Source organism: Desulfovibrio sp. JC010 (assembly GCF_010470675.1).
Taxonomy (GTDB): Bacteria; Desulfobacterota; Desulfovibrionia; order Desulfovibrionales; family Desulfovibrionaceae; genus Maridesulfovibrio.
The window spans coordinates 57,672-103,673 of the sequence record NZ_VOIQ01000017.1 but is presented as its reverse complement, the minus strand read 5'-3'; the positions used below and the strand labels follow the sequence as shown (position 1 = coordinate 103,673).

38 protein-coding genes, 1 tRNA gene and 1 other RNA gene (1 of these 40 cut by a window edge) are annotated in these 46,002 nt (G+C 50.5%); 13 read left to right on the top strand and 27 right to left on the bottom strand.

The annotated features are described in order from the left end of the window. Positions 1–311 (top strand): hypothetical protein (locus FMR86_RS20455; RefSeq protein ID WP_203544981.1); only part of this gene is annotated, 311 nt, incomplete at its 5' end. Between the two features lies 1 nt (position 312). On the opposite strand, the gene FMR86_RS17620 is transcribed toward FMR86_RS20455, so the two are convergent. After that, positions 313–1,503, bottom strand: a complete 1,191-nt coding sequence (locus FMR86_RS17620; protein WP_163352718.1) for an SLC13 family permease — start codon at positions 1,501–1,503, stop codon at positions 313–315. Positions 1,504–1,849: 346 nt separating this feature from the next. Between FMR86_RS17620 and dnaE the strand changes: the two genes are divergently transcribed. The 9 genes from dnaE (at position 1,850) to FMR86_RS17575 (ending at position 11,758) form a co-directional block, all read left to right on the top strand. Further along, positions 1,850–5,380, top strand: a complete 3,531-nt coding sequence (gene dnaE, locus FMR86_RS17615; protein ID WP_163352717.1) for a DNA polymerase III subunit alpha — start codon at positions 1,850–1,852, stop codon at positions 5,378–5,380. Positions 5,381–5,676: 296 nt separating this feature from the next. Continuing rightward, positions 5,677–6,063: a 6-carboxytetrahydropterin synthase QueD gene (gene queD, locus FMR86_RS17610; protein WP_163352716.1), complete on the top strand. Its 387-nt coding sequence runs from the start codon at positions 5,677–5,679 to the stop codon at positions 6,061–6,063. Positions 6,064–6,065: 2 nt separating this feature from the next. Beyond that, a complete protein-coding gene (gene dtd / locus FMR86_RS17605) occupies positions 6,066–6,533 on the top strand; it encodes a D-aminoacyl-tRNA deacylase (protein WP_163352715.1) in 468 nt (155 codons plus the stop codon). A gap of 137 nt (positions 6,534–6,670) precedes the next feature. Continuing rightward, positions 6,671–7,099, top strand: coding sequence for an ATP-binding protein (locus FMR86_RS17600; RefSeq protein ID WP_163352714.1), 429 nt, complete (start codon positions 6,671–6,673; stop codon positions 7,097–7,099). Next, a complete protein-coding gene (locus FMR86_RS17595; protein WP_163352713.1) occupies positions 7,084–7,410 on the top strand; it encodes an STAS domain-containing protein in 327 nt (108 codons plus the stop codon). Before FMR86_RS17600 ends, FMR86_RS17595 begins: the two co-directional genes overlap by 16 nt. A gap of 29 nt (positions 7,411–7,439) precedes the next feature. Then, positions 7,440–8,552 carry a FapA family protein gene (locus FMR86_RS17590; RefSeq protein WP_163352712.1) on the top strand — a complete coding sequence of 371 codons (1,113 nt, stop codon included), beginning with the start codon at positions 7,440–7,442 and terminating at the stop codon, positions 8,550–8,552. 7 nt (positions 8,553–8,559) lie between these two features. Further along, positions 8,560–9,315 (top strand): motility protein A, encoded by a 756-nt coding sequence (locus tag FMR86_RS17585; RefSeq protein WP_163352711.1) that lies wholly within the window; start codon positions 8,560–8,562, stop codon positions 9,313–9,315. 15 nt (positions 9,316–9,330) lie between these two features. Then, complete coding sequence (locus FMR86_RS17580) at positions 9,331–10,077, top strand: OmpA family protein (RefSeq protein WP_163352710.1); 747 nt, start codon at positions 9,331–9,333, stop codon at positions 10,075–10,077. Between the two features lie 10 nt (positions 10,078–10,087). Then, positions 10,088–11,758, top strand: a complete 1,671-nt coding sequence (locus FMR86_RS17575; protein ID WP_163352709.1) for a glycosyltransferase — start codon at positions 10,088–10,090, stop codon at positions 11,756–11,758. Between the two features lie 205 nt (positions 11,759–11,963). On the opposite strand, the gene FMR86_RS17570 is transcribed toward FMR86_RS17575, so the two are convergent. From FMR86_RS17570 to rfaE2, 10 genes are all read right to left on the bottom strand, one after another. Further along, positions 11,964–12,173 (bottom strand): zinc ribbon domain-containing protein, encoded by a 210-nt coding sequence (locus tag FMR86_RS17570; RefSeq protein ID WP_163352708.1) that lies wholly within the window; start codon positions 12,171–12,173, stop codon positions 11,964–11,966. 266 nt (positions 12,174–12,439) lie between these two features. Beyond that, a complete protein-coding gene (locus tag FMR86_RS17565; RefSeq protein WP_163352707.1) occupies positions 12,440–14,146 on the bottom strand; it encodes a CHASE4 domain-containing protein in 1,707 nt (568 codons plus the stop codon). 113 nt (positions 14,147–14,259) lie between these two features. Continuing rightward, the gene (gene cysS, locus FMR86_RS17560; protein WP_163352706.1) at positions 14,260–15,717 is read right to left on the bottom strand and encodes a cysteine--tRNA ligase; all 1,458 of its coding nucleotides are present in this window, start codon (positions 15,715–15,717) and stop codon (positions 14,260–14,262) included. A gap of 9 nt (positions 15,718–15,726) precedes the next feature. Beyond that, positions 15,727–16,614: a hypothetical protein gene (locus FMR86_RS17555; RefSeq protein ID WP_163352705.1), complete on the bottom strand. Its 888-nt coding sequence runs from the start codon at positions 16,612–16,614 to the stop codon at positions 15,727–15,729. Positions 16,615–16,688: 74 nt separating this feature from the next. Then, positions 16,689–17,879, bottom strand: coding sequence for a 2-C-methyl-D-erythritol 4-phosphate cytidylyltransferase (ispD, locus tag FMR86_RS17550; protein ID WP_163352704.1), 1,191 nt, complete (start codon positions 17,877–17,879; stop codon positions 16,689–16,691). A 195-nt stretch (positions 17,880–18,074) separates the two neighbouring features. Further along, positions 18,075–18,437: RNase P RNA component class A (gene rnpB, locus FMR86_RS17545), an RNA gene on the bottom strand. Between the two features lie 190 nt (positions 18,438–18,627). After that, the gene (locus FMR86_RS17540; RefSeq protein WP_163352703.1) at positions 18,628–19,380 is read right to left on the bottom strand and encodes a zinc ribbon domain-containing protein; all 753 of its coding nucleotides are present in this window, start codon (positions 19,378–19,380) and stop codon (positions 18,628–18,630) included. A 125-nt stretch (positions 19,381–19,505) separates the two neighbouring features. After that, the gene (locus FMR86_RS17535; RefSeq protein ID WP_163352702.1) at positions 19,506–20,315 is read right to left on the bottom strand and encodes a Nif3-like dinuclear metal center hexameric protein; all 810 of its coding nucleotides are present in this window, start codon (positions 20,313–20,315) and stop codon (positions 19,506–19,508) included. Positions 20,316–20,494: 179 nt separating this feature from the next. Then, positions 20,495–20,570: transfer RNA gene (locus FMR86_RS17530), tRNA-Ile, on the bottom strand. Positions 20,571–20,642: 72 nt separating this feature from the next. Next, positions 20,643–21,107, bottom strand: coding sequence for a D-glycero-beta-D-manno-heptose 1-phosphate adenylyltransferase (gene rfaE2, locus FMR86_RS17525; protein ID WP_373682499.1), 465 nt, complete (start codon positions 21,105–21,107; stop codon positions 20,643–20,645). A gap of 155 nt (positions 21,108–21,262) precedes the next feature. On the opposite strand from rfaE2, the gene FMR86_RS17520 reads away from it, so the two are divergent. Beyond that, the gene (locus FMR86_RS17520; RefSeq protein ID WP_163352700.1) at positions 21,263–21,907 is read left to right on the top strand and encodes a CPBP family intramembrane glutamic endopeptidase; all 645 of its coding nucleotides are present in this window, start codon (positions 21,263–21,265) and stop codon (positions 21,905–21,907) included. A gap of 248 nt (positions 21,908–22,155) precedes the next feature. On the opposite strand, the gene FMR86_RS17515 is transcribed toward FMR86_RS17520, so the two are convergent. The 8 genes from FMR86_RS17515 to FMR86_RS17480 form a co-directional block, all read right to left on the bottom strand. Beyond that, positions 22,156–22,548: a hypothetical protein gene (locus FMR86_RS17515; RefSeq protein ID WP_163352699.1), complete on the bottom strand. Its 393-nt coding sequence runs from the start codon at positions 22,546–22,548 to the stop codon at positions 22,156–22,158. Between the two features lie 6 nt (positions 22,549–22,554). Continuing rightward, on the bottom strand, positions 22,555–23,034 hold the full coding sequence (locus FMR86_RS17510; RefSeq protein WP_163352698.1) for an ImmA/IrrE family metallo-endopeptidase: 480 nt from the start codon (positions 23,032–23,034) through the stop codon (positions 22,555–22,557). A 156-nt stretch (positions 23,035–23,190) separates the two neighbouring features. Continuing rightward, positions 23,191–23,961 (bottom strand): YkgJ family cysteine cluster protein, encoded by a 771-nt coding sequence (locus tag FMR86_RS17505; protein ID WP_163352697.1) that lies wholly within the window; start codon positions 23,959–23,961, stop codon positions 23,191–23,193. 20 nt (positions 23,962–23,981) lie between these two features. Continuing rightward, complete coding sequence (locus FMR86_RS17500; RefSeq protein WP_163352696.1) at positions 23,982–25,640, bottom strand: glycosyltransferase; 1,659 nt, start codon at positions 25,638–25,640, stop codon at positions 23,982–23,984. A 135-nt stretch (positions 25,641–25,775) separates the two neighbouring features. Then, the gene (locus FMR86_RS17495) at positions 25,776–27,851 is read right to left on the bottom strand and encodes a glycosyltransferase (protein ID WP_163352695.1); all 2,076 of its coding nucleotides are present in this window, start codon (positions 27,849–27,851) and stop codon (positions 25,776–25,778) included. A 66-nt stretch (positions 27,852–27,917) separates the two neighbouring features. After that, a complete protein-coding gene (locus FMR86_RS17490; protein WP_163352694.1) occupies positions 27,918–29,699 on the bottom strand; it encodes an amino acid ABC transporter permease in 1,782 nt (593 codons plus the stop codon). Between the two features lie 81 nt (positions 29,700–29,780). Then, on the bottom strand, positions 29,781–30,602 hold the full coding sequence (locus tag FMR86_RS17485; protein WP_163352693.1) for a transporter substrate-binding domain-containing protein: 822 nt from the start codon (positions 30,600–30,602) through the stop codon (positions 29,781–29,783). Between the two features lie 171 nt (positions 30,603–30,773). Further along, positions 30,774–31,502 (bottom strand): amino acid ABC transporter ATP-binding protein, encoded by a 729-nt coding sequence (locus FMR86_RS17480; protein ID WP_163352692.1) that lies wholly within the window; start codon positions 31,500–31,502, stop codon positions 30,774–30,776. A gap of 460 nt (positions 31,503–31,962) precedes the next feature. Here FMR86_RS17480 and FMR86_RS17475 point away from each other — a divergent pair, with 460 nt between their 5' ends. Further along, the gene (locus FMR86_RS17475; protein WP_163352691.1) at positions 31,963–33,390 is read left to right on the top strand and encodes a sigma-54 dependent transcriptional regulator; all 1,428 of its coding nucleotides are present in this window, start codon (positions 31,963–31,965) and stop codon (positions 33,388–33,390) included. 475 nt (positions 33,391–33,865) lie between these two features. On the opposite strand, the gene FMR86_RS17470 is transcribed toward FMR86_RS17475, so the two are convergent. The 3 genes from FMR86_RS17470 to FMR86_RS17460 all read right to left on the bottom strand — a co-directional run bounded on the left by FMR86_RS17470 (position 33,866) and on the right by FMR86_RS17460 (position 38,507). After that, positions 33,866–35,215 (bottom strand): trypsin-like peptidase domain-containing protein, encoded by a 1,350-nt coding sequence (locus FMR86_RS17470; protein WP_163352690.1) that lies wholly within the window; start codon positions 35,213–35,215, stop codon positions 33,866–33,868. A gap of 6 nt (positions 35,216–35,221) precedes the next feature. Beyond that, on the bottom strand, positions 35,222–36,073 hold the full coding sequence (gene htpX / locus FMR86_RS17465) for a zinc metalloprotease HtpX (protein ID WP_163352689.1): 852 nt from the start codon (positions 36,071–36,073) through the stop codon (positions 35,222–35,224). A 112-nt stretch (positions 36,074–36,185) separates the two neighbouring features. Continuing rightward, the gene (locus FMR86_RS17460) at positions 36,186–38,507 is read right to left on the bottom strand and encodes a cache domain-containing protein (protein WP_163352688.1); all 2,322 of its coding nucleotides are present in this window, start codon (positions 38,505–38,507) and stop codon (positions 36,186–36,188) included. A gap of 314 nt (positions 38,508–38,821) precedes the next feature. On the opposite strand from FMR86_RS17460, the gene FMR86_RS20705 reads away from it, so the two are divergent. Next, entirely contained in the window at positions 38,822–41,743 is a 2,922-nt protein-coding gene (locus tag FMR86_RS20705) for a FecR domain-containing protein (protein ID WP_163352687.1), read from the top strand. Positions 41,744–41,803: 60 nt separating this feature from the next. Here FMR86_RS20705 and FMR86_RS17450 read toward each other — a convergent pair whose 3' ends face one another. The 5 genes in view from FMR86_RS17450 to FMR86_RS17430 are tightly spaced (at most 26 nt apart) and all read right to left on the bottom strand, a layout consistent with a single transcriptional unit that may run on beyond the window. Further along, the gene (locus FMR86_RS17450) at positions 41,804–42,049 is read right to left on the bottom strand and encodes a hypothetical protein (RefSeq protein ID WP_163352686.1); all 246 of its coding nucleotides are present in this window, start codon (positions 42,047–42,049) and stop codon (positions 41,804–41,806) included. After that, a complete protein-coding gene (locus FMR86_RS17445; RefSeq protein WP_163352685.1) occupies positions 42,046–42,291 on the bottom strand; it encodes a hypothetical protein in 246 nt (81 codons plus the stop codon). Before FMR86_RS17445 ends, FMR86_RS17450 begins: the two co-directional genes overlap by 4 nt. 26 nt (positions 42,292–42,317) lie before the next feature. Beyond that, the gene (locus FMR86_RS20890; RefSeq protein ID WP_163352684.1) at positions 42,318–43,655 is read right to left on the bottom strand and encodes a tetratricopeptide repeat protein; all 1,338 of its coding nucleotides are present in this window, start codon (positions 43,653–43,655) and stop codon (positions 42,318–42,320) included. 23 nt (positions 43,656–43,678) lie between these two features. Continuing rightward, positions 43,679–44,560: a signal peptide peptidase SppA gene (sppA, locus tag FMR86_RS17435; protein WP_163352683.1), complete on the bottom strand. Its 882-nt coding sequence runs from the start codon at positions 44,558–44,560 to the stop codon at positions 43,679–43,681. After that, positions 44,547–46,002 carry the 3' portion of a 30S ribosomal protein S1 gene (locus FMR86_RS17430; protein WP_163352682.1) on the bottom strand. It continues 299 nt past the right edge of the window, so only the last 1,456 of its 1,755 coding nucleotides appear in the window; its start codon lies off the right edge, out of view; its stop codon occupies positions 44,547–44,549. Before FMR86_RS17430 ends, sppA begins: the two co-directional genes overlap by 14 nt.

The window sequence follows — 46,002 nt, the reverse complement described above, 5'->3', positions numbered from 1 at the left end:
TCAGCCGCCGCTGTCAATCATTAATTTTCATGTTCTCTCAAAATAATTTTTCAATGATCCCGGCACTTTACTTTCGCTCAGTGCGGAGTCGGAAACTATACAAACCGACTCGTGAAGTCAACCGTTTTGTGCCCGGTTTAGGCAAAAAAAATCTCCGCTGTGCTGCGCCCGTTCAGGGCCGTCGTCAGCCGAGGAAAGACGTTTTATGGAAAACTCCTGAAAGGGTCAAGTGGTTTTTGAATTATTGTTTAAATCTATCACGTTATTTCGCACAAAGCGTTTATTTCCGCTGCTTTTTAAGCATTCCTTAATTTAGCCATAAACCAGCGGAACAACCTTCCATATCCAGAATGACAGCAGCAAGGCCCCGAAAACATTCAAAACCATCCCCAGTGCCAGCATCGTCCGCAGCGACATCCCACGCATTTCCCCTACAGCCAGACTATTGCAGGGTGTTGCCACCGGGGTCATGAAGGCACAAGTGGATGCAGCTGAAACCAGAATCATCAGCGGCAATGGATTTAGAGCGTAAGCCGCCCCCACATGGACCATAACGGCAAAGAAAGCCATTGAGACCACAGTATTGCTCAGAAATTCAGTCAGCAGGATTACCATAAAGGCTGTTGCCAGATATATTCCGAATCCCTCGCCGCTCTGGCCCAAGCAATCCAATATAGATGTAAACAGACTTGCGGCCTGCTCATCCAATCTCATTAACCGCACCAGTACGACCAGCACTCCCAGCAACCCCAGAAAGAGCACACCGCGCCTAGGTATTCCTTCAACCAAATCCCGCAATCGCAACAACCTGCTTCCGAAGACATACCCGCAGAATGCTATCGTAAAGGCAGCTGCTGCCAATGACTCATACACCCTGAATTCAGGTACGGCTTCTGCAAGAAACGATGATCCGCTCCAGAAGAGCATAAACAGCCCGAATACATAAAGTCCCCTATGCTGCTTAACCTTTAACGACTCCTCTTCGTACGCATGTATCAACTCAGCATTACACTTAGGCAGGGCAAAACGCACCACGAACCACGCCAGCAAAAGCAGTAGCAACACCAGCGGCACGGCCCACTCGAACCAGTTAAAAAAGGTTATACGTTCACGCCCCGGAATATTGAACAGGTCCAGCGCCCCGATAAGCAGCAGATTGGCCGGACTGCCGATGAGAGACCCCATGCCCCCGATGTTTGCCCCATATATAATGGATAGGGTCAGCGGGGTGGTCATGTTTTGCAGTTCATCATCAAGCTTGCGGATAACCGGGATCATGGCCAGCACAGTAACTGCATTGGGAATGAACATGGAAAGCAGTGCCGAGACAACGATGAGTGACAGAAGCAGCAGGTCCGCCCGGTTCCGGCTGAAGCGCACCGCCCTTGCGGCGATGTATTCCGGCAGCCCCACGGAAGCCGTCACCCGGTAGAGGATATACCCGGTCACGAAAAGCAGGATTAGAGGCAGCCTATCATTTATATATATTGCAGAGAATTCCATGTGCGGTTCACCTTTATTAATTTACCCTTAAATTTCTTGCATGGGTAGGCTCTTTCGTCAACGTTGCGAGAACTCGGACTATTTTGCCAAGTCTCGTTGTTAAGATTGTCAGCAAACTTATTCGCAGCTATTGACGATTGCCACCAAAAGTAAATACTACCTATTCTTTACCTGCCACGGCTTTCAATAACCACCCCACCCCAACTGATAGGGATTCCAAAGGGCCTTGGTCCTTTGGCCGCCGGAGGCGAAATGCGATTATCAAAAAGCGCGAAGCGCATCTAATTCACGCCCCCGCGAGGCCGCCGGAGGCATTCAATGGCAGGGCAACCTGTTAAGGATAATTATGTCAGAATTCGTTCATCTGCACGTCCATACTGAGTACAGCCTCTTGGACGGTGCCATCCGCATCAAGGACCTCTGCCAGCAGGCCAAGGACTACGGCATGCCCGCAGTCGCCATCACCGACCACGGCTCCATGTTCGGTGCGGTTACCTTTTATATGACCGCCATGGATATGGGCATCAAGCCCATCATCGGCTGCGAAGTCTATGTTGCGCCCGGTGACATTGATGACGAACTGGCCCACACCCGTAAAGACAGGAAAGGCCGCTACCACCTCGTGCTGCTGGCAAAAAACCAGCAGGGTTACAAGAACATCATCAAACTCTGCTCGCTGGGTTTCCTTGAAGGCTTCCACTACAAGCCGCGAGTCAGCAAATACCTGCTCAATAAATACAGTGAAGGGGTCATCGCCCTTTCAGCCTGTCTTGCCGGTGAAGTGCCCCGTGCCCTGATGAACGAAGGGCTTGATGCCGGGATCGAGATGGCCAAAGAGTACGAATCCATTTTTCCGGGCAACTTCTACCTTGAAGTGCAGGCCAACGGCCTTGATGATCAGGAACAGCTCAACACCCTGATGTACCAGTGCGCCGAAAAAACAGGTCTGCCGCTGGTAGCCACCAACGACTGCCATTACCTGACCAAGGAAGACTACGAAGCGCACGACCTGCTGCTCTGCATCCAGACCCAGACAACTGTGGATGCGGAAAAACGTTTCCGTATGGGTACGGACCAGCTTTACTTCAAGCCGCAGGAAGAGTTTGAAGAATATTTCGCCCATGTGCCGGAAGCCATCGCCAACACCCAGAAGATTGCCGAGATGTGCAACCTGGAAATCGAGCTGGGCAACTACTACTTCCCGGAATACGAGCTTCCCGAAGGTATGACCATTGAGACAGAGTTTGTAAGACTCTGCAAGGAAGGTCTGAAGAAGCGCATTGAGGCTGCACCGTACGAAATCGATGAAAAGGTATACTGGGAACGCCTTGATTACGAACTGGGCGTCATTAATGAAATGGGCTTCCCGGCCTACTTCCTCATCGTTCAGGACTTCATCAACTGGGCCAAGGACAACCGTATTCCGGTCGGACCGGGCCGTGGCTCTGCAGCCGGGTCCATTGTTGCGTGGGCACTGCGCATCACAAACATCGACCCACTCCCATATGACCTGCTCTTTGAACGTTTTCTCAACGTTGAACGTATCTCCATGCCTGATATCGATGTCGACTTCTGCGAACGTCGCCGTCTGGAAGTAGTTAAATACTGCTCCGATAAATACGGCTGGGACCACGTGGCCCAGATCACCACCTACGGAACCATGAAGACCAAGGCGGTAATCAAAGACGTTGGTCGAGCCATGGGCATGCATTTTTCCGAGACCGATCCCATCGCCAAGCTGGTTCCGGATGATCCGGCGGTAATTGCACAGGGACTGGGGGTCAAGAAGGCCAAGATCACCGTCCCCAACGCGGTGGAAGCCATTCCCGAACTGGGCAACATGGTCGCCACCGACCCGAAAATCGCCAAGCTCATGGACATCGCCACCCGTCTGGAGGGCATGTCCCGCCATGCGTCAACCCACGCAGCCGGGGTTGTTATCTCCGATACGCCCATGACCGACTACCTGCCCCTCTACAAAGGTAAAAAGGGCGAAATCGTGACCCAGTACGACATGAAAAAGGTCGAAAAAGTCGGCCTGATCAAATTCGACTTTCTGGGACTACGCACCATGACCGTTATCGAGGACTGCCTCGACATCATCCGCCTTCAGGACAAGGAAGCCCCGGACCTCGATACCCTGACTCTTGATGATCAGGACACTTTCGATATTTTCTGCAAAGGGGATACGGACGGCGTCTTTCAGGTTGAATCTTCCGGTATGCGTAAGTATCTGCGCATGCTCCGCCCCAGCTGCTTTGAAGACATCATCGCTATGCTCGCCCTTTACCGTCCGGGTCCGCTGGGTTCCGGTATGGTTGATGAGTTCATTAAACGTAAGCACGGCGAAATCGACGTAACCTACCTCTGGCCCACCCTTGAGCCGAGTCTGAAGCCGACCTACGGGGTTATCGTCTATCAGGAGCAGGTTATGGGCGCGGCCATGACCATCGCCAACTACTCACTGGGTGAGGGTGACCTGCTCCGCCGGGCCATGGGTAAAAAAATTCCCGAAGAAATGGCCAAACACAGGGTCCGCTTTGTTGAAGGTGCAAAGGAAAACGAGATCCCGGAACAGGTTGCCAACGACATCTTCGACCTCATGGAACAGTTCGCGGCCTACGGTTTTAACAAATCTCACTCCGCAGCCTACGCGCTGATTTCATACTACACGGCCTATCTCAAGGCCCATTTCCCGGTGGAATTCATGGCGGCACTCATGAGTACTGAAATGAACAACACCGAAAAAATCATCATGTACATCAACGCCTGCCGCGACATGGACGTTACCGTACGCCAGCCGGACATCAACCTCGGCGTGGCCCGCTTTTCCGTGTATGAAGGCGATATCATTTACGGTATGGCCGGAATTAAGAACGTCGGCGAGGAAGCGATCGATGAAATTGTAGAAGAACGCCAGAAAAACGGTCCTTTCAAGGATTTCATTGATTTCATCACCCGCGTGAACCTGCGCCGCGTTACCAAGCGCGTAATCGAATACCTGATCCGTGCCGGGGCCTTTGATTCCATGGGGCTGCCCCGTTCCGGTCTCATCGCTTCTCTTGATAAAGCAGTTTCCTACGGTCAGAAAAAAACCAAGGAAAAAGAATCCGGCATGATCAACATGCTCGACATGCTCGGAGGCGGCGGCGAAGCCGAAGAGGAAGCAGCAACCATCAGCTTTGAAGAATTCAGCATGGCTGAAATGGACGACAAGGAAATGCAGCGTCTTGAAAAAGAAGCCCTCGGCTTCTACCTGACCTGCCATCCCCTGCTTTCCTACCGCAATGAAATGAACCGCCTCGGGTTGCAGACCATTGAAGACTGCCCGAAAATGGTCCACGAAGCACAGGTCAGGCTCGGGGTCATCATCACCGGATACAAAGAGATCATCACCAAGAAATCCGGCAAGAAAATGGCCTTTGCCACCATTGAGGACATGACCGGATCCGGGGAACTGATCATTTTCCCCAAGACTTACGAGGAAGTTCACCAATACCTCGGGCAGGATATCCCCCTGCTCATCAAGGGCAAGGTGGATAACCCGCCGCCCGAGGAAGGACAGGAGGAAGCCCCGGCGGAATCCAAGGTCATGGCTGATGAAATTTCACCGCTGGAAAATGCACAGGCCGGATGCGTGGAAGCAGTGCCGCTTTCCGTACACCACACCCTGTGTACCGATGAGGGAATCGCCGAGCTCAAAGCGATTCTCGCCGGATATCCCGGTTCCGCACCGGTAACCATGCAGATGTTCCTGCCGGACTCAGTCTGTACCCTGCGCCTCGGACACGGCTACAACATCCGCCCCAACGGAGACTTCTGGAAAGAATTCAACCAATGGCGCAAAAACGGGAACGGCAAAGCAAAATTGCAATAAAATTTATGATGCCTCCGGCGGCTGGGGAAGGGGAACTTTTGGGAAAAGTTCCCCTTCCCCAGACCCCATCCCCTCAAAACTTTTTAGTATGCTTCGCATATAGCTTATTAAAACGTTTTGGGATTCTTGCATTAGCCCTTAGGCAAGCGGTCTTCCGCGAGTCTTAGGGATAACGACAGTGGAACAAACCCTTTTGGAAAAGGGTTTAAGGCCCCCGGCAGGGTCGCCGAAGGCAATATCTTTTAATAAAAAGGCGCGATAGCGCATCAAATTGATTTAATTCATAGGAGATATATATGCCTAAGGGAAAATGGAAACTTAAAGTTAAAAAAGACTTCAGTTCAGCGCACCAGCTTCGTAATTACGGCGGCAAATGCGAGAACATGCACGGCCACAACTTCGGTGTTGAGGTTGAGATTGAGGGCGACAGACTTGATTCCAAGGTTGAGATCCTCATGGACTTCAAGGAGCTGAAAAAAGAGCTGAACGCAGTTCTGGACACTCTGGACCACAAACACCTGAACAGTCTGGAATATTTTGAACACCGCAATCCTTCTTCCGAGAACATTGCCCGTTATATTTATGAAGAGATGAAGAAGCGGGTCGAGAGCGAACATGTACGCATGGTCTTTGCTTCTGTTTCCGAAAAAGAAAGTTCCGTAGCAACTTACTTCGAGGAATAGCAATGAAACTGGTCATTCAGAGGACAAGCGGCGGCAAGGTTGAAGTGGACGGAGCCATTGTGGGCGAAATAGGTCCCGGACTTATGGTGCTGGCCGGATTCGGCAAAAACGATACCGAAGAACTGCCCGGCTCTAAAGTCTGGAACACTCTTATCGATAAGATGATCGGGCTGCGCATTTTCGAAGATGAAGAAGGACGCATGAACCGTTCACTGGAAGATATGGGCGGGGACGTGCTGCTGGTTTCCCAATTCACTCTTTACGCATCTTGCAAAAAGGGCCGCAGACCTTCATTCACGGGTGCTGCCGCGCCGCAGCTGGCCGGCGATCTTTTTAACCGTCTGGTGGCGGATGTTACGGAAAAGGCCCCTGCAAAAGTAGCTACCGGGCAGTTCGGGGCCATGATGAATGTTGATTTTGTTAACTGGGGACCGGTGACCATCATACTGGATTCAGAGGATTTTATCTAAAATTTAAGCTTTTACCTTGACTTCCTTTGCGAAAAAGCGAGGATTAGGTATATTAAAATTCATCAATAAAGGCAGCCTGAAAGTTGTAACGTCCGGCGAAACAACCAGATACGTCCGACAGGAAACATGGAGCATTCATGCATCGCTTTGTGCTGGAAGCAATTCCGACCCCTGAAGAAAGCAGGGAAATAGCCCGCAAGGCAATACTCATCCTCAAAGAATTTATTGCGGATGAAAACATTCTCCACGATATGGATCTGGTACTGACCGAAGGATGCTCCAATGTGGCCCGGCATGCTTATGAAAAACATGAAGACTGCAACAGACTGGAACTGACAATTACCGTTCACCCCGAAAAGCATATCATTTTTGAAATTGCGGATTGGGGCAAAGGGTTGTGTTCTAAATCAATAGACTTCTCCATGCCCTCACCGGAAGCAGTAGGAGGACGCGGCATGTTCATCATGTCCGAGCTCATGGATTCATTTGAACTGATCAAAGAGAACGGAAAGAATATCATAAAGCTGACCCGTAAGTTAAAGGAAGAGCAATGGCGGAAGCAATAAGTATAGCAGATGGGACTCTGACCCTTAAGTGCGGCAAAGAGATCACCATTGAGACCATTTATGAGTTCAAGGAACAGGTTGAACAGAAAAGTGAGTCCTCTGAAGTTGAAACTGTTATAGCCGACCTGTCCGAAGCCCGCTTTCTGGACAGTTCAGGGATCGGTTTTCTCGTATCACTGAACTCACGTCTTAAAAGCAACAACAAAAACATGTATCTGCTGCGCCCCAGCGAACAAATCTGCAAAACGTTGGAACTCGTGAGACTCATATCCTTTTTCACCATCATTGAAGATGAAAGGGAAATCCCTTAAATCCACCTGCATTGTACCGGAGCATACGCATGCCCTGCCTGAAGCACTATTTTGATCCTGACTTCGACTACACTGACCTGAAGCCGGTGGAAAAACACGACGGAAGCGTGGACTACTACAACATGGGCTATGTGCAGAGCGTCATAGTCGGGCAGGTTCTCGCCCAATGGGAAGATCCGGAAGAAGACGGTTCCTGCGCTCTCGGACAGCGCCAATTCACCGAAAAGGAACTACCCAGAGGCCCCAACACAAAAGTAAACCCGGATAATACAGACCAGCTGATCGCCACCCGCAACGGTTACGTTTTTTACAATGAAGACGATCTTATCACCGTCAAGGAACTGCTCAATGTTCGCGGCGATGTTAATATTTCCACCGGAAACATTTTTTTCGTGGGCGACATGGTCGTACACGGTGCCATCAAATCCGGTCTGGATGTAAAGGCTAACAATATCAATGTAAAAGGCGTTATTGAACAAGCCAATGTTCACGCTGCTGGTTTCCTCAAATGTGACGGGGGGATCAAAGGCAACAGCAAGGGCTTTGTGGAGGCCAAGGGGACTCTGCGGACCAGTTTTTGCGAAAACGTTACACTTGTCAGCAGCGGGAATATTATCATTGATAAAAACTGCATGCATACTACAGTATATTGTGAAGGGAAGTTCGCAGTAAAGGGACGCTTTGCAGGCGGTAAGTGCTACAGCGATCAGGTGGTATTTATCGGCGAACAGCTTGGCGGAGGCTTAAGTGCTGCATCGCAGGTGATTGTCGGATACAACCCGCTCCTGCTCCTTCAGATCGATAAAATTTCCAACCAGATTTCAATGCTGGAAGAAGAAATCAGCAGTCTTCAGAAAATCATGGCCAACGGTTCCACAACCACGGCCGAGTTCACACAGAAAATCGAAAAGAGCGAAATGAAAATTCGGTTTTTGAAGAACAAAAAAAGGCAGCTCTGGGGGAAAATACAGCAGACGGAAAGGCTGGAAAGTTGTAGAATAATGGTTCAGGGCATTGTAAAACCCGGAGTGGAAATAAGCATCGGCCAGGCATACATGCAGGTGGATGAACCTTTGGAAAATGTCTTTTTCTACTATGATAATAATGAAATAAAGGTGGGATCTCCCGCATTAAATAAATAGAGCGCGTATGGATATTGCAACTTTAATAGGAATTGTCGGCGGCTTCGGTCTTATCGTTGCGACTATTGTCATGGGTGGTAACCTTGGCGGATTTGTTGATCCGCCATCCCTTGTTGTCGTTGTGGGAGGAACCTTTGCCTCCTGCTTCATCATGTTTCCCATGGGAGTCGTCCTCAAGTCCTTCAAAATCGCCTTGAAAGGATTCTTCGCTAAATCCGAAGATCCCAAAGCCATGATCGACCAGATTGTAGCTCTTGCCGAAACCGCAAGAAAAGAAAGTCTGGTGGCACTGGAAAAAGTCGCCATTGACGACGAATACCTCAAAAAAGGGGTTATTCTTGTTGCCGACGGCACAGACGGAGATTTGGTCCGGGCCATCATGGAGTTTGAAATAGACGCCATGCGCAAACGACATTTTCAGGGTCAGGCGGTAATGAAAGGCATGGGGGCCATGGCCCCGGCTTTCGGAATGATCGGTACGCTGATCGGTCTGGTACAGATGCTTTCAAACCTCAGTGACCCGGATGCCATTGGTCCGGCAATGGCAGTTGCGTTGCTGACCACCCTTTACGGCTCCATTCTGGCCAACGTTGTTTTCCTCCCGCTGGCTACCAAACTTTCAGAACGGTCAATTGAAGAAGCTTCCTACATGGAAATTATGGTTGAAGGTGTCGTAGCCATCCAGAAAGGTGAACATCCCTCCATCGTAAAGGAAAAGCTACAGGCATTTCTCTCTCCCGGCCTGCGTGATGCCGCGGCATAAAGAACAGGTCGCACCATGGCAAAAGTAGTTATCATTAAACCGAAGAACAACGATCCACCGCCGGAAGAAGGACTTCCGCCGTGGATGGCGACCTTCGCGGACATGGTAACCTTACTGCTTTGCTTCTTTGTTCTGCTGCTCTCATTTGCAAACAACGATCTCGCAAAATTCAAGGAACTGCTCGGTTCCCTGCGAGATGCCTTCGGTGTAAAAATAGAACGCAAAGAAGCGGACCACATGTCCCTGACCCCATCCGACCTCAAACGTAAAGAGGTCAAGATGGACAGCAATGACAAACGGTTACTGGGTCTGGTCCTGCGCATCAAGGCCCTGCTGGACGAAGAGGATGCAACCCGCAAATCATCCGGGGTAAAAGCGGATCAGGATGGAGTACTGGTCAATACGGATTCGGCCACCCTCTTTAAGCCCGGATCGGCAAAACTAAAGCCGGACGCTCATAAGGTTCTGGACAAGGTCGTCAGCGTTCTAAAAGATCACAACTACAATATGGTTGTCCGCGGACACACGGATAACAGCGAAGTGCGTTCCAAAAAATTTCCCACCAACTGGGAACTTTCCTCTGCAAGGGCGGCAAGTGCCCTGCGCTACATTGTGGAAAAAGGCGGTATTGCCCCCAAAAGACTCAAAGCCGTAGGCTACGCCGACACCCAGCCGCTGGTAAAAAACGACAGCCTTGAGAATAAACGCAAGAACCGCAGACTCGAATTTTTCTACCACAAACCCGCCCGTGATTCGTGGTAGGTGATTTTAAATGAGCGCAACCTACACAGCCGAAGCAATCCGTGAAGACTCAGTACTGACCGACATCCGCATAATTACGGACGGTAAAAAACGGCATATGTGGGGCAAATACGGACTTCGCCGGGAAACAGAACTGGCAGCCCAACTTAAAGGGGACAAAATCCCCCTGCTGATCGGCTGTGGAATCGGAGTGGCTGCAAAAGAACTGCTGGCACAAAAAGACCGCACCCTGCTCATCCTTGATTGCGAAAAAAAAATCCTTGAAGCCAGCGGTTTGAAAGAAGAACTGCGCAAGCACCCCAATCTGGTCTGGATCAACAGCAGCTCCCCGGAAAATGCCGCCCTCCACATTCGGGAACTGGAAACCAATTCCAGCAAAAAAGTTCAACTGCTAAAAAACCCGTTCTACCTGCGCCTCTCACCCTTTTACGGGCTGACTGAAAAGCTGCTTACCGAGCAATCCGGCAAAAAAGCCGAATTTCCGGTCTGGCCCAAATTCCAGCAGGAAAAACCACGAATCCTGCTTCTGACCAGCCAGTATTTCCTCATGGGTGAAATCGTGTCCGCCTGTCAACGTCAGGGTGTGCCGCACATGTTCATCAATATGGACGCCAAAGAAATGGAACTGGATCAATTCGTGGCCCGCATTTCCACGGCCATCAATACCTTCAGGCCCGATTTCGTACTCACGGTCAACCATCTGGGCGTGGATCAGGAAGGGGTGCTGAACACCCTGCTCCATAAATTTCAATTGCCGCTGGCCTCATGGTTTGTGGACAATCCCATGCTTATTCTGCCCCTTTACCAACAGCAGGCAGATAAGAACACCGCCATCTTCACCTGGGATGCCGACCGCATGGACAGCCTGCGCGAAATGGGCTTCAGCAATATTTTCCACCTGCCGCTGGGCACAGACCAGACCCGCTTCCTGCCCTCCAAGGGCTGCACAGAAAGCAAATGGGCGCGTGATATTTCTTTTGTCGGCAACTCCATGGTCTTCAAAACGGAAAAAAGGATGAAAGCATCCGGAATATCAGGAGCTCTGGCTGAAAGATATAAAGAAGTGGCCCACGCTTTCGGGCAGGGCAATGAACACTCAGTCACAGAATTCCTCAAAAACCGTTACCCGGAACTGCTCCCGGAATACGATAAACTGCTCACTGCGCACCGCAAGCTGGCTTTTGAGACGCTCGTCATCTGGCAGGCCACTCTGGAATACCGCCTTTCATGCGTGGAGCAGACCCTCGGGTTCAACCCTCTGATTGTGGGCGACAAAGGCTGGAACCAATTGCTGCCTGAAGACCAAACATGGGACTACCACAGCGAGCTTTCCTATTACGAGGACCTGCCGCGCTTTTACCCCTGCTCAAAAATCAACTTCAACTGCACCAGCCAGCAGATGAAGGGTGCGGTCAACCAGCGTGTATTTGACGTCCCGGCCTGCAACGGCTTCATCCTTACCGACCACCGCTACCAGATGGAAAAACTTTTTGAGCCGGGCAAGGAAATCGCGGTCTACAATTCCCCGGAAGAAATTCCGCAGCTGGTGGAGAAATATTTGAATGATGAACCGGCGCGGCAGCAGATCATCAAGGCCGCGCGCAAAAGGATTCTGGCTGAGCACACCTACGACTGCCGCATCAAAGTGCTGATTAAGAATATGCGTCAGGCTTATGAGTAAGATAAACTTGATGCGCTTCGCGCTTTTGGATTAAAAGATTTTGCCTCCGGCGGCTTAAACCCTTTGAAAAGGGTTTAAGAATCCTAAACTTTTTTAATAAGGCTTCGCCGACTTTTATGCCCATTAATCTAAAAAACGGCCCCGATTCAAATTGAATCGGGGCCGTTTATGCTTTAATTCTTCCGACCGGAAGAAACTTCTAGCCTCAGCTGAAGCCGGAGCTTCCGCATCCTCCTCCAGGAGGAGTAGCGGGAACGGGATCATCAAAAGAAGCTCCTGAACTGAAGGATGAAAGCATTTTTGCTGTATCAGGACTTTTGCACTCCGGGCATGGGGGATTCTCAGCACTGGAAGATAAAACCAGTTCCTCGAATTCATGCCCGCAGACATCACACTTGTATTCGTAAATAGGCATCTCTTAATTGCCCCCGCAACCGCCGTCTTTATTTTCGGAGTCCTCACGGGACCCTCTTTTGGCAAGCTGTCACGGGGAAATTCCCAATTTGGGAATAACCACTTTCACGATCAGAAACACGACTGCGAAAACCGCAATCAGACTAAGTAAATCAGACATGTAAACCTCACAGGTTGTTTATCTACACTTTCATAAACAGTTAAATCCTAGATTAACCTTGTCAATAGCAGACCACAAGAACAATCATTCATACTGATAGGTAAGATTTAAACCGACTTCAGATTTACATGGAAACGAAAAACAGTTCCCTCGCCCAGAGTGCTGGATACGCTGATTTCACCGCCCATCATTTCAACCAGCTTGCGGGAGATGGGTAAGCCCAGTCCGGTACCTCCGTATTTCCGGGAAGTGGAAGAATCCGCCTGCGTAAAGCTGTCAAAAATATCATTGAGCTTATCTGCGGCAATTCCGATACCTTCATCTTTGACCATGAATTGAATCTTCCCATCTTCAAAGGTGAGAGCTATGCTAATTGTCCCTTCGCTGGTGAATTTAACCCCGTTGCTGATCAGGTTATTAAGAACCTGCCGGATTCTGGTGGCATCTCCCCTGACTTTGTCGGGAACGTTATCATCAATATGGCAGACCACCTGCAGCCCTTTGCGTGCAGCGTCCACAGCAAAGACCCCGACCACACGCTCCACCATCTCATGGAGCAGGAAATCATGGCTTTCTATTTCCAGATGCCCGGCCTCAATCTTTGATATTTCAAGAACATCATTAATAATTTCCAGAAGATTTTCCCCGGCTGTTCCGGCAATCCCCAGAAATTCACGCTGCTCATCATTCAGCTTAGTTTCATTAAGCAGCTCCACCATCCCCAGAATGGAATGCATGGGAGTACGGATCTCATGGCTCATATTGGCAAGAAACTCGGTCTTCACCCGGCTGGCGGTCTCAGCCTTTGTTTTTTCTTCCTGAAGCAGGGCCAATATATCATTCAATGATCTCGACAATTCGCTGAGCTCATCACTTCCGCTCAAACTGATTTTTCTCTTCTCCGGTCCGGTAAAATATTCACCGCGCAACTGGGCCTGCAACATTTTCACCCGTGAAACAAAATGCCGATTAAGCACAAAAATGGCGGCAACCCCGAGCAGCAACAAAGAACCGCACATAAACCAGATAAACACAGTAAACGTAGACTTCCCGATTCTATAAGCATCCCGCTCCATGGCCAGAGACAAAAGCACAAGAGGCTTGCCGAAGACATCTTTAAGAAGCATAAAGCCTTTAATTTCGACATCTTTTTCTTTGGGAAACTCAAAAAAAACATCTTTTGACGGACCATCTTTCATTTCCTGAAAAGAAAGATCCATCTGTAACGATTTACCCAGTTTTTCGAGCTGACGGTCTCCGAAAAAACGTCCCATAACCAACGTTCCGCTGGGTTTCCCGGCCATCTGGCTGTTCATAATTTTCTGGGCGGAGACCTGCATCAATCTGTGGTTGACCCGCAACAGTCCGGTCAGCCCGTCAAGTCCGCACTTGTGGACAAGCTCATATCCGGCACACTCTTTTTTTAAAAAGCATGACTCTACGTTTTCGGCACCATCTGCAGAGTGAGAAAACAGAAAGCCGCCCTGATCGTCAAAAAACAATACAACATCAAGATCAAGATTGATCAGTATCTCGGAAGTAAGGTTTGAATTAACATAATCCTCATTAAATTTTCTGGAAAAATCATAAGAATCATCCCACCAGGCCCAGTCACGGGTAAGTCTTTGCAATGCCTCCGAACTTTCCTTCATGGCAAAATCGGCTCTGCTCAGGTTTTCCTCCATCAACACTTTTTCAAGACTGGAAATAGCACTTCTATTCAGCTTGAAAACCAGCAGCCCACTGCCCACAAAAATCAGCAGACAGAGCAGAAAAACAATGAGATAGCTTTTACCTTTTAACCCGATTCGCATGCACACCTTCGAAACAAAAAAGATTTTCTTTAATTATACCCTGTTAATAAAAAAAAAGAAACCGGATCGAAATCCGGTTTCTTTAAAAGTGCTTAATTTATAAAACGGTAATTTTAAATAACGGACCAGACCGCGCCCTGCGGAGTGTCTTTCACTTCGATACCCAACTCGATCAGCTCATCCCGGATTTCATCGGAACGCCCGAAATCTTTATTCTTACGGGCATCCTGACGGGCGGCCACCAGTTCTTCAACTTTTGCGACCTCGATTCCCTTGCGCTCCAGCATGCACAGCTTGAGTTCTTCAAGGAATTCCTTGGGATCGCGGGTAAATATGCCGAATACTTCGCCCCATTTTTTCATATCTTCAAGGATACGGGTCCATGCATCACGTCCGCCTTCGGACTTACGCCATGCTTTTTCTTCGCCGATACGCCCGGCCAGACGGATCAGGGTAAACATATGCCCCATTGCCCCGGCGGTGTTCATGTCATCTTCCATGGCCTCGGCCCAGCCCTTTTCAGCTTCTTCGATCTCGGCAACAACCTCTTCAGGAAGGGCGGCCTTGGACCATTTGGCTTTATTCAAGGCTTCCCCGGTCTGCTCCAGTGCGGAGTATACACGGCGGATACCTTTTTCAGCTTCTTCCAAAGCTTCAAAAGAGAAATCGAGGGGGCTGCGGTAATGCATGGTCAGCAGGAAATAACGCAGGGTTTCGGGCATGAATTTATCCAGAATATCCCGGATGGTGAAAAAGTTGCCTAGGGACTTGGACATCTTCTCGGAATTGATCTGCACAAAACCGTTATGAACCCAGAAACGGGCCATTTCCTTTCCGGTGGCCGCCTCACTCTGGGCAATTTCATTTTCATGGTGGGGAAAACTCAAGTCCTGTCCGCCGCCGTGAATATCAAAAGGAAGTTCGAAATATTTTTCGCTCATGGCCGAACATTCGAGGTGCCAGCCGGGGCGGCCTTCTCCCCACGGGCTTTCCCATGAAGGTTCGCCGGGCTTGGCCGCTTTCCAGAGTGCGAAATCAAGGGGATCTTTCTTTTCTTCACCGGGCTGGATGCGTGCGCCGGACTGTAAATCTTCGATATTCCTACCGGAAAGCTTACCGTAATCATCGAAGGAACGGACCTTGAAATAAACATCACCGGACGGAGTGGCGTAAGCGTGATCTTTCTTGATCAGGGTCTCGGTCAGCTCGATCATCTCAGAAATGTGCTCGGTACACTTGGGTTCGATATCCGCGCGCAGGATGTTCAGCTTATCCATGTCCACGTAAAACTCGCCGATGAATTTCTCGGCCAGATCTTTGGAAGAAACCCCGGTTTCATTGGCCCGGTTGATGATCTTGTCATCAATGTCGGTAAAATTGCGCACAAAAGTCACATCATAACCTTTGAAACGCAGGTAACGGACCAGAATATCAAAAACAACGGAAGAACGGGCATGCCCGATGTGGCAGAGGTCGTAAGCGGTGATGCCGCAGGCGTAAAGATTAACCTTGTTGCCGTTTAAAGGTACGAACTCTTCTTTCTTCCGTTTGAGTGTATTGTAAAGGCGCATAGCCACTCCTTATTTTCTTGAATAAAAATTTGCTTCGACCGTAATTCCGTACAGGTCCAGCAATTCTTCAAAGCTGCGTCCCATGAACATATACAGCAAAGGGACGGGCTCCGTCGGTTCCACCCTGACGACAAGCCGTTCGGGCTTCTCAATAAATTTCATAAGTTCGCCGTAAAAATTCTCGGCATAGCCGTTGCCGAGGCTTCTGGCCTGCTGCATGTCCAGCTGCAGCGATTCCAGCAGGCTCTTCCGGTAACTATCAGGAGGCACTCCTTCTACATGTGCCGAAAGGGCGACCAGTTTTTCCGTAAGTGATAAATCCTGCCAGACCAGCGAACCGTCCAGCATGCTGGTGCCGATAAATCCGCTGATTCCGGGACCGCGCAGACTTACATCACCGAGACTGAACCCGGCACTGACCCGGCAAAGGTCCGCTCCGTCAAAATTAATCGACTTAACTGTCAGCCGCTTGGTTTCGTCTTCATAGCTGTAGTCGGCGAATAGGTCAAAATCCAGCTTTTCATAGCCCAGATCGCGAAAATCACGGGCAAGAGTGCCGAAATTTACAAACTCAACCGGAATGGAAACACCCTGCACCCTGCCCCGGAAAAAACGGGGAACGCTGTGCTTGCGGTCAAAAGATTCCACTTCCACCTTGCGCACCGTGCAGCAGGCTCCGGTGGCAAACCTGCAATCAAGTCCCCAGACATGCAGAGATTCATCAAGGGGGTTGATCAATGCCCGCTCAAAATCCACCTGCAACAGGTCATCGTGACGGGCCACGGCTTCGCGGACCTTGGCAGCGGAAAACTCCTCCAGCTTGAAATATCCCCCGGCAGCAGCCGCAGCAAGCAGCGCCAGCACCAGAAATAATTTCAAAAAGGATTTCCCGCTCATATTCAAACCTTTCCTCAAAAACAGCAGTAAATTAATCTCTATTTAAATAACTACAAATTATTTAAAGTACACACCTAAATCTTCTTCAACCCGGTCACCGCAGCCACGGCCTTGATGCCTTTTTTCTCACCGGTAAAGCCGAGCTTTTCTTCGGTGGTGGCCTTCACATTGACCTGAGCCTTATCCAGCCCCATGACTGAAGCCACATTCTTGCGGATCAGCTCCCGGTGCGGGGAAAGTTTGGGAATCTGGGCAATGATGGTCATATCCACATGGACGATCTCCACCCCGGCCTCCTCGGCCTTGACCATGACCTCTTTCACAATAATCCCGCTGGACATATTTTCGCAGGCAGCTGAAGTATCCGGGAAATGGTGCCCTATATCACCGCCGCCGAAAAGCCCCAGAATAGCATCGGCCAACGCATGCAGCAGCACATCGCCATCGGAATGGGCAATGACTTCCGGGCCGCCCGGAATGGGCACACCGCCCAGCACCATGGGACGCCCTTCACCGTACTTATGGACATCGTAGCCCCAGCCCACGCAGGGAATGGTCCGCTTGTCCTCTTCGATCTTTTTCAAATCTTCGGGATTGGTCATCTTAATGTTACCCTCTTCTCCCTCGCAAATATGAACGTCTTTTCCGGCCATTTCCACCATGGAAGCATCATCAGTCACATCCCAGCCCTCTTCTTCGGCCTGCTTATGGGCAGCGTAAAGGGTCGGCAGTGCAAATCCCTGCGGGGTCTGCACCGCTTTCAACCGGGAGCGGGTCAGAGTCTTTTCAACTATCCCGCCTTCCACTTCCTTGATGGTATCGGTCACATCAATTGCCGGAATGACCGCCTCATCACCGGATTGCAATCTATCAATAATGCCGCTGACCATCTTCACCGAAGCAAAGGGCCGTGCGGAATCATGGACCAGCACATGCGTACACCCTGAAGGGAGTTCGTTCAAGCCGTTAAACACGGAATCCTGACGGCGTTTGCCCCCGGGCACAACCTTGAAACGCATGCCAAGGGAATCCGCGCCGTCCAGCCCGGCAACAACCTCTTTCATCTCCTCCACCTGATCAGGCGGGAACACAAACACAATGCCGGAAACAGCAGGGGTATTGGAAAAAGTAATGGCCGAATGCCAGAAAAGCGGAAAGCCCTTCCACTCTAAAAATTGTTTTTTGACTCCGCCCACAGCATTTGCCATCCGTGTTCCGCTGCCAGCTGCCAGCAGGATGGCCCATGTTTCACCGGATTTGGTCATAATGGAAAACCTTTGATTTGATGCGCTTCGCGCTTTTTATATAAAGATTTTGCCTCCGGCGGCTTAAACCCTTTGAAAAGGGTTTAAGAATCCCAAACTTTTTTAGTTCGGCTTCGCCGCTTTGCATAGCAAACCGTCATATAACAAAAAAAAGGGGCAGCCCAAAGGCTGCCCCTTTTTAATCTCTACAAGTAAAAGAGGAGTCGGACTATAAGCCGGGTCCTGTATCCGCGAACGGATGATCATCATTCCTCTAGGATGCATGTTACCATACACCTCAAGCAACCTACCCGAAAGCTCGGCCGGGCCGGCCTCAAACACTTCCCTATTTGGTCTTGCTCCGGACGGGGTTTACCTGGCCGGATATGTCACCATACCCGCCGGTGGTCTCTTACACCACCGTTTCACCCTTACTCCGATGATAAATCACCGGGGCGGTCTGTTTTCTGTGGCACTTTCCCGGAATCACTTCCGCTGGGAGTTACCCAGCGCCCTGCCCTGCGGAGCCCGGACTTTCCTCCCCGGCACGAATGCCGCGGCGATGATCCGTCCAACTCCGAAAAACCTGCCTCCGGCGGCTTAAACCCTTTTGCAAAAGGGTTTAAGAATCCCAAAACCTTTTATTATGGCTTCGCCGCTTTAGCAAACGAAGCTGCGAAGCATACTGAAAAGTTTTGAGGGGATGGGGTCTGGGGAAGGGGAACTTTTCCCAAAAGATCCCCTTCCCCAGCCGCCGGAGGCTATAAAATTAATCTTCTTTCTGGAGAGCTTTAGGCTTTGCAGCTTCGGGAATGTGCTCAATCCAGTAGATGAGACGCTGGCAGTTGGGGCAGCTCAAAATCTGCTTGCCTTCCTGCAGTACGTTGTATTCCTGCGGCGGAATCATGATGTGACATCCTGCGCAGACAGCATCTTCAACAGGAACGATAACCGGGTGCTCCAGACGGGAACGGATGAATTCGTAACGGCCGAGAATAGGCTTGGGCACAACATCGCCGGCTTTGTTGCGGCGCTTGGTGAGCTTGTCCAGTTGGCTGTTGGCGGCATCAAGCCTTTCCTTGAGTCCGGCACGCTTGTCGTCCAGCTCTTCGTCCAGTTCCTTGATTTTACCTTCGATGTCAGCCATGAGTTCGGTCTGACGCTCGGTTTCTTCAAGAACGGTTACCTTTTCTTCTTCGCGGAGTCTGTTCAGCTTTTCAAGGCTGTCCATCTCACGCATCATGGCGTGGTATTCCTTGGTAGTACCAACCAGCATCAGCTTGCTCTTGCTCTTTTTGACCTTGACGGCATCTTCTTCGATCTCGGTCTCAAGCTTTTTCTTCTGCTCAGCAAGCAGGTCAAGCTTTTCGGTCAGCTGCTGTTTGCGCTTTTCAAGGGATTCCTTGCGGGATTCAAGGGCAGCCACGTCTTTGGGTGCCTGGTCGATTTCCGCTTCAAGAAGGAGAATTTCATCATCAACCTTCTGCAAAACAACAAGCTGTTCTATCTGTTTTTCATACATTATGGGGTCCCCTTTTGCGGACGGTCTTTAAAACGATCCGCCACATCGATGTTCGGAAACTTAAACTTTACAGTTCCGTAAGGCCTCTACGGTTCTGTTGATTCTCTTTTGTCATGACAGCCCTATTAGGGCCTGCGCACGCCCTCACCCTGCACATGATAGGCAAAGGGATTGCGTCCGCTGAAAAATTTCACTTCCACTTCCTTTCCGAGCTCTTCAGCAAGAACAACGGAAAAACGGCGCATCATCTCCTCTTCCAGAGAAAAATGCCCCACATCCAGCACCGCGCCCACAGTTTCCTGCGCGGGATGATACTTTACATCCCCGGTGATAAATACATCCGCTCCAAGGCCGAAAGCCTTATCCATGAGCGAAGATCCCGAACCGGGACACATGGCCACACAGCCCACCTTCTCAGGCTCCGGTCCACACAGGGCCACAACCCCGCACCCGGAAAGCTGCGCAACACGCTCCACAAAATCCGTGAAAACAACCGGAGCGGAATACTCACCGATACAACCGTACCCAAGTATATCACCGGCTTCGTTTTCCGCAACCGAATCCAGCACCCGCAGATTTTCCAACTCAAGCTCGCGCCCAAGCCACGAAACGGCCCCCTTGAACTGCACATCCAAAGAGGTGTGCGAAGCAAAAAGGGTCGCCTCCGCGCAGAAGACCTGCTTCATTACATCATGAAACCAGTCCAGCTTGGCAGGCAGCTTCGGATCAATAGCCAGCGGATGGTGGGTCAGAACAAACTCCGCCCCCCATTCAAGGGATTCGGCTATGACCTGCGGCAACGGATCAAGGGCTACTGCAATCTTTGCTACATCCCTTTCCCGGCCTGCGATCTGAACACCGCAATTATCCCACGGAGCGGCATACCCCGAAGGAACAAGTGACTCGATCCTGCTGATAACATCTGCTGTCTTCATAACGGCCACACTTGAAAGATGTTCAATTATTTCCGCTCGTAATCAAATTCAACACATCAAAATACAATAAAATAATATGCTCCCGCAAGGGCTGTCCCCCGGGAGCACAACAGCTTTCACAAGGCTAGAAAGCACAGAAATTCTGGATTGTATTTTGGTATGTTTCCATATGATATTAGTGGTGGGCCAACCAGGATTCGAACCTGGGACCATCCGGTTATGAGCCGGGGGCTCTGCCAACTGAGCTATTGGCCCGTTTCGCCAAGCGAGTCGAGCTAAATAGCCCAACAAACATCACCTTGTCAAGACTTAAACAAAATTCAATATTTATTCAATATCATTATCACGGATATATTTGATCACCCCGGTGGTGGAGTAGCCGGGCAGCAAAGGCAGGGAAAGCACCTCACCGCCACGCTCTTCCACGATATCACGGCCCACGATATTATCTACGGACCAGTCGCCGCCCTTGACCAGCACATCCGGCTGAACTTTGCTGATCAGATTGAACGGAGTGTCTTCATCAAAGAAAATCACGTAATCAATACAGGCCAGCCCGGCGAGCACAAAAGCACGCTGCTGCTGTCTGGTCACGGGCCGTTTCTCGCCCTTGATGGAACGCACGGACTTATCGCTGTTCAGCCCCAGCACCAGCAGATCACCCTGCTCCCGCGCACGGGAAAGCAGATCCACATGCCCTGCATGCAGAATATCAAAACAGCCGTTAGTAAAAACAATCTTTTTTCCGGCAAACTCAGACTTGATCTTTGCAAATTCGTCAGCATCGACTATTTTAGGATTATTCAATTCGATATTTAATTCGGACAATGTACTAGCTCCAAATTATTTGATGCGCTACGCGCTTTTTATTTAAAAGATTTCGCCTCCGGCGGCCAAAGAAACTTTTAGTAGGGCTTCGCCACTTTGCATGGTCAAGAGCAGTTAACATGAAAAAAATTACAATCTTCTTTCTCGCCGCCCTGCCTTTCTACCTCAACGACTTCAACAACATCTTCATTAAACATGAACTGGCTTGGCTGGCAATGGACTACGGGGCGAAAATTCTCCCGCTGGGCTTCCTGTTCTATCTGCTCAAAAAAGAAATCATAAAACACACGGACCTCGGCCTTGTGTCTCTCCCATTTAAAAAATTCATCCTCTGGACCGTCGGCATAACAGCCCTCGGCCTGATCCTTGATGAACCGGGCTTCGCCCTCTGGTCCAAGCTACTCCCAACCCTGCGGCTGGGATCAATTCCCATCGGAACGGATTCCCCTCTTTATGCTTTAGACATGACTGTTGGTCTGGCCCTCGTGGCCATATCCGAAGAAATCATCTTTCGCGGCCTCGCCTTCTCAGCCCTGAAAGACCGCAACTACTCCATCCCGAAAATCTTCCTCATCTCCGCAATAATCTTCGGACTGATCCACTGGTCGCAGGGACCGGTGGCGATCATGGCAACCGCAATCACCGGATCGGGCCTGATGATCTGCATGTACTCAACAGGCTCAATCTACCCGACAATCATCGCGCATTACGTGATTAATTATCTGTCATTTTCGGGGATGGCGGTGGAGATGTGGGGGCTGTAGAAAGTCGCTGCACTACGGGAGATTGCATACCCTGACAGAAGCTCCTTCGACAAAAAAAGACGTAGTAAAGACTGTCCAAACAACCAGTACAAAACTAACGACAACTTGACCAAGTCCATGGCAGTTTACTTTTTTTCTCATAGGCACCTCCTCACCGCTAACTTTTAAATCGACAACGAAGGAGGTCTGAGGGGTTGCAATAGTCATCTCCACGGGATTTCCTCCCGTAATGCAACGACTCAAAACATTTATTTAAACAATCGGGCTACGCTGGCCACTTTCGAAACAACATCAAGCAAATCTTGGTCATTCGATTCTTTAAATTTCCCGTTTCTTGCCCGAAAAGTAGCTAGTATCAAAATGGACAAAATAACAGTAGGAATTGACCCAGAAAATAAAACAAGAAGGACTGAATACGGAACTGCCTTCATCAACGGCAAAAGCACTGGCAAGTGAAAAAGTAAATGAACAAAAATTCCATAAAGAAAAAAGACAAGCAGCAAGACAAACCAAAATATATATTTTCTAAATCTCAACCGAGATTCTTCAATATCAAGCTCAAGATTAGCTTTCTTTTCAACACTATCGCTAACCTGACCTGACGCCATATCGAAATGCTCTTCAAGACTATCTTCCTGCATAAGACTCTAATATATTCCAAGCTTTTTTAGTCTGATATTCATCGCAACAGTTGATACATTAAAACTATCGGCCAAACTCTGAAGGGTATTCTTACCCTGAGAAAGCAAATAACTAACAGCTTCAGAAGGCATCAGTAATTCCGCAGCAAAATTATTCGCTGCAACCTCGTACAGATCATAATTATTGATCGAAAAATTCTGAGCTTCATCGCGATGACGCGGGCCGTGCTGCAAAACATAATGGCCAAGTTCATGAGCGACAGTAAATCTCTGCCGTACTGCGGCTTCAGTCACATTGTATTTAATTACAGGCTCACCATTTTCCAAAGTAAACTCACCACTCAACGGCTGACCTGCATTATTGGTTATTTCACCAAAAGACTTCTCAACCCGAACACCTAAGCCAGTAGCAATACGGGCAGGATCAACAGGCAGTCTCCCATCCCAATACTCTTTAAGAATTGTTTTTGCACTCTGAATAGGCATTAAATCGTCCATCCTCAAAATAAATTTATTAATATTACAGTTGTAATATAACTGCCCTACAAACAAAGTCAAGAACATTGTTAAACAAAACTAAACAAAAAACCCGTTCATCAACAAAGATGAACGGGGGGCAACACACCAAAATTAAAAAGAAACTTACCCCTTAGGCTGCAAATTCTCGGAAGATCCCAACACGATCAGCTCTACCCAGTCGAGGGCGAAGCTGAGACATTCTTCCTCGTCACTGAGGATGGCCTGCTGGCGTTCCTCGGAAATATCGAGCCGGGAAAATACGTTCATGTCTTTGATGAAATTGATAAAATTGTCTACCTGATAGAGGGCGAGAAAAGCCATGTTCAGCTTGCGTTCATCGAGTACCACCCCGGCCTGACGGGCGCGGTTCATGATACGCATGTAGCGGTCGTTGACTTCGTTGTACGGCTCAAGACCCTGATCTTTCAGCCATTCATCGCTGGTCCATTCCTTGTCTTCCTCAAATCCGCGACAGTGCGGCTCCTGCACGACAAAAAACTGCTCAATGGTCTCGCCGTTCTCGTCCATGCGCGAGGCACGCCCGAGAGGGTAGGTGCGGCAGGCACCGGGACGGTTTTCGTAGATGGAGCAACCTTCATCACGCACAAAGGGACAACTGCGCTTGGCATTGTCGAGCATGCGCAGCTTGCACATGGGGAATCCGGTTCCGGGTGTGCGGGTGATGTCCGCGTGGTTGTGAATAAATTTCTTACTGTCGTGGCCCAGTCCCTTGCGCAGACGGAGCACATCGTAGGGGGTAAGCATGAGATTGAGGTCACCGCAACAGGCATTGAAGCAGCGCACTCCGGGATGGCAGGCAAAACCGAAAGTCTTGCCGGGTTCCAATTCGGGCAGGTTGTTCAGAAAATCCTGGGTTTGATCGTGGTCGGACATGGCACTCTCCCTGTATTTATCTATCCGGCCAGAATCCCCTTCTGCACCAGATACTGCATCTTTTTCTCAAGGTCGGACTGAAGAAGCCTTTCTTCATCAGCCATTATCTGCAGTATTTCGCTGCGCGGATGCATGGCCTGCATCTTGTAGCGGTTGCCCAATGCATTGCCTTCCTGCGCCGCACTGGTGTGACTGGCAAAACCGGACCGCTTGCGGTGCAGGATGGAAAGATGACCCTGATAAACAGGAAATTCACCCTTCAGGCAGCTGCGCAGGTCGTGTTCCAGATCATCATACTGCGAGGGAGAAAGGAACAGGGAAAAGCCCCCGTTGTCAAGAAGCTTCTGTGTGCGGAACAGGTGGCAGCACCCGGTAACCGAACCGCAGGGACGCATAAAATCAAAATATCCGCCGTCCAGAAGGGAAAGATGCAGGTCCGAGCAGCGGAACGGATTGGGCGCGATTTTGGCAAGATCAACCTCCGGCCCCTCGCCCTCGTCCCCTGCAGGCTGGATCAGGTGCAGATCCACGGACTGCATGACCGCCGGGGCGGCGTGGTCGAGCACCTTGCAGCCCCAGACCCCGGCTTCGGGATAGGCTTCCACTGCCGCGCCCAGCCTAGAAATCCAGTCCGGACTGACTTCCACATCATCGTCCAGATAGACCGCAAAATCGCACTCCTGCACCAGCGGCTCCTTCATGAGCCAGTTGCGGGCGGCAGCTGCTCCCACGTTTACGGGCAGGTCAATACGCATCATCTGTTCCCCGAACTCAGGTTGCCACTTGGTTATGACCTCAGCAGTACCGTCCGAAGAGCCGTTATCAAGCATGAAAATTTTAACCCCGTGCAGCTCGGAGTCATTCAGAGAAGCAAGGGTCGCATCCAGCTCTGCGGCTTTGTTGAAGGAATAAAGTAACACAGCCAGACTGCCGGGCAGGGGAACGTTTTTATCATCCAGCCCGCAGGCCAGATCATGCAGACGCAGGGCTTCGGAGACCCGCCACGGCTGCCCGTCAACAGCTCCGCTAAGGATTGAAACTGCGGTTTCGCGCTCACCCAACTTCAGGGTGATGGAAGCGGCAAGATGGGCCATGTTGTTCAGCCCGAAGACATCGGATGAGGACATGAGCAGCGGTAGGGCTTCAGCCGCATCGCCGTTCATGTAATGGAAAAAAGCTTTGGCGGAATTAATTGCCGGAAAAATTTCTGCGGTGAATTCCCCGGAAAGAATATCCAACCCGAAGCTGAAATCCGCAAAAGCCCCGGCATGAACCAGCCCCTGCTGTACCCAGAAGAGGTTCCCCGGTTCCTTTTCCAGACAGGAAAGGATGTAGTTCCTGATCTTGGCGTCATCCCTTCTAGCGGCGAGGCGCATGAAATAGGAGAGATTGTCCGGTTTATTAAAACCTGCGGACACCGCTTTCAGGCAGGAAGCAACGGCAGTGGGAAACAGAGGCAGTAGACCTTCCACCTGCGCAAGCTGTACGGCAATATTCCCGTCCAGCGGATTGGAAACATAGGCCGCCAGCAGCAGCTCAACACCCAATTGCGGGTCGGACTCAAGAGCAATTGCCCCTACATTGAAAAGATGCCCCGCCCCGGCAGAACCCATCAAAAGCTTGCGCCGCACAGGCTCGTGCATGTCGGCCCAGTATGTTTCGCTGTAAAACTTGCCCATTTATCTTCCCTTCTGATTAACGGATGGATTTTCTATGCCACGTTAACCAAAAGGGATCTTATCCACAACACCCCAAACAAAAAGGGAAGAGTTTCAAACACACTTCCCTTCGAATAAAATCATTTTAAATCAAAGCTATTTCTTAATTAAACTATCAATATCCGGCAATTCAACCTGCGGTTTATCTCCGGGCAATGAGGAATAAACACTGAGCAGGGACTTGATCTTTGCTGGCGTGGACATGAAAGCACGCACGATCCTGCGGTTCAAACGGCCCATTTCGCTACGCAGTTCGGCATCATCGATGAGCTTTTTCATGCCCTTGGCGAGGCCGTCGCTGTCTTCCACGTCGCAGAGATAACCGTTTACCCCGTCACGGATCAACTCGCCCGTGCCGCCCGCGTTGGTGCAGACTGCGGCCAGCCCGGCATCAAAGGCTTCCAGCAGGGTGTTGGGCATGGATTCCTGCCGCGAACTCATGACGTAGATATGTGAACTGCCCAACAGCTTGACCACATCCTCGTGGGGGATAAAGCCTGGGCTTTCGATACGTTCCAGCGTTGCCGGGGAAGCAGCATCACGGAACATGGAAATATCCTTCAGTCCCACGGCGATGAAACGGACTCCCTCACATTTATCCTGCGCCAGCAGACGGTCCACAGCCTTGATGTAGACATCCGCACCCTTGGCATGTCCGCCGTTACCCACATAAATAATGGAGGTTTCGGCAGCCCGTTTGGGTTTACGTCCGCCACCTATGAAAGAATTATAAACAACCTGCGCCCGCTTGGGCGGAACAAAATGCTTGAGCAGCACTTCACGGCTCTTGGCGGAGTTACAGATATAACCGTTGCCGATGAGGGAAAAAAGCGGTGCCAGCGGATTGGGCTTGTAGATAACGCCCCGGTTGAAGAAAAGTTTGAAGCTGCGTCCGCCAAGCAGGGAAAGTCCCTTGGCAATACAGCCGATTTTTACGGCCTTGTTGTGGTAGGTGTGGACCACATCCACCTGCTGCTCTTCAATGACGTTGGCAAGGAATCCCGCAGCGGTGAGCATGTTCTTGAAATCATCCAGCAGGAAGACTTCCGCACCCATTTCTTCCAGCACCGGAATAAGCTGAGCATCCGGCTTGAGCACGGCCACTACTCCGAGTCCAGCCTGCAGCATGGCTTTGGCACTATTTATCAGCTGCCTGCTGCCCCCGGAGAGCTTGTCCGTATCGGTGATGTAGAGGACCTTGCCGATATCGTTACGCTTGCTGAAAAATTTAAAACAGACCATGGCGGACGCTTCATGGGAATACATGAGCAGCCGTTTTTTGATCCACCCGGCGTCCTTGGAAGTTCCCACTCCGATGCGGTTTATACGCATGGGATCGGTACCGAGCATATTTGCGGAACGCTCAAGGGTAAAGGTTCCGCAAAATCCGGCGGCGGCAGCCTCCTGCATACCGAGGGAATCAAAATCCCCCCACGGCCAGCAGAAGAACTGACGGCGGGAACCGTTGATCTTCTTGATCTTATCCAGGCAACGCTTGAAATCTTCGCGGATGAATTTGCGTCTTTCATCGTCGCTGCGCCGTTTGAAAGTCACCTTGCCCTTGCGGAACTGGGGCCAGAAACCGTTGTAGGCAAAAGCGCTGCCGTAATCGTAAGTGGGCAATTCAGGATTGAATTTGCGGTAGACTCCCCATGTGGACCAGTGGGATTTTTCGGAAAAATCGCCCTTGAAACGTAAATCCTTGAAGCAGCCCTGATGGCGGCAGGTGTGGGCATAAACTTCCATGCCCTTGTCATGGACAAGGGATTTCAGCTCCGCTTCATTCATGAACTGGGAGTTGTCGTTCCCGGAAAGTGCTCTTTTGAAGGACTCACGCATGGGCAGCATTTCCCGCACATCCGCCCTGTTCCTGATTTTGCCCTCGCCGATAAAATCACTGACCGCAAAAAAGACCCCGGTCATACCCCGCTCTTCGAGCATGGGAACAACATTGATCCAGTTGCTGATGTGGCAGTCATCAAAAGTGAGCACCACGTATTTATCGTCTATGGGCTTGCGGCCCATACAGATTTCATAGAGATGCTCGGCGGTGATGGTCTTAAAACCCATCTCCAGCATCATATCAAGATGGGAACCGAAGGTGGCGGGGGAATGACCGTCCTCTTCACAGACGGCATGGTAGCAAAAAACAGGGACACTCTTACCGAGCATTAGACAACTCCGAAACGCTTCTATTCAACTGCCCTCCCCCTGCACCAACAGGAGGAGGGAGATCAATTACATCTGCAGACGGAAGGTCTCGGTGGAAAGCTTCCGTTCGAGTCGTCTTGCCACGAGACTCATCAGGTAGCAACAAATAAAGTACAAAAATGCGACGGCGGTATAAATTTCAAAGGGATAGATCATCAGCCTGTTGTTAAGCCCCTGTGCCACAAAAGTAAGCTCCAGAACACCGATAACAAAGGCCAGCGAAGTATCTTTGAAAATAGCAATAAACTGCCCGACAATAGCCGGGAGCATCTGCTTGAGGGCCTGCGGCAGGATAACCTTGCGCATGGCCTGCCAATAAGTCAGCCCGGTGGAAACCGCAGCCTCAAACTGCCCCGGAGGCAGGTTCTGAATACCTGAACGCACGATCTCAGCCAGATAAGCCCCGGTGAACACGGTCAGGGCAATGGTGGCCGACCAGAAAACATTCAGGAACTGTCCGGTCAGGATGGGGATGAAGAAATATATCCAGAAGATAACCATGATCAGCGGGTTACCGCGGATAAGCTCAATGTACAGGGTGGACGGAATAAGAAAAAGCTTATTCTTGGATGTACGCCCGATGCCCACAATCAGCCCGATAAAAAAACTGACCGAAATGGCGATAACCGACATGAGAATGGAGAAGGACAAACCGCCCAGCCCCCAGAGAATCTCATTGGGACCACCTTGCGGGAAACGCCACCAGAGCATGGTTCCGAGGTTTTCCCAGATAATCTGAAAATTAAATTTGGACACGCCGTAGGCAGCGGAAAGCAGCAAAGAGCCCAGACAGGCCAGAAATACACCTTTCCAGGCCAGTCCCAGTACCTTGGCGAGCTTGGAGAGGAAGGCCTTGCGTGCGGCCTGCGCTTTGGAAAGGCTGAAATCATCCTGACGTTTACGTTTCATGCGGCGGTGTATTTTTGCCAGATAGGCAAAAGGAGCCTCAAAAGGCCAGAACAGCATGTGCGCAAATTTGTGTCCCAGAGTGCGGTCCTTGAGCGGGACAATCTGCAGTTTCCAGTTCACCAGAGTCAGGATTCCTGCAATGGTCAGGGACAGGGAAAGATAAATGACCGTGGCCGCTGTGGTGGCCTCAAATCCCTTAAAGGTCATGCCCTCGATCTGCTGTGAAGCCCAGCAGAGCTCCGGCACACCTACAACCATGGCCAGCGAGGAGTTTTTCATGTTGTTGAGAAACTCACTGCCCAGCGGCGGGATAATGGCCCGGAAAGCCAGCGGAAGCACAATCTTACTCAGGGTCTGAAACGGGGTCAGCCCGGAAGAATAAGAAGCCTCCAGCAATCCTTTGGGGATGGACTGGATACCGGCGCGGATGACCTCGGCCATGAAGGAACTGGTGTAGATGCCGAGGCCTACAGTGGCGGAGATCATCTCGAAATTCTGATCAAAGAGAAAGCTACGGATTCCTTCGGGCAAGCCCATGGGCAGGGCGAAGTACCAGAAGAAAAGCTGCACCAGCAGCGGGGTGTTTCTGAAAAATTCTACGTAACAGGTGCTGAAATAGTAGACCGGCTTGAATTGTGAAAGCCTGCCCAGCCCGAAAAGGATCCCCAGACCGAGGGCAATAGCCGAACTCATCAGCGAAATGGTGACAGTCAGGTTCAGGCCGGTGACGAGCATCCCACCCAGCACTTCGCCATAAGAGGGATCTTCTTTATATAAAACTGACCAGTCGAATTTGTAGCCGAAGTCAAAGACCCAGCCGAAATAGTAAACCAGCAAGCCGGTTATAGCGGCAAGACAGAGATACTGAACCCAAGTTTTTTCCAGATAACGATTAATCATTTCAGAAACTTTCTCTTTGTCGTCAATTTAAAAAATTGGCGGGGCCACGGGACCCCGCCTGTCTAGCATATAAAATGGAGCCTAGGGCCACATTTCAATCTGTTCGGTAAGGGGGAAGTAGTACTTGGTGTCAGGACCGTACCACTTGTTGTAGATCTTTTCGTAGGTGCCGTCTTTCCACATATCCTGAAGGATAAAGTTAACGGTGTCGCGGAGTTTGGAATCATCTTCAACCAGACCGATGCCGTAAGGCTCGTTGGAGAAAAAGTCACCAACCAGTTCGTATTTACCGGGAACCTGTGCGGAGTAGCCGAGCAGGATGGTGGAGTCGGTGGACCATGCGTCTACGCGACCCATCTGCAGAGCCTGAAAGCACTCGGATTCTTTCTGGTAGGAGATAACTTTGGGAGCTGCGTCGCCAAGCTGCTTGAGCAGGTTTTTAACGTTGAGCTCGGAAGTGGTACCCTGCATAACTGCAACTTTCTTGCCCACGAAATCCTTGAGGGTGGAGAACTTGCCTTTGGGAGCAAGCATCTTCTGGCCGTCAAAGAAGTAGGTGATGGAAAAGTCGATGGAGTTATCACGGGAGCGTTTGTGAGTCATATTGGACACGGAAAGGTCAATACGGCCCTGCTGGAGGAAACCGATACGGGTCTTGTTGTTTACAGGAACCTGATCGATTTTAACGCCCATGCGTTTTGCGATTTCGTTGGCGATATCAACGTCAAAACCAACCCATTCTTTCTTGGCATTGTAGAAAGCACCGGGGATGGAGTCAGTCATGATACCGACACGGACAACCTTGTCTTTCATGATTTTGTCATAAGTGGCACCTGCAAAAGCAGTTGCAGCAAAAGCCATAACCAGAGCGGCTGCGAGAGCCAGAGTCATAAATCTTTTCATTCTTTCCTCCTGCGTGGAAATAGACAAAGAGTATACAAGAGAGCGATCCCCTACAGCGGAAACCGCGAGCTTCCTGCTACCGGACCTGAAAAAACAGGCCCTTCCTAACCTCACTATTTTTTACCCGTCAGATAACATCTGACAGATGATTCCCTAATGTGCCGAATCCCTTTAATGAGACAGAATCTTGCTCAAGAAGAGCTTTGAACGTTCGTGCTGGGGATTATTGAAGAACTCATCCGGGGTATTTTCCTCAATGAGCGACCCTTCATCCATAAAGATTACCCGGTCTGCAACCTCGCGGGCAAAGCCCATTTCGTGGGTTACGCAGACCATGGTCATACCTTCACGGGCCAATGCCTTCATAACGTCCAGAACCTCGTTGATCATTTCCGGGTCAAGGGCGGATGTCGGCTCGTCAAAAAGCATGATATTCGGACGCATGGCCAGGCCGCGTGCGATTGCCACGCGCTGCTGCTGCCCGCCGGAAAGCTGGGAAGGATAATCCCCGGCCTTGTCGGGGATGTTAACCTTGGAAAGGAGTTCCATGGCCAGATCTTCGGCATCCTTGCGTTTCATATTGCGGACCATGGTCGGCGCAAGGATTATATTTTCCAAAACCGTCATATGCGGATAGAGATTAAAGGACTGGAAAACAAAACCGATTTCCGCCCGCAGCAGGGGCAGGTTCACGCGTGTTCCGTTCACATCCATATCTTCTACAAGAATTTCACCTTCCTGAATGGGCTCAAGACGGTTAATACAGCGGATCATGGTACTTTTACCTGATCCGGAAGGTCCGCAGACAACAACAACCTCGCCTTTTTTAATATGAAGGTCGATATCCCTCAGGGCGTGGTAGTCACCGTAGTATTTATTGACATTGTTAAACTTTATCACTTTTGTACAAATCCCGTAAAATTAATGTTCAAAGCTCGAAAAAAACGGGTACCAAATGGAACAAAATTCGGCAAGCCCTCCCTCATTTTGGATGAACACTTCTTTTTTTAGCGTTTCGCGAATAATATATCCGAGGAAAAATCATTTTTGTTAAAAACCATGCCCTTTTTTCTGCAAAAACCAACTCCACACAATTTTGTTTATTTCGTAAATCGAAATTATTTTTAATATTCTTACGTTTTGATCAGAAAATTTCCTTTCTAATCAATATGAAAGAAAGCTGACCAATACGCAGCAGGGAGCTTAAGCAGGTATTATTCAAAAGAAATTGCACTTTATCCCGTGGACTGGCATTGAAATTTAGGTTTTTTTGCTCTCTTTTAAGTATTTTCCTTAATTTATCGGCCTTAATAATATATATGGAGTTGAAAAGCTCTTCACTTAGATATATGGAATCTACATGCCTGAGAGTACATTACTATTCATAGCCGAACCCCAGTCCGTGACTTCCGTGTTTTCCCCGCTCAAAGAAGCGGGATTTCAAGCCGGGCTGGCCGACAACCTTGCCGGAGCGGTCAATTTTATCAAAAAGTCGAAGCCGTGCCTTATTTTCACAAGGCCGGTCATGCAGGGCTATTCTGCTCAGGCACTTCTGGCCGAGGCCGTAAATATTGAAGATTTCCCGCCGGTGGTGGTCTTTTCCCGCAACGGTTCCGCAGACGAAGCCCAGAGATTCATGGAACTGGGTGCCCGTGATTACTGGCTGGAGCCCCTTTCATGGGAAAAAATAAAACTCATGCTTCCCGATGAAAAACCGTCCGCCATGCCCGCACCGGACCAGCTCGGCACACCGGAACAACCGGCCGCCCCCGAAGCCAAAGGCACACAGGGCCGCTACCAGATCATCGGGCAGCATCCGGCCATGGCGAGAGTTCTCGGCCTTGCCAAACAGGTGGCCAAATCCAAGGCCACGGTACTTATTTCAGGTGAATCAGGAACAGGTAAAGAAATGTTCGCCCGCTTCCTGCACCACCACTCCGACCGCAACGACAAAGCTTTTGTTGCCATCAACTGCGCGGCCCTGCCCGAACACCTGCTGGAATCGGAACTGTTCGGTCATGAAAAAGGTGCATTCACCGGAGCCATCAACCGCAAGCTCGGTAAATTCGAACTCGCTTCCGGCGGCACCATCCTTCTTGACGAAATCACGGAAATGGAACTGGGCTTACAGGCCAAGCTGCTCAGGGTTTTACAGGAAGGTGAAATCGACCGTGTGGGCGGCGTGGAAACCGTGAAAGTTGACGTGCGCGTGCTGGCAACCACCAACCGGGCCATTGAAGATACGGTCAAGGAAGGAAAATTCAGACAGGACCTTTTCTACCGTCTGAACGTCATTCCGCTCAAGCTTCCGGCCCTCTCCCAACGCGGGGAAGACATCCTGCTGCTGGCAAAATTTTTCGTGAACAAATACTGCACCGAATACGGACTGACTCCGCTGGCTTTTTCCGAAGAAGCAACCAACTGGCTGCTGGGTTACGAATGGCCGGGCAACGTGCGTGAGTTGCAAAACCTCATGGAACGCGCCGTACTCCTTGCCGGAGCAGGCCCCATAGAATCCAAACATTTCCTCAATGATCCCGACGCATGGATGCCCGACGAACCCCACGTGGGTGAAGGATCAGCACCCGACGGCGAACAACCCGCCGCGGATGGAGTCGCCGCTGATTTCGCGGTCATGCCCATCTCCGAAATGGAGAAAAAACTGATCATCAAGAGCCTCGACCAAACCTCCGGCAACCGCACCAAGGCCGCCGAACTGCTGGGAATCTCCGTGCGCACCCTGCGTAACAAGCTTAATGATTACAAGAAGCAGGGGCTGGATTTATAGCAAGCCATAGCGTCTCTTACATTTGACAAACTTTCGTGAACACCACTCTTGTCCCCCACGGGAACTGGCTCGTTTTCTACAGAGAACCAGCTGGCTATAGCAATCCCTCCACCTGAAATCATGGTTAGAGGCATCAATCCCGGCAACAGCACCAACACCTTGATCGGTTGGTGGAAAACACTCATTATCACACCTTTCAACTGCCTGAAGGGCTGTGCTCTCATTTTCAAAATCTTTAATCTTGTCCAGACAGTTAGACATACACTGAATAGAGAGATCATCCTGACACAGAGCGGCAGAAACAGAAATAAACGAAAAAAACAATACCCAAAAGATAATCAACACATTCTTTTTCATACCGAATCCACACTCCTTTTTTATATCTTAGATAAAATAGTCCACTTTTCGATTATATGCAAAAAAAGAGGACAGCCCGCTAACGGACTGCCCTTCTCTGTTTGATATATTTATAAACCTAACTATTTAACTTCACATAATAAAAATTACGCCCGCGCTGAACTTTCAGCATGACCTTGCTGTTCATGCGGTAACGCAGGAAGGAATCAAGGAAATCCTTTTGCGAATTCACCCGCTGGTTGCCGATCTGGTGAATCTTATCGCCGGGCACAAGGCCGAGTCTTGCGGCTGCGCTGTTCTTGCGCACCTTACTGACCAGCATGCCGCGCCCGCGGGAATCCTTATCCACAACCATGCCCCAGCGGGACCATGCCTGAGCGTGGACCTGCCGCGATTCAAGGGATTGCGGGCGAACCACAACATGGCGGATTTTACCGTCATGCAGAACTTCAATATCAACATCCTCGCTACGAGTCTGTACCCGGAGCAGGGCCAGATATCCGGCTTTGTCATCAACTTCAATGCCGTTGATCTTCAGGACAACATCACCGGGACGCAAGCCCGCGTAGGCCGCCGGGGTATCCTTATGCACATCAGTGACCAACATGCCGTAAACACGGGGTAAACCGAAATAGCTGGCCGAACCCTGATCAAGGTCCTGACCGCTCAGCCCCAGCCAGACCGGGGAAACCTTGCCGGATTCGAGCAGTTCCTTGACCACCCGCTTGGCCCGGTTGATGGGAATTGCAAAGCCAATGCCCTCGGCACGAGCCTGAATGGCGGTGTTGATGCCGATCAGGTCACCCATAATATTCAAAAGCGGTCCGCCGCTGTTACCGGGATTAATGGCCGCATCTGTCTGAATGAAATCAGTATACGCGCCTTCTTTGGACTTTACGGTCCGCTTGAGCGCGGAAACTACCCCGGTTGTCACCGTATGGGTGTAGCCGAAGGGGTTGCCGATGGCGATTACCGTCTCGCCGATGAAAATATCCGAAGAATCGCCCATGGCCACCTGCGGAAGCTTTTTCGCGCCCTTGATCTTGAGCACTGCAAGGTCAAAATCCGCATCCGAGCCGACTATCTCGGCAGAGTATTCCTCGCCGTTATTCATCTTGACCTTGATATCGCTGCCGCCTGCCAGCACATGGGCATTGGTCAGCACCAGCCCGCGTTTGCCGTTGATGATCACCCCGGACCCGGTAGCCTCAGAACGAAACTTACGTTTGCGGGTCTCGAAGCCGTCAAAGAACATATCAAAGCCCTGCCCTCCGAACATCTGCCCGAAAGGAGAAACACCACGCTCCACAATGCGCGTAACATTGATATTCACAACCGCAGGGGCTGTCTTCTGCACCGCCCGCACAACAGGAGTAACGCGCAAAGAAGTATCTTTGGCAGCAAAGGCAGGCGCGGAAACGGCTACCGCCCAAAAAACAAGAATAAGGCTTTTTAATGCGCGAGTCATATTTAACTATCTTCCAGCCATGGACATCAGTCTGGCGATGCGGTCCTCGGTAGAAGGATGGGTGCTGAACCAGTTAGCCATGTTTCCGCCGCTGAAGGGATTGACGATAAACATGTTCTCGGTGGCCGGGTTGGCATCCATGGGGATGTTGCGCGCACTGGCGTCCAGCTTGTAAAGTGCGGAAGCAAGGGCCTTAGGATCACTGGAAATCTGCGCCCCGGTGGAGTCTGCAAGATATTCACGGGAACGGGAGATGGCCATCTGGATCAGGGACGCGGCAACAGGCGCGAGAATGGCGATAAGAATCGCGGCAAAGGGATTGGTTCCGCCTTCCTCATCATCACCACCGCCGAATCCGAAAATTGCAGCCCACTGCATCATATTGGCAATCATCATGATCGCCCCGGCAAGCACTGCGGCCACGGACTGGATCAGGATATCGCGGTTGGCGATGTGGCCGATCTCGTGAGCGATTACGCCGCGCAATTCTTCGGGGGTCAGGATACGCATAATTCCGCTGGTTACTGCGACCACTGCATTTTCAGGATTACGCCCGGTGGCGAATGCATTGGGAGCATCCTGATCAACCACGTAAAGACGCGGAGTGGGGATTCCGGCATTGGCGGCCAGTTCTTCCACCATGGCATACACCTGCGGAGCATCGTTGGGGGAAAGCTGACGCGCACTATACATCTTGAGTACAATTTTATCCGAATACCAGTAGCTGCCCACGTTCATGAACATGGCCAGTGCAAAGGCGATAACAAGCCCGGTCCGGCCTCCCATCAGCCCCCCCAGAAAGAGGATGATGCCCGTAAGCGCGGCGAGCAGGAAAAAAGTCTTGATCTGACTGGTCATATTAGAAGCTCCTGTTTTTTTAGCTTGATAGAAAAATACCGCACCAAAATGATGCGGTATAAGAAAGATATGTTTTATTAGCGTCCAGTCAAGGGGCTGGAAATCAAGAAAATCAGTCTTCAACGATAACATCACCGGGAATGGTGATGGTAAAAGCAGTGCCCTGCCCTTCCACGCTGGAGCAGGTAATAACCCCGCCCAGACGTTTGTGCACGAGGTTATAGACAATGCTCATGCCCAAACCTGTTCCGCCCTCGCCCCTTTTGGTGGTGTAGAACGGTTCAAAAACCTTGAACACACTGGCCTCACTCATACCCTTGCCGTCATCAGTGTAACGGATCACAATATCATCTTCCACGATCTCAACCCCGATATCAATATTCCCGGCATCCATTCCTTCAAAGCCGTGAATAAGGGAATTGATAATCAGGTTGGAGAAAATCTGCATAAATGCGCCGGGATAAGTATTTATTACCAGATCATCGGCACAGCTGATATTGATCCTGTGCTTGGTTCTCTTGTACTTGGAGCGCAGGCTGAGCAGGATCTCATCAAGATACTCGCGGAAATTGATGGTCCGCCTCTGTCCGGAAGCCTGATCCGCCGCCACCTGCTTGAAGTTACCGATAAGTTCGGCAGCCCGGTGCAGGTTGAGCATACTGGATTTGGTGGCTTCTCTGGCAACAGATATGAATTTATCAAAATCGGATTTGCGCAGTTCTCCCGAAGCCATCTTTTGCGAAATCTCATTCAGCTTTTCTTCCATAAAGCTGATGCTGGTTACGCTGATGCCTACCGGGGTATTAATTTCATGGGCAACTCCGGCCACAAGGTCTCCGAGGGCAGCCATTTTCTCAGACTGGACCAATTGATTCTGGGCATTTTCCAGACTTTCAACGGATCGGCTCAGCTCAGCAGTACGCTCCTCCACCTTCTGCTCAAGGTCGCGGTTAAGCTCGCTGATCTGGTCCTGAATCGAACGCAACTCGGAAACATCCCTTCCTTCTGCCAGCAGGAAAAGAATTTTTCCGTCCGAACCGAAAGCGGGCTTGAGAGAAAAATCTATGTATCTGGTTCCGACTCCGGGAGGGGTGGAAACAATTTCACGCCGGACAGTATGCCCGTTAGCTGCTTTTTCTATGTCCTCTTTTAAGGTCTCGGCCAGTGACGGCGGATTCTGCCACCAAGGCCCTTCCCAGAAAGGACGGTCCAGCACATCTTCCGCAGCAGCATTGCGGACATCAAGGGCGGCCTTGTTCACTTCCCGCAGTGTTCCGTCTAAATCCAGCACTCCCATGAACTGCAACGACTGACTGAAAATACCCCTGAACATTGCTTCACTCATGGCAATCTTTTCCTGAGCCTCCTTCAGCTCAGTGACATTATGGCCTTCAACAATCAGAAAAAGAACTTTCCCGTTCTCGTCCACAACAGGCTTGGCTGAAAAATCAACATATATTGAATTTCCGGCCTCATTACTGTGCTTGAAAATTCCTTTGCCTACTTCGCCGAAGGAAGCAATCTGGATAATCTCCTTAAGCTGCCGCTGAGCATCCAGCGAATCCTTCCACCACGGGGTTTCCCATAAATAATGTCCGACAACATTGTCATCAGAGACACTGATGAAATCCAGAGAGGCTCTGTTGGCAAGCAGCAATACCCCTTCTGGGCTGAGCACCCCCATAAACTGCTGGCTGTTATTGAAAATCCCCTTGAACAGGGCCTCGCTTTCCGAAATCTGCTGTCCGGCCTTCCTGCTCTGGACGATGGTATAAAAAGAAAGCAGTGAGATGATGCCGAGGATCACCACGGTCATCATGATCAATTCCCGGTTGCGTGCCGCAGCCTCGGACTCAAGATCATCAAGGTAAAGCCCGGTCCCCACTATCCACTTCCAGGGATAAAACCTCTGCACATAGGAAATTTTCGGGACAACTTCATCCGGCTTATCCTGCCACTGCCAGTGGTAATCCACGTATCCGGCACCGTCTTTTTCAGTGGCATTGACCATTTCAACAAAAAGCAATTTGCCCTTGAAGTCCGTAAACTTGGACATATCCCGACCATCAAGTTCCGGCAGGTAGGGATGCATGACCATCATGGAATCAAAATCATTTATCCAGAAGTAATCTTTGTTGTCCGGGCCGAAACGCATCATGCCGATGAATTCTGCCCCCTTTCTTCTGGCCTCTTCCGATGAGATGATCCCCTTCACCTCCTGATCGCGCAAGTGCTCCAGCACTCCGATGGCCACTTGAGTCATATGTTTTAATGAATCTTTACGCTGGGCAAGCAGGGCATCCCGAACAGCAGGCATATGCACCACGAAAATGACTATGATAAAAAGCACAAGTGAAGCCACCGTGGGAACGGCGACCCTCAACCAGACAAGACGGTTTCGTCCCGCCAATTTGCTTTTATCAAAAATACCCATGCACTGCTCCAAAGGTCCGGGGAATTTTTATTTAGTTCTGCAAAGTTAAGTGTACACCATATGACGGTCATAATACAAGCGACAAAAATACATTCAGGTATCAGCACTGATTTCAAGCAGCCTTAACCCTTTCGCTAACCCTGCCGATAATGCATGTATCCGGGCTGAGCGGGGCATTATTTCCCACCCTCTTTTTATTGATAATCCTTGCTGTGCAGCCATGGATGTTTTAATAGGTTCCTATCTCTTCATTATTATAAAGATCAATATACGCCATATAGCTGAATATAAATACTGCCTTTATTGGAGCTGAAATGCCTGTCGAACAAAACAGTGCCCAAGAAATCGGAGTAGTTACCGGGGTTTCCGGTGATGCTTATGCCCAGTCCGCATCAGGAATGCGCGCCCTTGAACCGGGAAGTCCCATCTATCAGGGAGAAGAGCTTGTCACCGGAGACGGCGGCAATATCGAAGTGCGGTTTGTTGACGACACCCTGATTTCACAGGGCGGAAATTCACGAATCGCCCTTGATGACTATGTCTACGACCCCGATGGCGGGGACTCCAGCTTTCTGGGCGACATTGCCGAAGGTACTTTCCGTACGGTCACCGGTAAAATAGCAGAGCAGAACCCGGAACGCTTCAAGCTCGGCTCCCCGCTGGCAACCATCGGTATCCGCGGTACCATTATTCTTAGTGAAGTGACAGGTAACGGCGAAAAGCACGGAGTTGAACAACTCCATGCCGGTAAGGCCATGCTCCTGCAAAGTAAGGCCACCGGACAGCTCCAGCAGCTCTTTTCCGGGCAGATGTCGGATGTCACCAGAACCGGTATGCTCGGTCCGGCGCGCCCTCTTTCTACACAGGAACTGAACCAATTCCGCGACATAGCCAAGGCCAACATCAGGCAGGAGCAGGAAATCCAGCAGCAGCGCGAAGAGGAAGAAGAGCAGCAGAACGAGCAGAACGACGAACAGCAGGATGAACAGCAGCAGGATGAGCAGCAGGAGCAGGGTCAGGAAGAACAGCAAGGCGAACAGCAGGGAGAAGAAGAACAGCAGGGCGAACAGCAAGGTGAGCAACCGGGGGAACCTCAGGGGGAATTGCCCGGTGATGTTATTCCCGGAGGCGGTGAGTTGCAAGGCTCCGGCGGTGTTCTGCCCGGTGGGGAAATAGACGGCGGAGGAATAAATCCGGGTCAACTCCCCCAGCCAACAAACCCACCGCAGGTACAGATCCCCGAACCGCCTATTACTGTTGTTCCAGAACCGCAGCCGGATCCAACACCTAAGGAGAAGGAAGAGATCACAGACCTCTTGACGGGAACAGGAGAAGTCACAGAGGAAGAGAGTTCAAGCAACAACGACACAAGCTCCGGCTCCGACCCCCATGATATCCACGGCAGCGGGTTGATCAAAGGGACTGAAGACAACGACACCATTACCGGGGCCAGTTCAAGCGATACCATCTACGGCGATCTGGGCAATGATACTCTGTACGGAGAATCCGGTGATGACACCCTTGAGGGAAATAAAGGAACCGACACCCTCTATGGCGGATCCGGTGATGATGAACTCTACGGCCAATGCGATAACGACACCCTGTACGGCGGTGCGGGCGAAGATATGCTCAAAGGCGGTGGCGGCAGCAACTACCTCGACGGCGGTTCTGGCGCAGCTGGAGAAGTGGACTTCGCGTCTTTTGACGGACAGGATCACGGGGTCACCGTAGATCTGAGTGTAAAAAACGACGCACAGGAAGTAATCGTCACGGTTGATGACGGGCAGGATACGCTGGTCAATATTGAAGGCGTGATAGGAACCGGGCATCAGGATACCCTCACAGGGGATGAAAATATTAACTTTTTTGATCCCGGCCTGAACGCTGAATTCGTCAGTGACGGCACGTATGAAACCGTCAGCGGCGGAAGCGGCATCGAACAGGACTGGGTGCAATTTGAATCCCTCACCAACCAGTACTGGGTATATGCGGAACTGAGCAGCAACCATGTTTATATCAAAGACAGTGCCGATTCCAATGCAAACGTAAACAAGGTCATATTGGAAAACATTGAAAACCTGATCGGCTCGTCAGCAGCAGATTCCATCACAGGCAATACCGGAGTCAATATACTCAAAGGCGGCGCAGGAGATGACTCCATCGACGCCAACTGCGGGAATGATACAGTCTACGGTGAAGGCGGAAATGACACAATCGATGGTGGTGACAACGATGACTACATCGAGGGCGGAATCGGCAATGATGATATTAAAGGCGGTTCCGGTGATGATACTTTGTACGGAAACCAAGACAAAGACGCCTTGGACGGAGGCGATGGCGACGACAAAATTTACGGCGGCACAGGGGACGATTCCATCATGGGCGGAACAGGAGCTAACGTTCTTGACGGCGGAGAAGGGACAGACTCCCTGAGCTACGGATTTGTAACAGTCGGCTCAGACTACGGCATAAATATCACCATGACTGCGTCAGGAACAGGAACAGCAAAAGACAGCGATACCGGAACTTACATCAATGACTCTTTCGCCGCCTTTGAAAAAATTCTGGGAACCGAGCAACATGATTCTTTCAGCGGCAGCGATGGAGCAGATACATTTGAAGGCAACAAAGGCAACGATATCATTGACGGCGGACTCGGTAATGATGTGCTTGACGGTGGTGACGGCTTGGACACCCTCAGTTTTGCCAGTCTATCCGGCGGAACAGGGGTGACAATCGACCTCGCCGACAACTCCACCGGCACTGGCTGCATGAGCAGCGGTGGAGGCGGAAATGATATGTTTAAAAACTTTGAAAGGCTCATCGGCTCAGATTATACAGACAACATCACCGGAGCCAGTGCCGGCAGCGATACTATCATAGGCGGTGGCGGAGAAGATAATATCAACCTCATTACCGGACAAGCTTCAAATCTTGAATACTACTCCCTCAGCGATGGCGGAGTTCACGGTGACAATATCTCCAACTTCCAGTCAGGCGAGGATAAACTGACATTCTCCACCGTCAGTGGGGATTTTGCCGCATCGGCCCAGTTCACAAGCGTTGCCACTTACAGCGACTTTACCGACACCGGAGCCTACTTCATCTACGCGGAAGACACAGACAAACTTTATTATGATGCGGATGGTACCGGGACAACCCATTCAGCCCAAGAAATTGCAAACTTCGATTCCGATGTATCATTAACACTCGGTACAAACCTGATAGTCTCATAAAAAAACGGCCTGTCTTCCATACGAAGACAGGCCGCTCAACTTTTCATTTTCTAAAAATACCTACTCGCCGTTTTTCATCTGCCGATCATCAACCATACGTTCATAGGTGACGACCTGATTTTTCAGCCTGCGCAACTTTACCAAAGCCTTTTTCTGCTCATTGCCGACCTTATCAAGCCGCACACGCAGGGACATTTCTTCTTTTTTCAAGGCCTTAAGGGACTGGTTATGCCAACCGCTGAGCATTCTGTTTATGACCAGAGCCGCAACCAGAATAATCCCGGAAAAAACGAGCATGGGAATCATTGGCTGCTCCCTTTATCATTTAAACTGCCCCTCAAATGATCAAGACGGGCAGAAGCCTCGTTAATTTCCCGGTTTATCTGCGCCGAACCCTTATTAAGCTTACTTACTCTAAACTCAACATTATCGCGCAGATTTTCAACCTGCATACGGCGTTGGTTGATACTTCCGCTAATATTCAGATAACGTCCATAAAGAACCATAAAGACCACCAGACAAAGAACAAGAGTAACTAAAAAATACATAAAAAATCCTGAAACAAAAATTTAAGCTAGACCTGCTGCGGATCGCTTTTCTTGAGCAGTGCTTTTAACTTGGCATCATCCGGGAATTCGGTAAGGGCTTCCTCAACAACCACCCGTGCTTCTTCAGTCATGCCCATCTTGATGAAAATACCGGCGATATTGCGGCCCACGGAAGGGGCGGATTTATGAATCATGCCCTCGGCGCGGACAGCCCGTTTAAAATACTTGGCACATCTGGCGTACTCCTTACCATCACTGTAGGCCAGACCGATATTATAAAACAGTCCCGGTTCATTGGGGGCCACCTTGAGTGCGGCCTGATAGTTTTCCACGGCCCGCTGCCACTTGCCCTGCTTACGCAAAGCTATTCCCAGACGATTGTAGGTCTCAAGATCATCCGCGCTGAGGCTGGAAGCTTTAACCTGCAAAAGCTTTGTATAATATTTTTCGGCTTTTTCCGGGGCCACCTCAAAAAGAGATTCAGCTATGCCGCTCATTACCTGCGAAAGATAATTGTGCGCTTCCTTCACCGCGCAACGCACAGCCTGATCGAAATATGTTTCCGCTTCTTCAAGCTCTTCCCGTTCAATATGGACCTTGCCGATTTCGCATTTGCGTTCGGTATTAAGGGGACTGATGGAATCAAGTTTTTTCAGGTAATGCAGATACTGCTCGGCATCGTTCCCCTTATAGAAATCGGCCAGTTTCTTAATGGGTTCCATGAACACCTTGGACTGCTCATGGGCCTGCAGATATGATTTCAGGGCCTCATCGCGCTGGCCCATACCTGACTGGGCATCCCCCTGAAGCATGAGACCTGCGGGGCTTCCGGGCTTGATCTCCAGAATCTTGTCGCTGACCAGCAAAACCTTGTCCAAATCACCTTTGCGAAGCAGCTTTTTGCCCGCTTCCACCAACTGGGCCAACCTGCCCTGCGGCTTAATGGTGAAGGCAAGTTTCTGGACCAGACTATCCACTGAAACCGGCTTGGTAATGATGTTGTTGACCCCGAGTTCATGCAGGAAAATTAGCTCTTCCTGACTGATCTCGTCAGTAAGGGCCACAACCTTGATTTCGGGAAACAGTCTGCGGATGTTAAGAATAAATTCAGCAGAGGGCCTGCCCTTGAGCAACCTTTCAACAAAAACCATTACCGGCTGCCCGGCACCGACCTTGTCCTTTATCTCATTAAGACAGGGGGCCTGCTCCTGATAATAGGCCAGACAGTCCCGGCGGATGGCCAGAATCTTATGCAATGTGCCGCGCAACAGCTTGTAAAATGAAGGCTCATCACTGAGCAGGACAGTAAACCCTGTCTGTTCTTCATAAAATTCACGTACTATCTGGTCGTATCTGGTCGCCACATAAGCCTCACTTTAACTGTAATCTAGTAAGAAAAAATCAACCCGTCCCCGATGGCAGCACCTTCCGGGGTAATCCCCAGATAGCCGAGAATCTCTTTGATCAAAGGCTTTTTCTCTTCCGGACCTTCAACGACCTTTACCTCGCCTTCAAGACCGCAGAGAGCCTTGAGCACGGTCACGGAATCCTCAAACCCGCCGATGCGGTCCACCAGACCAAGTTCTTTGGCCTCGCGCCCGGTAATAGCCCGGCCGTCGGCAACCTTCTCCACCTGTTCGCGATCCAGCTTGCGCGCGGACGCCACGTCGGAGACAAACTGGTTGTGCATGTCCATAATCAGGTTGGTCAGGTATTCGCGCTGCTCCGGGGTCAGTTCAGAGAAAGGGGACCCGGCGGCCTTCATCCTGCCGCTGGTGATGATGATCGGCTTGACTCCGACCTTCTCCATAAGCTGATGGAAATTTGCATACTCCGCCTTGACCCCGATAGAACCGGTAATGGAGCCTGAGCTGGCCATGATCTGGGTGGCCGGGGCCGCAACGTAATACCCGCCGGAAGCGGCAACAGTGCCGAATGAAGCCACAATGGGCTTAACCTCGGCAAACCGCTTCACCGCGTGATAAAGTTCCTGCGAAGGAGCTATGGTGCCGCCGGGGGAATTGATCCGCAGCAGCACGCCTTTCACAGAATCATCCTTGCGCAGTTCGCGCAGGAATTTCACCGTGGGCAATGAATTTATGATGGTTCCCTGTACATTAACCACCCCGATCTTTCCGCCGGTCATGAAGTCCACTTTGCCATGAAAAAAGGCTGCGGCTCCCCATAGGAGAGCCACAGCCATTAATAGCAGACTGAAACCGAAAAGAAACGGATGTCTGACAGAGAAACCGTTCTTAGGATTCTTCATCCTCAGTCTCTGCTGCAGCTGCATCAGCTGCGTCAGCAAGTTTCTGTTTCAGCAGTTCGCCCAGAGTGTTGTTACCGCTGTCGGCAGGACCGGAACGGAATTCTTTGGGCTGACGTTTTTCAGTGTCTTCCTTGAGCTGCTTGATGGAGAGGCCGAGGCGACGCTCATCAGCAGATACGTGGATGACTTTAGCCTGAATGGTAACGCCTTCTTTGAACATCTCGGAGGGATTCTTAATCTTCTTGTGGGAGATTTCAGAAACGTGAACGAGACCTTCAATACCTTCTTCAACTTCTACGAAGAGGCCGAAGTCGGTGATGTTGGTAACGAGACCGTCAAGGGTGCAGCCAACGGGGTACTTGTTGGGTACCTGAGACCAGGGGTCTTCGGAAAGCTGTTTAACACCGAGGGTGAACTTCTCGTTTTCTTTATCAACGGTGAGGACTTTCGCCTGAACGGAGTCACCCACTGCGTATACTTCTGAAGGATGGCGAACCTTGCGGGTCCAGGAGATATCGGAAACGTGAATCAGGCCGTCAATGCCGTCTTCGATGCCGATGAACACACCGAATTCGGTGATGTTCTTGATCTGGCCTTCAAGGATAGTACCTTCGGGGAATTTCTCAGCAACAACATCCCAGGGATTCGGCTTAACCTGCTTCATACCGAGGGAGATGCGCTTCTTGTCGGGATCCACACCCAGAACAACTACGTCGACTTCATCGCCAACGCGAACCATCTGGGAGGGGTGACGGAGCTTGCGGGTCCAGGACATTTCAGAAATGTGAACCAGACCTTCAACACCAGCTTCCAGCTCAACGAATGCACCGTAGTCGGCGAGGTTGGTAACCTTACCGGTGTACTTGGCACCTTCGGGGTATTTGCCGGAGATGTCTTCCCACGGATCGGGAACGAGCTGCTTGAGGCCGAGAGAAACTTTCTGGCCTTCTTTGTCGAAGTTCAGAACTTTCAGTTCGAGCTCATCACCGAGTGCGACCATTTCCTTGGGATGCTTGATGCGCTTCCAGGACATGTCTGTGATATGCAGAAGACCGTCGAGACCGCCGAGGTCAATGAACACACCGTATTCGGTGATGTTTTTGACTTTACCTTTAACGGTCTGCTCTTCTTCGAGAGTTTCGAGCAGCTGGGAACGCATTTCGTTGCGCTGTTCTTCGAGAAGAACGCGGCGGGAAACGATAACGTTGCTGCGGCGACGGTTGATTTTGAGAATCTTGAATTCGTAAGTCTGATCAACGAGAGCGTCCATATCGGGAACGGGACGAAGATCAACGTGAGAACCGGGCAGGAATGCTTCCACGCCACCGAGATCAACGGTGTAACCACCTTTGATACGGCGAATGATTCTGCCTTCGACAACGCCTTCTTTTTCCTGCACTTCTTCGAGCTTGTCGAAGAGCTGCATGCGCTTGGCTTTGTCG

What these genes read in the sequence shown, in the direction of transcription:
- FMR86_RS17450 (WP_163352686.1), bottom strand. Translation starts at nt 42,049, where the DNA reads ATGATTCCCATGCTCGTTTTTTCCGGGATTATTCTGGTTGCGGCTCTG.
- FMR86_RS17470 (WP_163352690.1), bottom strand. Translation starts at nt 35,215, where the DNA reads ATGACTCGCGCATTAAAAAGCCTTATTCTTGTTTTTTGGGCGGTAGCC.
- FMR86_RS17580 (WP_163352710.1), top strand. Translation starts at nt 9,331, where the DNA reads ATGGCAAAAGTAGTTATCATTAAACCGAAGAACAACGATCCACCGCCG.
- FMR86_RS17555 (WP_163352705.1), bottom strand. Translation starts at nt 16,614, where the DNA reads ATGAGCGGGAAATCCTTTTTGAAATTATTTCTGGTGCTGGCGCTGCTT.
- FMR86_RS17520 (WP_163352700.1), top strand. Translation starts at nt 21,263, where the DNA reads ATGAAAAAAATTACAATCTTCTTTCTCGCCGCCCTGCCTTTCTACCTC.
- FMR86_RS17600 (WP_163352714.1), top strand. Translation starts at nt 6,671, where the DNA reads ATGCATCGCTTTGTGCTGGAAGCAATTCCGACCCCTGAAGAAAGCAGG.
- FMR86_RS17535 (WP_163352702.1), bottom strand. Translation starts at nt 20,315, where the DNA reads ATGAAGACAGCAGATGTTATCAGCAGGATCGAGTCACTTGTTCCTTCG.
- FMR86_RS17570 (WP_163352708.1), bottom strand. Translation starts at nt 12,173, where the DNA reads ATGCCTATTTACGAATACAAGTGTGATGTCTGCGGGCATGAATTCGAG.
- FMR86_RS17565 (WP_163352707.1), bottom strand. Translation starts at nt 14,146, where the DNA reads ATGCGAATCGGGTTAAAAGGTAAAAGCTATCTCATTGTTTTTCTGCTC.
- FMR86_RS17485 (WP_163352693.1), bottom strand. Translation starts at nt 30,602, where the DNA reads ATGAAAAGATTTATGACTCTGGCTCTCGCAGCCGCTCTGGTTATGGCT.
- FMR86_RS17585 (WP_163352711.1), top strand. Translation starts at nt 8,560, where the DNA reads ATGGATATTGCAACTTTAATAGGAATTGTCGGCGGCTTCGGTCTTATC.
- FMR86_RS17460 (WP_163352688.1), bottom strand. Translation starts at nt 38,507, where the DNA reads ATGGGTATTTTTGATAAAAGCAAATTGGCGGGACGAAACCGTCTTGTC.
- FMR86_RS17515 (WP_163352699.1), bottom strand. Translation starts at nt 22,548, where the DNA reads ATGCAGGAAGATAGTCTTGAAGAGCATTTCGATATGGCGTCAGGTCAG.
- cysS (WP_163352706.1), bottom strand. Translation starts at nt 15,717, where the DNA reads ATGCGCCTTTACAATACACTCAAACGGAAGAAAGAAGAGTTCGTACCT.
- FMR86_RS17495 (WP_163352695.1), bottom strand. Translation starts at nt 27,851, where the DNA reads ATGCTCGGTAAGAGTGTCCCTGTTTTTTGCTACCATGCCGTCTGTGAA.
- FMR86_RS17575 (WP_163352709.1), top strand. Translation starts at nt 10,088, where the DNA reads ATGAGCGCAACCTACACAGCCGAAGCAATCCGTGAAGACTCAGTACTG.
- FMR86_RS17590 (WP_163352712.1), top strand. Translation starts at nt 7,440, where the DNA reads ATGCCCTGCCTGAAGCACTATTTTGATCCTGACTTCGACTACACTGAC.
- sppA (WP_163352683.1), bottom strand. Translation starts at nt 44,560, where the DNA reads ATGAAGAATCCTAAGAACGGTTTCTCTGTCAGACATCCGTTTCTTTTC.
- dnaE (WP_163352717.1), top strand. Translation starts at nt 1,850, where the DNA reads ATGTCAGAATTCGTTCATCTGCACGTCCATACTGAGTACAGCCTCTTG.
- FMR86_RS17500 (WP_163352696.1), bottom strand. Translation starts at nt 25,640, where the DNA reads ATGGGCAAGTTTTACAGCGAAACATACTGGGCCGACATGCACGAGCCT.
- FMR86_RS17505 (WP_163352697.1), bottom strand. Translation starts at nt 23,961, where the DNA reads ATGTCCGACCACGATCAAACCCAGGATTTTCTGAACAACCTGCCCGAA.
- FMR86_RS17595 (WP_163352713.1), top strand. Translation starts at nt 7,084, where the DNA reads ATGGCGGAAGCAATAAGTATAGCAGATGGGACTCTGACCCTTAAGTGC.
- FMR86_RS17445 (WP_163352685.1), bottom strand. Translation starts at nt 42,291, where the DNA reads ATGTATTTTTTAGTTACTCTTGTTCTTTGTCTGGTGGTCTTTATGGTT.
- FMR86_RS20705 (WP_163352687.1), top strand. Translation starts at nt 38,822, where the DNA reads ATGCCTGTCGAACAAAACAGTGCCCAAGAAATCGGAGTAGTTACCGGG.
- FMR86_RS17620 (WP_163352718.1), bottom strand. Translation starts at nt 1,503, where the DNA reads ATGGAATTCTCTGCAATATATATAAATGATAGGCTGCCTCTAATCCTG.
- FMR86_RS17540 (WP_163352703.1), bottom strand. Translation starts at nt 19,380, where the DNA reads ATGTATGAAAAACAGATAGAACAGCTTGTTGTTTTGCAGAAGGTTGAT.
- ispD (WP_163352704.1), bottom strand. Translation starts at nt 17,879, where the DNA reads ATGACCAAATCCGGTGAAACATGGGCCATCCTGCTGGCAGCTGGCAGC.
- queD (WP_163352716.1), top strand. Translation starts at nt 5,677, where the DNA reads ATGCCTAAGGGAAAATGGAAACTTAAAGTTAAAAAAGACTTCAGTTCA.
- FMR86_RS17510 (WP_163352698.1), bottom strand. Translation starts at nt 23,034, where the DNA reads ATGCCTATTCAGAGTGCAAAAACAATTCTTAAAGAGTATTGGGATGGG.
- FMR86_RS17490 (WP_163352694.1), bottom strand. Translation starts at nt 29,699, where the DNA reads ATGATTAATCGTTATCTGGAAAAAACTTGGGTTCAGTATCTCTGTCTT.
- htpX (WP_163352689.1), bottom strand. Translation starts at nt 36,073, where the DNA reads ATGACCAGTCAGATCAAGACTTTTTTCCTGCTCGCCGCGCTTACGGGC.
- FMR86_RS17475 (WP_163352691.1), top strand. Translation starts at nt 31,963, where the DNA reads ATGCCTGAGAGTACATTACTATTCATAGCCGAACCCCAGTCCGTGACT.
- dtd (WP_163352715.1), top strand. Translation starts at nt 6,066, where the DNA reads ATGAAACTGGTCATTCAGAGGACAAGCGGCGGCAAGGTTGAAGTGGAC.